Genomic DNA, 57,429 nt, shown 5'->3' with positions numbered 1-57,429 from the left:
GGAACTGCCATTGAGGCGTACGCCAGGCAGGCTCAACAGTTGTTCGAGTAGTCGCTCGCGCAACGCAACGATGGTTTTCTTCTCGTCATCAAACGCCTCGGCGGCCAAGGCGAATGCCGAGCCCATGGCAGCAATCTGGTGAGTCGCCAGGGTACCGGAACGCAAGCCGCCCTCGTGGCCACCACCGTGAATCTGCGCCTGCAACCGCTGCTGCGCACGCGGACCGACGTACAGCGCGCCGATGCCTTTGGGGCCGTAGAGCTTGTGCGCCGAGAACGACATAAGATCCACCGGCCATTGCGCCAGATCGATCGCGACCTTGCCGGCGCCCTGGGCCGCATCGACGTGGAACAACGCTCCACGCCCACGCACCACTTCGCCGATGGCCGGGATGTCGTTGACGGTGCCGAGTTCGTTGTTGACCAGCATCAGCGACACCAGAAAGGTGTCATCGCGCATCGCTTCGCTGACCGCTTGCGGGGTAATCAGGCCTTCGGCGTCCGGTACCAGATAGGTCACGGCGACACCGGCGTCCTGCAATTGCCGGGCGGTGTCGAGGATGGCCTTGTGTTCAATCTGACTGGTGATGATGTGCCCGCCGGACACACCACGAGCCTGAGCCACGCCTTTAAGGGCGAGGTTGTTGGATTCTGTAGCGCCGGAGGTCCAGACGATCTGCTGCGCCTGGGCGCCGACCAGTTCGGCGACTTGCCGGCGAGCGTTCTCGACCGTTTGCCGGGCCTGCTGGCCGAAGGCGTGGGAACTGGAGGCCGGGTTGCCGAAGTTACCGTTGAAACCCAGACACTCGATCATCACCTGGATGACCCGCTCGTCCACCGGAGTGGTGGCGGCGTAATCGAAATACAGCGGACGTGTGTTCATAAAAAGACTCGCAGAGCGTGTTCCGGGATCAGGAAGCTCGTGTCTACAAACGGCACGACGCAGCCTTGTGAGCTGCGTCCGGGTTCGAGAGCGTCATCAATACCTGATCGGATGCCGTTAAAGAAGAACAACTTCATTTAAAAGTGCGTAGGAACGCTCCTGAACGCGACTTTAACAGGCATCAGGCCGGCGGTTGTAGCACTGCGTCAGCTAAAGCTTTCAAGGAGTAACGGATACAGCGAAATCACCAGCAGCGCCGCCATACCCCAGTTGAACACCCGCAACCAGCGGCGATCCTTCAGTACGTTGCGCAACAGAGTCCCGCACGCGGCCCAGACGCCGACGCTCGGCAGGTTGATGATGGCGAACACTGCCGCAATCACGATCACGTTGGTGAAATAACCCTGCATCGGCGTATAGGTGCTGATGGCACCGATGGCCATGATCCACGCCTTGGGATTGACCCACTGGAAGGCTGCCGCACCGAGATAGCTGATCGGTTTTGCCTCGCCCTGCTCGCTGTCGCCGACGGGGCCGGAATGGGCGATTTTCCACGCCAGGTACAGCAAGTACGCCGCGCCGACGTAACGCAGAACCGTATAAAGCAGCGGATAAGTCTGAAACACCGCGCCCAGGCCAAAACCCACCGCCACCACCAGCACGAAGAAACCGCAGGTAATGCCGAGCATATGGGGAATGGTGCGGTTAAAGCCGAAGTTCACGCCCGATGCCAGCAACATGGTGTTGTTCGGCCCCGGTGTGATCGAGGTGACAAGGGCAAACAGGGCGAAGCCCAGCAGCAGGTCGAGCGAGAGGGTCATGGCAGGCAGTCCGTCAGGGTCATTCAGGTGTTGACCCTATCCCACGGCGCCGTGCAAACCCACGGACAGTTGGGTAAAACTTCAAGCAGTACAGTTACGAATCAGCTTGGACGACCGTGCAGCTGTACGGCCCGCTCGGCGCTCATCTCACCTTTGCTATCAAACCCGAAAGTCTTCTGTGGCTGGCCGAGCAATTCGGCTTTTTTCGCATGATATTCCTCGAAGGAAAGACCGCGACGGTTCAAGGTTTCAAGGGCCAGTTCGCGGGTTTCTTCCGCCGTGTAAGGGCGCAGTTCCGGGGAAACATGGCTCGCGCAACCGGCGAGAACGGAGACAGCGAGCATCAGCGAAACAGTCAGTAAACGATTCATGGGAGCGTCCTGGCGAGCAGTGTGGGTCGATGGAGAAAGGCTACGCCCGGGCACGCTTTGGCAGAAATCAACGCTCTCAATAGTGGCTATCAGAATTCGAACAGTATTCCCCTTTATATTCTAAAAAGACCTATCAATATCAATTAACAGTCTTTTACGGAATAAAAGTCAGCCTTTATAAATCCCTCATCGCGTTCGGCACTGTTGCTCCAGCAACTGTTTCCCAGGCAACAGTGGTTCAACAAACCGGCCTGAAAGTCACATGAGCACAGCCACCGAAAACGCTCAAAGCCCCGGAATACGGGCCTTACAGGAATTGGTACAGCGCTTGCTCTGCTCCAGTGACTACTCACTGCTCGCCGAGCAACTGTTGAAAAAGGAACTGACCATGTCGCGTCCACTGAAAGTCGTCGCCCTGTCCGGCGGAACCTGGCGTCCGTCCCGCACCCTGGTGCTGACCCAGGCCCTGCTGGCCGAATTGTCCGGGCACCTGCCGGTCGAGAGTCACCTGATCGAACTCGGTGACATCGCCCGCCCGCTGGGCGCCGCACTGTCCCGTCAAGAACTGCCGGCCGAGATCGAAGCCGAGCTGCAGGCCATCGAACAGGCTGATCTGCTGATCGTCGCCGCGCCGGTGTATCGCGGCTCCTATCCGGGGCTGCTCAAGCATTTGTTCGACCTGATCGACCTGAATGCGCTGATCGACACACCTGTGCTGCTCGCCGCCACTGGTGGCAGCGAACGCCATGCGCTGGTGCTCGATCACCAGTTGCGCCCGCTGTTCAGTTTCTTCCAGGCCGTGACCCTGCCGATCGGTGTGTACGCCACCGAAGCCGATTTCGCCGACTACCAGATCACCAGCGAACCGCTAAAAGCGCGCATCCGCCTGGCCGCCGAACGCGCGGCGCCGCTGTTCGGCACTCACCTCAAACCGTTGCTGAAAATCGCTTAAGGAGCTGTTCATGGATGTTTTCTGGTTCCTGCCGACCCACGGCGACGGTCACTATCTGGGCACCACCCAAGGCGCGCGCCCGGTCACCCTCAATTACTTGAAACAGGTGGCGCAAGCCGCCGACAGCCTCGGTTACCACGGCGTGCTGATTCCCACAGGGCGTTCCTGCGAAGACTCGTGGGTGATCGCCTCGGCGCTGGTGCCGCTCACCGAACGCCTGCGTTATCTGGTGGCGATCCGTCCGGGAATCATCTCGCCGACCGTCTCGGCGCGCATGGCCGCGACCCTGGATCGACTGTCCAATGGCCGCTTGCTGATCAACGTTGTGACCGGCGGTGACCCCGACGAAAACCGTGGCGACGGCAGTTTCCTCAGCCACAGCGAACGCTACGAAGTCACCGACGAATTCCTGAAAATCTGGCGCCGGGTGTTGCAAGGCGAAGCGGTGGATTTCGAAGGCAAACACCTGAAGGTGCAGAACGCCAAAGCCCTGTATCCGCCAGTGCAGAAACCCTATCCACCGCTGTACTTCGGCGGCTCCTCCGACGCGGCCCACGATCTGGCCGCCGAGCAGGTTGACGTGTACCTGACCTGGGGCGAACCACCGGCCGCCGTCGCCGAAAAACTCGCCGATGTACGCGAACGCGCCGCGCGTCACGGGCGCAAAGTGAAGTTCGGCATCCGCCTGCACGTGATCGTGCGCGAGACCGCCGAAGAAGCTTGGAAAGCCGCCGACAAACTGATCGAGCACATCAGCGACGAAACCATCGAGGCCGCGCAGAAATCCTTTTCGCGCTTCGACTCCGAAGGCCAGCGGCGCATGGCCGCCCTGCACGACGGGCGCCGCGACAACCTGGAAATCGCCCCCAACCTGTGGGCCGGCGTCGGCCTGGTGCGCGGCGGTGCCGGTACTGCATTGGTCGGCGATCCGCAGCAGGTGGCGGCGCGAATCAAGGAATACGCGGATCTGGGCATCGAGAGCTTCATCTTCTCCGGCTACCCGCATCTCGAAGAGGCCTACCGCTTTGCCGAGCTGGTGTTCCCGTTGTTGCCCGAGCCGTATGCAAGCCTGGCCGGACGCGGCGTGACCAACCTCACCGGGCCGTTTGGCGAAATGATCGCCAACGATGTTTTGCCCGCCAAAGCCAACACCTGAGGAAGACCGAGTGACTGCCAAACCGCAAAGCACCCTGCTCTCCCCATTGCAGACCGCCCGCCAACTGGCCGCCGAATTTGCCCTGACCGCCGTCGAGCGCGACGAGCGTGGCGGCACCCCGAAAGCCGAACGTGATGCCCTGCGCGACAGCGGTCTGCTGGCCCTGAGCATTCCCACCCGTTACGGCGGCCTCGGCGCGCGCTGGAGCGAAACGCTGGAAGTGGTGCGCGAGTTCGCCAGGGTCGACAGCTCGATCGCCCACGTCTTCGGTTTTCATCATTTGATGCTCGCCACCGTGCGGCTGTTTTCCCGCCCGGAACAATGGCAACCGTGGTTCGAACAGACCGCGCGGCAGAACTGGTTCTGGGGCAACGCGCTCAATCCGCTGGACACCCGCACCGTGGTCAAGGATCTGGGCGGCTGGCGCGAGTTTTCCGGCAAGAAAAGCTTCTGCTCCGGCGCCAGCGATTCGCAAATGCTGATCGCCTCGGCGGTGGACGAAAGCAACGGCGGCAAACTGCTGATCGCGGCAATCCCCAGCGGCCGCAGCGGCATCACCCTGCACAACGACTGGAACAACATCGGCCAGCGCCAGACCGACAGCGGCAGCGCCACGTTCGAACGGGTGCGGGTCGAAGAATCGGAACTGCTGCTGGATCCGGGGCCGCTGAGTACACCGTTCGCCTGTCTGCGCCCGTTGATCGCACAACTGACGTTCACCCACATGTTTCTCGGCATTGCCGAAGGGGCTTTTGAAGAAGCGCGGCAATACACCCTCAGCGAAACCCGTGTCTGGCACAAATCCTCGGTGCGCGAGGTACGTGAGGATCCTTATGTGCTGGCCCATTACGGCGAGTTTTGGGTCGCCCTCGAAGGCATCCGATTGCTGGTGGAACGCGCCGCTGCGTTGCTCGACGAGGCCTGGGCCAAAGGCCCGAACCTGAGCGCCGAAGAACGCGGCCATCTGGCCACGGCGATTGCCACAGCGAAGGTCGCCGCCAGCCGCCAGGGCCTGGAGATTTGCAGCCGATTGTTCGAAGTCACCGGCGCCCGTTCGACCCACGCCTCGCTGCGCCTCGACCGACACTGGCGCAACCTGCGCACGCAAACCCTGCACGACCCGCTGGATTACAAACTCCACGAGCTGGGCGACTGGGCACTGAACCAGTCCCTGCCGGTGCCGACGTTCTATTCCTGATTTCCTTTCGTGGAGCGAGACCCATGCAACTGCTGACCCTGCCGCCCTCACCCGCCCTGGCCACTTCGATTCGCGCCACCGCCCAGGTGTTCGAAGACCCGAAATCCCAGGCCCTGCTTGCGCATCTGCAACAGGTCGCGCCGAGCGAAGCCAGTGTGCTGATCATCGGCGAAACCGGCACCGGCAAAGAGTTGGTGGCGCGGCACATCCACAACCTGAGCAACCGGCGCAACCGACCGTTCATTGCGGTGAACTGCGGGGCGTTTTCCGAATCGCTGGTGGAAGCCGAACTGTTCGGCCACGAAAAAGGCGCCTTCACCGGTGCCCTCAGCGCCAAGGCCGGTTGGTTCGAAGAGGCGGATGGCGGCACTTTGTTCCTCGATGAAATCGGCGATCTGCCGATGGCCATTCAGGTCAAGTTGCTGCGGGTCTTGCAGGAGCGTGAAGTGGTGCGCCTGGGTTCGCGCAAGAGCATCCCCATCGATGTGCGGGTGCTGGCGGCAACCAACGTGCAACTGGAGAAAGCCATCAACGCCGGGCATTTCCGCGAGGATCTGTATTACCGGCTGAACGTGGTCAATCTGGAACTGAGCCCGTTGCGCGAGCGGCCCGGCGACATCCTGCCGCTGACCCGGCATTTCATCGCGGCCTACAGTCAGCGCCTGGGTTACGGACGCATCACCATCAGCCCCGGCGCCGAGCACAAGCTGCGCGGCTACAGTTGGCCGGGCAACATCCGCGAACTGGAAAACGTCATCCATCACACGCTGTTGATCTGCCGTAACGGCGTGATCGAACGCGATGATCTGCGCCTGTCGAACCTGCGCATTGATCGTCCCGACGATCAGCACACGACTGCCGACGACTCACCGGAAGCGCTGCTGGAACGCGCCTTCCAGAAACTCTTCGAACAACAGGCCGGCGCCCTGCATGAGAAGGTCGAAGACGCGTTGCTGCGCGCAGCTTATCGCTTCTGCCATTACAACCAGGTGCACACCGCGTCCCTGCTCGGACTTAGCCGCAACGTCACCCGCACGCGGCTGATCAAGATCGGCGAACTGGCGGTGAACAAGCGGCGGCCCACGGAAAACCTGCAAGGCGAGCGCTTGATCCAGCTGTCGATCTAGCCGACCAGTTGGCAGTGCAAACCATCGTCGTGACTGCGGGCGATGCTGCTCAGCACCTGGAATGAACCGAAGGTCACGGTTCGCGCCTGATGCGTGCGGATCAGTTGCCAGAAATCCTGCTCACCGGTTTCGAAACTCTGGAACGCCGCCTCCCCCGCCTCGCGGGACTGCCATTGCAGAAAGCTCAACACTCGCCGGCCATCGTCGCTGGCCTGGACGCTGGCGCTGACGAAACCGGCGTAACGCTGGGCCAGACGTTCGGTCTGCACCGCCAGCGCCGAGACCAGCGCCGGTTGCTGGCCGGGTTCGATTTCAAATTCGATCAATTGGGTAAAGCTGCGGTTTTTCGCTGGTGCTTGCATGACATCCCCACTCTGTCAGACGAATCTTGCGATTCGAAGGCCTGCAGGGTAAAACCTCGAGTTAACTAGAGGTCAAGGGGCAATTTGCAGATGATCACTGCGCAAAATGTGCACAAACAATTGACCGTGGGCGAAGTCGCGGCCCGCAGCGGCGTGGCGGTCACCGCCCTGCACTTTTATGAATCCAAGGGTTTGATCAAAAGCCAGCGCAATGCCGGCAACCAGCGGCGTTATCCACGGGAAGTGCTGCGGCGGGTCGCGTTGATCAAAGTGGCGCAACGCCTGGGCATTCCGCTGGCGGAAATCGGCGAGGCGTTAAAACAGCTACCGGACAACCGCGCGCCGACGGCGGCGGATTGGAAAGTGTTGTCGGAGCAGTGGCGGCGGGAGCTGGACGAGCGGATCAATCAGTTGATGCTGTTGCGGGACCGGCTGACCGGTTGCATCGGTTGCGGATGCCTGTCGATGGAAGCCTGCCCGCTGCGCAATCAGGGCGATGTGCTGGGCGAGCAAGGGCCGGGGGCGCACTTTCTCGACGTACCCAAGTGAGGGTTCCCATGCCGTGGGAACCCTCAATTCGATCCATCAGAAGCCCGGCGCAATCTGCCCTTTGTAGCGGGTCAGAATGAACTGACGCACTTCATCGGAATTCAACGCCTTGGCCAGTTTCTGCAGGCCCGGGTCGTTGATGTTGTCGGGACGCGCGACCAGAAACTCGATGTACAGGCTCTTGCCTTTCTCGACGATCAGCGCGCTGTTGGTGTCGATCCCGGCTTCCAGCGCGTAGTTGGCGAACACGAACGCCAGGTCCACCTGACTCACTGAACGAGCCAGCAACGCGCCTTCCAGCTCACGGATTTTCAGGTGCTTGGGGTTTTCGACGATGTCGCGCTGGGTGGCCAGGGTGTTGCTCGGATCCTTGAGCTTGATCAGCCCCGCCTCGTGCAGCAGCACCAAGGCGCGACCGGTGTTTACCGGGTCATTGGGGATCGACACGCTGGCGCCGTCCTTCAGCTCCGAGATGTTCTTGATCTTGGTCGAGTAAGCACCGAACGGTTCGATGTGCACCCCGACCACCGGCACCAGATCGGTGTGGCGAGTCTTGTTGAAATCATCGAGAAACGGCCGGTACTGGTAGTAGTTGGCGTCAAGGTTTTTCAGCGCCAGTTGCTGGTTGGGCTGGATGAAGTCGGTGAAGACCTTGATGTCCAGATCCACGCCTTCCTTGGCCAGGGTCGGTTTGACGAATTCGAGGATTTCCGCGTGCGGCACCGGGGTGGCACCGACGATCAGTTTTTCGTTGGCATGGGCGCCAAACGACAGAACGGCAGCCAGTACGGCCAGGGTCTTTTTCATGCTGTGCTCCAAGGCAGATTTGAGTGGCCGTCGTGGGGTGAACGTGGGGCCTTTATGGGTGAACTTGTTTTTTCAGCGTCGGCTGTAGTGCGCCACCAGGCGGTCGCCGGTCATTTGCAGGGCCTGCACCAGAATCAGCAGCAACACCACGGTGACTACCATCACGTCAGTCTGAAAGCGCTGATATCCGTAGCGGATCGCCAGATCGCCGAGCCCGCCGCCACCGATCACGCCGGCCATCGCCGTGTAATCCACCAGCACGATGGCGGTGACCGTCACCGCCGCCAGCAACCCGCCGCGGGCTTCCGGCAGCAAGGTGTGGCGAATGATTTGCCAGGTGTTGGCGCCCATCGCCTGGGTCGCCTCGACCACGCCGCGATCGACTTCGCGCAACGCGGTTTCCACCAGCCGCGCAAAGAACGGCGTGCAGCCGACCACCAGCGGCGGAATGGTCCCGGGCACGCCCAGCGACGTACCCACCAGCAGCGTGGTGAGTGGAATCAGCACGATCAGCAAAATGATGAAAGGCAGCGAACGCAGCATGTTCACGATCACCGACAGCACCCGGTACAGGCCGACCATTTCATGCAACTGGCGTTTGCCGGTGAGAAACAACAGCAGCCCCAGCGGCAAGCCCAACAACACCGTGAACAGCAGCGCCGCGCCGAGCATGCTCAGGGTGTCGAGACAGGCCTGGGCGATGTCGGCCCAGTAAATGTGTTTGAACCACTCGGCCATGATCAGGACCAGTCGTGGCGCGGCGGTTTGACGCCGTTGAGCAGCCAGTTGCCGACCACGTGGTACTTCCAGCGCACCGGATCATGCAGCGTGTGAACCCGGGCGTTGCGCCAGTGGCGGTCGAAGTTGTGCTTCTTCAGGGTCGAACGGGTGCCGCCGAGTTCGAACAACTTGTTGCTGGCCTCGATGGCGATTTCGGTGGTCAGCACTTTGGCCTTGGCTACCGCGAGTGACGCCAGTGCGACGTTGTCTTCATCGGGTGCCGGACGTGCGGCGTCGAGCGCCCAACCGGCGCGTTCCAGCAACGCCTCGGCGGCTTCCAGACGGATTTCCAGTGCGCCGATCTGAATGATGGTCAGCGGATCTTCGCTGGCCTTGTCCACACCCGCATCGATCCATGGCCGGGCGAACTGGCGGACAAATTCGACCGTATCGCGCAGCGCCGCACGGGCAATGCCGGCGTCGATGGCAGCGGTGGTCAACTGGGCGAACGGCCCGGCCAGGGTCGGGTTCTCGTAGGAACGGTACGTCGGGAACAGATTGAACGGTGCCACTTGTAAATCCTGCGCCAGCACCGTGCCGCTGGAGGTAGTGCGCTGGCCGATGCTGTCCCAGTCATCGATGATCACCAGCCCTTTCGTGCCGCGCTCGACGAAGGCCAACTGGCCCTTCTGTTCTTCATCCAGCGCCAGCACCGCCAGCCAGTGGGCGTAGAGCGAACCGGTGCAGTAGCCCTTGCGGCCGTTGATCACGAAGCCGTCGCCATAACGACGGAGGGTCGCCTGAATATCCTGCACATTCTTGCCGCCGGTTTCCGACAACGCGTTGGCGAAACGATGACCTTGCAGCGCCAGCTCAAAGAAATGCGCCTGCTGCGCCAGGGTGCCTTGCAGGCGGATGTCTTCGAGCAGGCAGTAATGGTTTTGCGGGATCTGCCCGAGGGACGGATCGGCGGCGGAAATGATCGCGATCACTTGCGCCAGCACCGCACAGGACACCTGCGCGCCGCCGTATTCCTTCGGCACGGTGATGCCCCACAGGCCACTGTTGGAATACAGATCGACGATCTCGGCGGGTACTTCGCGGTTGCGGTCACGCTCGGCGGCGTGTTCCTGCAAGACGGCGGCGACCTGTGCAGCCACGCGCAAGGCTTCGGCGTCGTCGGCGATCCGGTGGGCGGTCGGCGGGTTGATCGGATAAACGGCAGATTCAGACATGGATGACTCTCGGTATCGGTGTTGTACCGGGTCATTGCAGCTTCTGTGCCTGACGAAAAGGCCTTGTTTTACGGGGGCTGCAACGGAACTTCAGGGCGTTTGGCGATGAAAACTTGCGCATTCTGTTGCTTCGCTGTCGATGGCTGAACAGTGCGAGGCCTGCTCGTCGGCTACTCGGTCACGACGGCGGCACGGATCTATAGTTGAGCGACCGGCAACCCCGGCGAAGGCACACCTTCAACCACTAATAAAAACCAGGCAACAAATAACAGGGAGTATCGCCATGAGCGTCAAACCCATTCCCGAGGGGTACCACAGCATTACCCCGTACCTCGGCATTCACAAAGCTGCCGAAGCCATCGACTTCTATAAAAAGGCGTTCGGTGCCACCGAAGTCATGCGCCTGAGCATGCCCGACGGCGGCATCGGCCACGCCGAACTGCGCATCGGCGACAGCGCGATCATGCTCGGCTCGCCATGCGATCAAGGTCCGTTGAGCAATCCGGACACAGCGGTGTCGGTCGGTCTGCATCTGTACGTGACCGATGTCGACAAATCCTTTCAGCGTGCGCTGGAGGCCGGCGCGACCTCGGTGTCCGAGGTCAAGGATCAGTTCTACGGCGACCGCAGCGGGACGTTGAAAGATCCGTACGGGCATCTGTGGTTCCTGGCCACGCGCAAGGAAGACCTGACCCAGGCGCAAATCGAGCAGCGGGCGAAGGAGATGTTCCAGCAGGGTTAGCAAAGCCAGGTTGTCCATTCCCGCGCAGCGCGCGGGGATGGGCGAACACGATTCATGAACCGTCGAACCACGCTTCACGTCTTGTCATGAACGCCCGGCGATTTCAGGATGCAGGCCACTCGCCTGAATAAAGGATCACCCGATGTTTGCCGGATTCGTCAAAGACCAGCGCCACGTCAACGGTGTGGACATCAGCTACCGCCTCAAAGGCAGCGGCCCGGGCCTGCTGCTGTTGCACGGGCACCCGCAGACCCACGTCATCTGGCACAAGATCGCCGAGCAACTGGCGGAGCACTTCACGGTGATCGCCGCCGACCTGCGCGGTTATGGCGACAGCAGTCGCCCGCCGGCCGATGAGGCTCACCTCAACTATTCCAAACGCGAGATGGCCCGCGACGGCGTGGAATTGATGAAGGCGTTGGGCTTCGAGCAGTTCTCGATCCTTGCCCATGACCGTGGTGCGCGGGTTGCCCATCGCCTGGCGCTCGATCATCCCGAGGTTGTACAGCGCATGGTCCTGCTCGACATCGCGCCGACCCTGGCAATGTACAGCCAGACCAACGAAGCCTTTGCCCGGGCCTACTGGCACTGGTTCTTCCTGATCCGCCCGGCGCCGTTGCCGGAAACTTTGATCGAAGCCGATCCCGAAGGTTATCTGCGCAGTGTCATGGGCAGCCGCAGCGCCGGGCTTGCACCCTTTACCGACGAGGCATTCAGCGAATATCGGCGTTGCCTGGAACGTCCCGGCAGCGCTCGGGGGATCTGCGAGGACTACCGCGCCAGTGCCGGCATCGACCTGGAACATGACCGCGCCGACCTTGCTGTCGGCCGCCATCTGAACCTGCCGTTACTCGTGCTGTGGGGCGCCGAGGGCACCGTCGGTCGCTGCTTCGATCCGCTGGGGGAATGGCAACAAGTTGCCACTGATGTACGGGGCAAGGCTTTGCCTGCCGGGCATTACCTCGCCGAAGAAGTGCCCGAATTGTTGCTGACCGAAGCACTCGACTTTCTCCGCTGATTCCCCTCCTTCAATCCGGCGGCATGCGCTGCCGGACTGCTTCGCCTCCCCCGCAAAAATCCGCCCACGCGACAGCCACCTGCAATCGCGAAACATTTACTTTCATATCGTTTATCGGGATTTGCTTCGGTCATCCGTCTTATAGAAATGCGGGCTGGTCGCGTAGGCAAAAGCCACGACCGGCCTTTCAGGGGACTCCCGTGCTGCGAAGCCCGTAGTACCGCTCCCTCTCACTGAAACAAGACCCGTCATCATGTCGAAGAAATCCCGCTCGAAACTGTGGTTCCTGGTACACAGCTGGCTGGCGTTGCCGATCTGGTTTTTCGTTCTGATCGTCTGCGTCACCGGCACCCTGGCAGTGGTCAGCCAGGAAATCGTCTGGCTGGCCAACCCGCAAATGCGCGCCAGTGCCCCATCGGACGAAGCACCGTTGCTCAGCTACGATCAGGTCCTGGCCGCGATCAAGAAGGCCGAACCGCAGACCGTGGTGCAAAGCGTCAGTCGTCCGGACGAATCGCACTTTGCCCTCGACGTCGAGGTCAGCTACCCCGACGGGCGTTCGCTGACGGTCTACGTCAACCCGTACACCGGGGTCATCCAGGGCCCCGCGCCAACCTTCAACTTCAAGGCGTTCACCCGCGCACTGCATGGCTGGTGGCTGGTGCCGTTCACCAACGGCTTCAGCTGGGGCTGGTATCTGGTGTCGTTCCTCGGCCTGCCGATGCTCGCTTCGCTGGTAACCGGGCTGGTGGTGTACAAGCGCTTCTGGAAAGGCTTTCTCCGCCCGACCCTGCGCATTCGCCACGGTGCGCGGATTTTCTGGGGCGACTTTCACCGCCTCAGCGGCATCTGGTCGATCTGGTTCATCGCGGTGATTTCCATTACCGGCGTGTGGTTCCTGATCCGCGCCCTGCTGTTCGACTTCCAGATTTCCATTTCCAGCGAACCGATCATCCCGGCGATGTCCAGGGAAAGTGTGCCGATCTCCGCCGACGGCACACCGCCACCGCGGATCAGTCTCGACTCGGCCATCGAGATCGCTCAACAAAAGATCCCGGGGCTGGAAGCCAGTTTCGTCAGCCTGCCCGGCAACGCCTACAGCCACATGAGTGTCGGTGGTCGTGGCTGGTATCCACTGATGTTCCAGACCGCCACGCTCAACCCTTACAACGGTGACATTGCCGCCTCGCGACTGCTGTCCGACCGCTCCGCCCTGGAGTTCGTCACCGAATCGATGCGTCCGCTGCACACCGGCGATTTCGGCGGAATCTGGATCAAGCTGATCTGGTTCTTCTTCGGCCTGCTGCTGAGCATGATGGTTCTCAGCGGCCTCCTGATCTGGACCAAGCGCACCGCCCTGGCCACGCTCAACGCACTCAAGCGCGAAGACAAGAGAAACCGCAAGGTCGCGCCGCGATCGACGTCCCGACATGAACCTTCGGAGGTGCGTCCGTGAGCCACATTGGAATAACACCACCGTCGCGCCTGAACCGGTTCTGGCACAAATGGCGTTTCCACCTCAACGTCCTGTTGCTGCTGATCCCGCTCGGTTTCATGCCCAAATACTTCGCCGATGCTTCGCTGTTTCGTGGTGACAGCGGACTGGGTGAACGGGAGATCGGCGAAATCCAGGTCGGCCCCTGGAGCCTGCGACTGGCCGAACTGCGCAATCAGGCCCCGATCCTGACCGGCCCCGCCGGCTACATGAAAGATTTCAGCGCCGCCCTCTGCGACGCCTGTGTCGACCACGTCAAGGCGACGTACCTGCGCATCGGCAAACCTCGCAGCCTGCGCGCGGCCGGGGTGATTTTCTTCGGCACGCCGTACCGCATGGGCACCCAGTTGCCGGTGCCGGAAAAGACCGCTGCCGACGCCGAACTGTGGATCACCATGGAAGGCTGGGACGGCAGCATGCACCAGGCCTCGATTCCGCTGCGCCAGGCCTCGCCTGCCACCCTCGCCTGGCTGAACAAACAAGGAGCCAAACCATGAGTCATGCCCAACGCCCCTTCCGCCTGCAGCTGAGCGCTGCCTTGGTGGTGCTGTCTGCCGGTTTCAGCACAGGCGCCCTGGCCCACAACCCGATGTGCGAGTGCAAGGCCATCGACGCCGAGCAGATCAAATGCACCGGCGGCTTCTCCGACGGCAGCGGCGCGCCGGGGGTAACCCTCGACGTGATCGGCTATGACGAAACCATTCTGGTGCCAGGCAAGCTCGGCGCCGATTCGACCCTGACCTTCAAGAAACCCGGCGCCGAGTTCTACGTGCTGTTCGACGCCGGCCCTGGCCACGTGGTCGAAATCGACCAAGCGGATATCGAAGCCCCATGACCACGCCGACCACCCAGGTTGTACGCCCGGCCGGTGCCGGGCACGAAACCCTCAATGTGCTGCTGATGTGTCTGTTGATCCTCACCGTCGCCGGATCGGTAGTCGCATGGCGCGGCGTTTCCCACGAACCGGAGCCGGTTTCCAGCCATCAACTGGACGCCCGCCGCGACCTAGGCGCCAGCGAGCAAGGCATCTATGCGGATCTGCGGGTGACCCTCGACGAGATCCACCTGTTGTGCGAAGAACAGCAAACACTGCCGACCCCGCAGAACCTGGCGGACGAAGGTTTCGCCCCGTTTGCCCAGGACGCCAGCTCGGTCAGTCGAGGTGGTCATGCCTGGCAGTTGCTGGCCGACCGCGCCTACTTCGGCCACAGCCAGGCACCGGCTGTGGCCGGTTCGTTTCTGATGCGCCTGAACGACGCCGCGCCGGACATCTGGCTCAACCGCGCCACCGACCTGCAAGCGCCGGCAGACCTGTCCGACGCAGCGCTGTCCGCCGCCGGCTGGAAACAGATCGTCGCGCAATTCGATGCCGGGGTGACCCGCGAACATCGTCATTGAACCCTCGCCTTCATTCGAGAGAAGACCGCTTGCCCATGCCTAGTTCATCTCAACGCCGTCCTTTCCTGCGCCTGCTGCTGATCGGTCTGTGCGCCTGCCTGCTGAGCCCGCTGGCCAGCGCCGATCAGGCCAAGCGCCTGCGCATCGGCATCACACTGCATCCGTATTACAGCTATGTGGCGAACATCGTCGGCGACAAGGCCGAGGTCGTGCCACTGATTCCCGCCGGTTTCAACCCGCACGCCTACGAGCCGCGCGCCGAAGACATCAAGCGCATCAGCGGGCTGGACGTGATCGTGCTCAACGGCGTCGGCCATGACGACTTCGCCGACCGCATGATCGCCGCCAGCGAAACGCCGAACATCAAGACCATCGAAGCCAACGAAAACGTGCCGTTGCTGGCCGCCACCGGGGTTGCTGCGCGCGGCGCCGGCAAAGTGGTGAACCCGCACACGTTCCTGTCGATCAGTGCCTCGATTGCCCAAGTCAACAACATCGCCCGGGAACTGGGCAAGCTCGACCCGGACAATGCCAAGACCTACACCCAGAACGCCCGCGCCTACGGCAAACGCCTGCGGCAGATGCGCGCCGACGCCCTGGCCAAACTGACCCAGGCGCCGAACGCCGAACTGCGAGTCGCCACGGTGCACGCCGCTTATGACTACCTGCTGCGCGAATTCGGTCTGGAAGTCACCGCCGTGGTCGAACCCGCCCACGGCATCGAGCCGAGCCCGAGCCAGTTGAAGAAAACCATCGACCAACTGCGCGAGCTGGACGTGAAGGTGATCTTCTCCGAGATGGATTTCCCGTCCACCTACGTCGAAACCATCCAGCGTGAATCCGGTGTGAAGCTGTACCCGCTGTCGCACATTTCCTATGGCGAATACACCGCCGACAAGTACGAAAAGGAAATGACCGGCAACCTCAACACCGTGGTGCGGGCGATTCAGGAGTCCGGCGCATGACGGCTCAGGAAAACCTTTCAATCAGACATAGCGGCCCGACCCTGGATTTCGCCGACGTCAGCCTGACCCTCGGCCGCACGACGATCCTCGACAAAGTCACCTTCCAGGTGCAGCCCGGCAGCGTGCATGCGCTGGTCGGCCCCAACGGCGGCGGCAAGAGTTCGCTGATCAAGACCCTGCTCGGGCAGATGCCGCATCACGGCCGGCTCAGTCTGCAATGGCCCGGCGAACCCGGCACCATCGGTTACGTGCCGCAGGCGCTGGAATTCGATCGGGGTCTGCCGATGACCGTCGATGATTTTATGGCCGCCATGTGTCAGCGTCGCCCGGCCTTCCTCGGCTTGAGCAAACGCTACGCCGGCGCTATCGATGATGCGCTGGAGCGAGTCGGCATGCAGGACAAGCGCAAGCGCCGGATGGGCGCACTATCCGGTGGTGAACGCCAGCGGGTTCTGCTCGCTCAAGGCCTGATTCCGGCCCCGCAATTGCTGGTGCTGGACGAACCGATGTCGGCCCTCGACGAAGCCGGGATTCAGGTCTTCGAGCGATTGCTCGGCGACTGGCGTGCGGCAGGCATCACGGTGCTGTGGATCGAGCACGATCTGGAAGCGGTCGGGCGTCTGGCCAATCGCGTCACCGGCCTCAACCGCCGCGTGCTGTTCGACGCCACGCCACAACAGGCCCTGACCCCGGAACGCCTGCTGACCCTGTTCTCGACCCATCCAAGGAGCGCTGCCTGATGAGTTACGAAGCCTTTCGTTTGATGGTGCAAGGCTGGGCCTCTTCCGGTTACCTGCCGGAAGCCCTGGCCTATGGGTTTGTGGTCAACGCCTTGCTTGCCGGTCTGCTGATCGGCCCGGTGCTCGGTGGCCTCGGCACGCTGGTGGTGGTCAAGCGCTTCGCGTTTTTCTCCGAAGCAGTCGGTCACGCGGCGTTGACCGGCGTGGCCATCGGCATTCTGCTCGGCGAGCCCTACACCGGGCCGTACGGCAGCCTGTTCGGTTACTGCCTGCTGTTCGGCATTTTGCTCAACTACCTGCGCAACCGCACCGGTCTGGCACCCGACACATTGATTGGCGTGTTCCTGTCCGTGTCTCTCGCTTTAGGCGCCAGCCTGCTGCTGATTCTGGCGGGCAAGATCAACGTGCACATTCTGGAAAACGTGCTGTTCGGCTCGGTGCTGACCGTCAACGGCAACGACCTGCTAGTGCTGGCGATTGTCGGCTCGCTGGTCATGGCGCTGGCCCTGCCGCTGTACAACCGGATCATGCTCGCCAGCTTCAATCCGCAACTGGCGGCGGTGCGCGGCGTCGCGGTGAAGACCCTGGATTACCTGTTCGTGATTCTGGTGACGCTGATTACGGTTGCTGCAGTGAAAGTCATCGGTGCGATTCTGGTCGGTGCGCTGCTGGTGATTCCGGCGGCGGCAGCACGTCTGCTCAGCCAGTCGCTCAAAGGCTTTTTCTGGTGTTCGGTGCTGATTGCCACGATCAGCACGCTGTGCGGGATTCTCGCGCCGATCGTGTTCGACCTGCCGATTCCGTCCGGCGCTGCGATCATCCTGGTCGCCGGTATCGCCTTCGCCCTCGCCGCGATTGCCCGGGGCGTCGTCCCCAGTCTGAAAGGGAACCTTGGATAAATGGCTTTTTCATTACGAAAACTGACTCTGGCCATCGCCCTCAGCGGTGCAGTTTCAAGCCCTCTGCTGGCTGCCGAGAAACCGTTGCGAGTGCTGGCCTCGTTGCCCATCACTTATGGTCTGGGTGAAGTCCTGCTCAAGGGCACCGACATCAGCCTCGAACGTGCGGCGCCAGCGAATCTGCCGGGCAGCCGCCAGACCGCCTATTTCACCGGTCGCGGCGCCCCGGCGCTGAGCAAACTGGCCACTGGCGCCGATGCGGTGATCGGTGTGCGCTCGCTGTGGGCCGATGATCCGCTGTACCCGATCGCCCGCCGCAGCAACATCCGCATCGTCGAAGTCGACGCTGCCCGCCCGGTGGACGGCGCCCTGCCCGGCATTGCCGTGCAACCGGGGCTCAAGGTCGACGGTTTGAACAGCCAGCCGTGGTTGGCGAGCAACAACATGGGGCGCATGGCCGACGTGATGGCGGCAGACTTGGTGCGCCTGGCACCGAAGGACAAACCGAAGATCGAGGCCAATCTGGCGGCACTGAAACAGCGCCTGCTGAAACTCAGTGCCGACAGCGAGGCGCGTCTGGCCAGTGCCGACAACCTGAGCGTGATGAGCCTGAGCGATCACTTCGGTTACCTGATCGGCAGCCTCAATCTGGAATTGATCGGACAGGATGCCCGCGCGGATGCCGAATGGACGCCGGAGGATCTGAAAAAACTGACCGCCACCCTGAAAGACAATGACGTGGCGGTGGTGCTGCACCATCGGCAGCCGTCGGACGAGGTGAAAGCGGCGATTGCCGAATCGGGCAGTCATCTGCTGGTGCTGAGCACCGATGCGGCAGATCCGGTGGCAGAGCTGGAAGGCAATGTGGATGTGCTGCTCAAGGGCCTGAGCGGCGCCTAAGGCCAGTTGCCCCCCCGTTGATCGTTCCCACGCTCCGCGTGGGAACGATCATCAAGGCCGATCTTCCAGACATGAAAAAACCCGCTGACTGTTTCCAGCCCAGCGGGTTTCTTTTTGCCTGAAGACTTACTGTGCAGCCGCTTGCGCTTCCATCTTCTGACGCAGGCTCAGCGGGCGCATGTCGGTCCAGACTTCTTCGATGTAGGCCAGACATTCCTTTTTCAGGCCACTCTTGCCGACGGTGCGCCAACCTTCCGGCACGGCCTTGTAATCAGGCCAGATCGAGTACTGCTCTTCGTGGTTGACCACGACTTGAAAGAGGATGTCCTCGCGGTCGAATACTGAAGTCATGCTGTGTCTCCATCGCTGTAAGGGTGGGCTGCACGACGGGTGCAGCCGGGTATGTAGAAAGAACGTTCGACGCGGCGAAAAATTTACAGGCCGGCGGTCGCGGCGCTCAACGCACGGCCGAAGATCTCGGCGACGCGGTCGATTTCCGCGGCGGTGATCACCAGCGGCGGCAGGAATCGCACCACCGCACCATGCCGACCGCCCAGCTCCAGAATCAGGCCACGCTTGAGGCATTCGCGCTGAACCAGCGGCGCCAGACGCGCAAACGCCGGTGGATGGCCGAGTGCGTCCGGCGTACCGTTCGGATCGACCAGTTCGACACCGAGCATCAGGCCACGACCACGAATGTCGCCCAGTTGCGGGAAGTCGCGCTGCAGGATGTGCAAGTGCTCGCTCAGGCGTTCGCCCATCGCAGCGGCGTGTTCGCAGACCTTGTGCTCGACCAGGTAACGCATCACGGCAGAGCCGGCGGCCATCGCCATCTGATTGCCACGGAACGTACCGGCGTGGGCGCCCGGCTGCCAGGTGTCGAGCCAGTCGCGATAAACCACCACGGCCAGCGGCAGGCTGCCGCCGATGGCTTTGGACAGCACCACCACGTCCGGGGTGATGCCGGCGTGTTCGAAGGCAAACATCTTGCCGGTACGGGCGAAACCGCTCTGGATTTCGTCGATGATCAACGCTACGCCAACCTTCTCGGTGATGCGGCGCAGACCGCGTAGCCACTCGATGTCCGCCGGGATCACACCGCCCTCGCCCTGCACCGCTTCAACGATGACTGCGGCCGGCAACTGCACGCCGGCCTCGGGATCATTGAGCAGGTTTTCCAGGTAACTCAGGTTGGCCTTCACACCCGCCGCGCCACCGAGGCCGAACGGGCAGCGGTAGTCGTACGGGAACGGCATGAATTGCACGCCGGTGCTGAGCAATGCGCCCAACGGTTTCTTCGGACCGAGGCTGCCCATCAGACTCAAGGCGCCCTGGCTCATGCCGTGGTAACCGCCGGAAAACGACAGTACGGTGCTGCGCCCGGTGGCGGTGCGCACCAGTTTCAGCGCAGCTTCCACGGCGTCGGTGCCGGTCGGGCCGCAGAACTGGATTTTCGCTTCCTTGGCCAATGCTGGAGGCAGCAGGCCGAACAGGTCCTGAACGAATTGGTCTTTCACCGGCGTGGTCAGGTCCAGGGTGTGCAGCGGCAGTTCATCGGCCAGCACCTGCTGGATCGCCTCGATCACCACCGGGTGGTTATGCCCCAGCGCCAGAGTGCCGGCACCGGCCAGGCAATCGATGAAGGTACGGCCTTCGACGTCTTCGACGTACAGGCCCTTGGCGCGCTTCAGTGCCAGCGGAATTCGGCGCGGGTAGCTGCGGGCATTGGATTCCTGCTGGCTCTGCCGGGCCAGCAACGGTGATTCATTGAACTGATACAGCGTTTCAGCCGGCGCGGAGGCGATCCGGGCCGACGACTCTTCAATAAGACTGGTGGCGACTGACATCTCTCGACCCCTCAATACGCTATGGATAGTGACCAAAACTGCACACCGGGCAGGTGCGCGTTCCGGTCGCGGGGCGCACATGCAGGTTTTCCTGTTCTGGAAACGCACCAGCGTGTCGAGGATTTACACCCTTGATCGAATGTCAGGCCGACAATGCCAGCGGCTTGTGCATCGGCAGGCTCAAAACGCCGTGATGCGTGAAGGCAGACGCCGCTTCGCGATACCCCAGGCGCCGGTAGAACGCCTCGCCGGTTCGCGTGCTGGCGAGCGTGACGCAAGGCCGGCCGCGAATCCTCAGCCAACCCTCGAGATCGCCCACCAGCGCGCGGCCCGCGCCCCGACGAAACCACTCCGGCTGCACATGACAAAACGTGATCTCGCCATTGGCGGCGGCCATGCCGACCCCGACCGGCTTATCGTGAAGAAGCGCGATATTCAGATAGAGATGCGGATCGGCGAGCCAGCCGCTGATGTGTTCCGCCGATTGTCGGCGAACCCAGCGGTCGACCAGTTGGGGATCGTTGCGATGATCGAGCGCGCAACCGACACGGATCGAGCGCTCGAGAATCCGGCTGATGATGCCGGCGTCGGCGGATGTGGCGGGACAGATGTGGATGGGTGCTTCCATGGCGCTGTTTCCCTCAATCCATTGAGTCAAAGGCAGGGGCGACAATAACGTCGCGGCCGGCGGATGACTAATGGAGAGAGGTTACATTTGATGTGCCTGGCAACCTTTCAGACCGGTTGCAGCGGCATCGTCAGCTCGACCCGCAAACCATCCGGGCGGCTGTCGAAATGCAAGGTGCAGGCGCAGCGCTGAACGATGGCCTGGACAATCGCCAGCCCCAGTCCGCAGCCGGTGCTCTGGCCGTTGCGCCAGAAGCGCTGGGTCAAGTGTTGCAGATCGTCCGGGGCAATCCCCGGCCCATGATCGCGCACCACGAAACGCACACGATTGGCGATGGTTTCCAGGCTCAACTCCACCGCGCCGTCGGTCGGCGTGTGGCGCAGGGCGTTGTCCAACAGATTACGCAGAGCCGCGATCGACAGCACCGCCGGCATTTGCAGGGGCGCATCGGACAATCGCTCAGGCAGGTGCAGCTTGATGCGCTGGCGCTGGTCACTGGCCGAATCCTGAATCGCCAGTTTCGCCACCTGTTCGGCGCTGCACTGCACACCGTCGTCGAACGACAGACTGCCCTCGACCCGCGCCAGCAACAGCAATTGCTCAAGGGTCCGGTGCAGGCGGTCGGCGCCCTCCTCGGCCCGGGCCAGGGACTGATCGCGGGCACTGCCTTCGGTCATGCGCGCCACTTGCAGGTGGGTCTTGATCGCCGTCAGCGGGCTGCGCAGTTCATGGGCGGCATCGCCGGTCAGGCGACGTTCGCGTTCGATGGTCTTGCCGATGCGCTGGAACAACTGGTTCTGGGTTTCGAGCAGCGGTTTCAATTCGCTTGGGAATGACTGCAACTGCAAAGGTTCGAGCGAATCCGCGTTGCGACGCATCAAGGCTTCACGCAAGCGATTGAGCGGCGCCAGGCCCTGACCGATCCCCAGCCACAACAGGCACAGGCAGCCGAGCAGCGCCACGCCCACCGGCACCGAGGCCGCCAGCAGGATCGACATGTTCAGGGCTTCGCGCTCGATGACCCGGTCGGCAGTGGTAATTCGCACATCGCCCCGAGCCAGGGTGAAGCTGCGCCAAGGCGCGCCATCGATCATCTGATCGTGGAAACCCATTTTCTGCGCTTCCAGCGCCTGTTCCGGATTGTTGTGGCTGCGGGCAAGAATTTCCCCGCGCAACGAGCTGACCTGACAGGCCATGCCGCCGGGAATGTTCAGTTGCTCGGCGCTGAAGTGAGTGCCTTCGCCTTTGCTCGGAATGGCCGGCAATTGTTCCAGCAATCCGGCGACCATCCGCGCCGACGCCACCAGGCGCTGGTCGAGGGAAAACATCATCTGGTTGCGCAGGTCGCTGAGCATCCAGGCGGCCGCCAGGGCCCAGATCAGCGCGAACGCAGCGCCGAGGGTCAGGCTCAGACGCAGGCGCAGACTCATCACTTGTCAGATTCTCCACCATCGGCCGGGCCCAGGCGATAACCCAGACCCCGTACAGTTTCGACGATGCCTTTGCCAAGTTTGCTGCGCAGGTGATGGATGTGCACGTTGAGCGCGTTGCTCTCCAGCTCATCGTTGAAACCGTAGACGCTGTCCTTCAATTGCTCGGTGGACAGCACCCGGCCACGGTTGTGCAGCAAGGCTTGCAGCAGGGATTGTTCACGACGGGACAGGTCCACCGGACGGCCCGCCAGCGTGGTTTCACGACTGCTCGGGTCGTAGGTCAGCGCACCGTGTTCGATCAGGTTGACACTGCGCCCGGCTACCCGGCGCAGCAGGGTTTGCAGACGCGCGAACAATTCGCGCAGATCGAAAGGCTTAAGCAGATAGTCGTCGGCACCGGACTGCAAACCGTCGACACGGTCGGTGACCGAATCCCGCGCGGTGAGGATCAGCACCGGAATTTCCAGCCCTTGCTGACGCAGTTGTTGCAGCAGTTTGAGGCCATCTTCGTCCGGCAGGCCGAGATCGAGCACCATCACGTCGAACTCGGCAACCTTGAGAATCGCCCGCGCCTTGGAGGCGGTGTTGACGTGCTCGACCGTCAGGCCTTGCGCCGTCAGCCCGGCGACGATCCCGCTGGCGATCAACTCATCGTCTTCGCAAACCAGTACGTGCATGGGAGCTCCATGAGAAAAAACGCGATTCAAGCAGGAGAGGATTAAGCGGCAATTATGGACACTGCCCGCGCCAAGGAAAAGCATGATTCCCGATGTGTACGACTGCGGGCAATGGTTTTCTCAATAGCGATTATCGCGATGACAACTAAAAACCAACAGACAATAACTTATCAAGTTCAAAGCGACACAAATGGCAATCACATAATCAGTGCGCAAAAGTTATTTATCACGTTAACCTTCAACTGCAGAACATACAAACACCACACTTACTACAACACCAAACAACCAATTATCTATTCCAAGGAACTATCAAATGTCCAAACTCAACAACTTTGTTGCTATCGACTGGCGCTCCGGCCCTGACCGGATTTACTTTTTCTTCAAAGATACTGAAACCTTTTCCTGCTACAACAATGGCGACGAAGAAGTACCCGGCGAATATCCAAAACCGATCAAGGGGCACTGGGAAGGGTTCGATGCCTATGCCAAGCATCTGCGGTTCGGCTTCACCCAGACCCAGGCGGGCGACAAGGATATTGTCTGGTTATTCTTTTACAATGGTGATCGCCCGATGGTTTGCGCCTATAACCAGGACACCGGAAAGGCTGATGCCTTTTACAATCTTTCCAACTCCCTGTGGACGCCGATCCTGCCCTACTTCGACAGAATCGTTGCCGGTACTTGGCTGGAAGCCATCGGGTACAAAAATCTGTTTCGCTTCTTGTTGAATGACGGGACCCACTTGACGCTGGATACTGTAACGCGAAAAGTAAATCACCATCCAACAGCAGTACTGCCCGGACTTGAACTTTATAAAGATCGCCTTGTTACCGCGGCTCAGATTGATCCGACCTTTAGCGACAACCTCTGGTATATCTTCCTGACCAATGACCAGTTCGTGGTCTACAACATGCAGAAAGGCCGAGTCGAGGGTGGTGTGCACAACGTGAGCGGTACATTCGCCGGGCTGACACGGGGTCTCTGACTCCATCATTCGTTTGCAATACTGCAGCGTCTCGCAGGTTTGACGCATGGATATACCCGGTTAATCACCGGTTAATCACCGGTTAATCGCCGCCGCCCATTGTGCCCCTCAATTGCACAGGGACAAGGCTCCTCCATGCGTCATTTTTTTCTATTGTTTGCACTGTTGATTTCGAGTCTGGCTCAGGCAGGGAATGATCCCTTTGCGTCAAAACCGGAGTTCCTGCCGGTCGACAAGGCATTCGTACTGACCTCTGAGCGTCTGGATTCCGGTGAGACCCAGCTGTTCTGGCAAATCGCCGACGGTTATTACCTGTACCAGAAGCGTCTGAAGTTCGATGGGCTGGCGACACAAAACGTCCCGGCCCTGCCGGAGGGCGAATCCCACAGCGACGAGTATTTCGGCGAACAGCCGGTTTATCGTCAGGGTCTGGAACTGAAGATTCCCGCAGCCGCCACGGGCCAGATAAAGGTCAGCTATCAGGGCTGCGCCGACGCCGGCCTTTGCTATCCGCCACAAACCCGAGTGATCGACCTCGGCGGCAAAGCCGCAGCAACGACAGATGAAGCGCCGGATCAGGCACTGGCCAGCGGTCTGCAACAGCACTCGCTGGGCTGGAGTCTGCTGGTGTTCTTCGGCCTCGGTCTGCTGCTGGCCTTTGCTCCATGCTCATTGCCGATGCTGCCGATTCTGGCCGGCATGGTAGTCGGCAGCGGCGCCACGCCGCGTCGCGGTTTCGCGCTGGCCGGCAGTTATGTGGTTTGCATGGCGCTGGTGTATGCGGCGATGGGCGTCATCGCTGCGCTGCTGGGGGCGAACCTGCAGGCGTGGTTGCAGAACCCTTGGTTGCTCGGGACTTTTGCGGCCGTATTTGTGGTTCTGGCGCTGCCGATGTTCGGCTTCTTCGAGCTGCAATTGCCGGTGGCCCTGCGGGATCGACTGGAACATGCCTCGCGCAGTCAACGCGGTGGCAGTCTGGTCGGCGCGGGCGTACTGGGCGCGTTGTCCGGTCTGCTGGTCGGCCCATGCATGACCGCACCGCTGGCGGGCGCCCTGCTTTACATCGCGCAAAGTGGCAACGCGCTGCACGGCGGTCTGATTCTGTTTGCCCTCGGGATCGGCATCGGCGTACCGCTATTGTTGCTGGTAACCGTCGGCAATCGCTTCCTGCCCAAACCCGGCGCGTGGATGAACCTGCTCAAGGGCGTGTTCGGTTTCCTGTTCCTCGCCACCGCGCTGCTGATGCTGCGTCCGGTGCTGGATCCGTCGCTGTGGCTGGGTCTGTGCGGCGCGCTGCTGTTGATCGCCGCTTACAGTGCCTGGAAACAGTCAGAAGGCTTCGGTCGCGTGGCGCAGTTGTTCGGTGCCGGTTCGCTGTTACTGGGCTTGTGGGGCAGTCTGTTGGTGGTCGGTGCGGCGGGTGGCAGTGACGATCCGTATCAGCCGTTGCAGGTGTACAGCGCCGGCCGTGTCGGATCTGCGGCGCCCAGCGGCCACGAAGCCTTCACGACGATCAAGGATCCGGGCGCCCTGCAACGCGAGCTCGACACCGCCAAAGCGCAGGGCCAGTGGGTGCTGCTCGATTACTACGCCGACTGGTGCACGTCGTGCAAAGTCATGGAGAAACAGGTGTTCGGCCAGGCGCGGGTGATGCAGGCCCTGAGCGATGTGCGCTTGCTCCGACTCGACGTGACCGCCGACAATGCCGCCAGCCGCGAACTGCTCGGCCGTTATAAAGTGCCGGGGCCACCGAGTTTCGTGTGGATCGGCGCCGACGGCGAAGAGCGCCGCAGCCAGCGCATCACCGGCGAGGTCGATGCCGATACTTTCCTGCAACGCTGGACCACCACCCGAGACGCCCGTTAATGCTGACCTTCACCCTCGGCACCTTTGCCATCGCACTCAACCACCTGCTGCTGATCAGCGCGCTGGCGCTGGCGACCTTCGTCGGCTGGCGGGTGGCCAAGCGCGGCGGTGACAACCCCGAGTCGGCGCTGTTCAGCCTGTTTCTGCTCGGCATGCTGGCGGCGCGCATGGCGTTTGTCGCCATGTACTGGGGGCACTATCGCAACGATCTCTGGCAGATCATCGACTTGCGCGACGGCGGTTTTCTCGCCTGGCCGGGGGTGATCGTGCTGTTGCTGGCGGCGCTGTATCGCGGCTGGCGCCGGCCGGGTTTGCGTCGACCGCTGGGCTTCGGCGTGGTCAGCGGCGTGGCGTTCTGGGTGCTGGCGACCCTGTCGCTGAACATCTACGAGCAAGGCACACGCCTGCCGGACATCACCCTGCGCAACGCCGCCGGGGAAACCGTGAAACTCACCGACTATCAGGGCGGGCCGCTGGTGATCAATCTGTGGGCCACCTGGTGCCCGCCGTGCCGACGGGAAATGCCGGTGCTGGAAAACGCCCAGCAACAACGCCCGGACCTGACGTTCCTGTTCGTCAACCAGGCCGAAAGCATGCAAAGCGTTGCGACTTTTCTCGAAACCCAGGGCCTGAGCCTGAACAACGTGCTGTTCGACCGCAGCGGACGTCTCGGCCAGGCCGTGGGCTCCATGGCCCTGCCGACTACGCTGTTCTATAGCCCGGACGGTCGCCTGCTGGGCAGCCATCTGGGCGAGTTGTCGAACGCCAGCCTGGCCCGCGCCCTGGAAAACTTCGATACCCCGGCTTCCAGTCCGAACCCGGCCACCTCTTCTTCAAGGAAACTGCCATGCCCCGCCTCCGCCACCTGCTGACGCTGACCATGAGCGCAGCCCTGCTGCACTTGCCGTCGGTCCAGGCCGCCGAAGAACTGCCTGAAGCGATCAAGAAGATCGAAGCCAAGGGCGCGAAAATCGTCGGCCAGTTCGACGCGCCGGACGGCTTGCGCGGTTACGCCGCGCAATACCAGAACCGCGGCATGGCGCTGTACCTGACGCCGGACGGCAAGCATGTGCTGCTGGGCAATCTGTACGACGCCGACGGCAATGACCTGAGCAGCGCGCCGCTGCAAAAACTGGTCTACGCGCCGATGGCCAAGGAAGTCTGGGCCAAGTTCGAAGCAAGCAACTGGATTCAGGACGGCAACAAGGATGCGCCGCGCACGGTGTACCTGTTCAGCGACCCGAACTGCCCGTACTGCAACATGTTCTGGGAACAGGCCCGTCCATGGGTCAAGGCCGGCAAGGTGCAGTTGCGGCACATCATGGTCGGCATCATCCGCGAAGACAGCCCGGCCAAATCCGCCGCCCTGCTCGCCGCCAAAGACCCGAGCAAGGCCCTGGAAGATCACGAGAAGGCCGGCAAGGCCAGCACCCTCAAGGCCTTGAAGGACATTCCGGTCGCCGTGCAGACCAAACTCGCGGCGAACATGCAGTTGATGGAAGACCTGGACTTGCAGGCCACTCCGGCGATCTTCTACATGGACGACAAGGGCGAACTGCAACAACAGCAAGGCGCGCCGACGCCGGACAAACTGGCGAAGATTCTCGGCCCGAAATAAAAAAACGCCCACGCAATGCGTGGGCGTTTTCGTTACTTCCGCTCAGCCAGAAACTTCAGCAGCGTGTCGGTCACAAACTCCGGATTCTCCAGATTGGAGATATGCCCTGCCTCCGGCACCAGCACACACGGACAGCCAATCAGCTCAGCCATTTCCCGTGCTTCCGACGGCGGGCGTGGCTTGTCCTGATCGCCACAGACCACCAGCGTGGTGGCCGCATTCAGCTCGCCCAGACGCGGCAACAGATCGTCACGGCCAAAAGTGATGCGCCCCATCGGCACGATGCTCTCGCGCAGGCGTTCGGCGCAATAGCCGGCGAGTTTGGCGCGGAAATCCTGATAAAGCGCCGACTCTCGATTGATGCCCGGACGGAAGAAGATCGGCACCACGATATCCAGCAGTTGCTCGGAGATCCCGCCGCTTTCCTTGATCTGTTTGAACAGCGAGAAATAGTACTGTCGGGTCGGCTCCGGCTCGACGCCTACGTAAGTGTCCATCAGCACCAGACCGTTGAGCCGCTGCGGCGCCGACAACGCCAGACGCACGCCCCACATGCCGCCGACCGACAGCCCGACCAGTGTCACCCGATCGATGTCCAGATGATCGAGCAACGCCAGTGCCTGACGGGCGATGTCGTCCAGCGAAGCGGTGCCTTCAGGCAAGCGACCGGATTCGCCGTGCCCCCACAGATCCAGTGCAATCACCCGATAGTGCGCCGATAGCGCTGCGATCTGCGGTGCCCACATGGCCTGATCCCACAGGTAGCTGCCGGCCAGCAACACCGCCGGGCCTGTGCCTTGATCAATGTAGTGAAGCGCCTGTCCGTCAACTTCGAAGAAAGCCATCGATCACCCCCGCGACAAAAAAGAGAACCGGCAGACTGGGCTGCCGGTTCGGGATCGTCAACTATACAAACGTACATCCATGTACCGGTTGATAAATGTTGAGTTCACTGACGCTGAAGACTACAAGCCTTCCAGCTCTGCCATCAGGTCATTGAGCCGATCAACCTTCTCCTCGGTAATGTCGCTGGCCGCCAGTCCTTCGATGTACCCGGCCAGTTCCTCCACCGTGCTGCACTCGAACATCGCCCGCAGTGGCACATCCCGTTGCAAGGCTTTCTGCACCCGCGAAGCGATCTGCGTGGCGAGCAGCGAATGGCCGCCGAGTTCGAAGAAGTTGTCGCGTACCCCGACCTTCTCGACCTTTAGCACCTCGGCCCAGATATCGGCCAGGGTCTGTTCCAGCTCGCTGCGCGGCGCCAGGTAATCCTGGCTTTGCAACTGGCCGATCTCCAGCACCGGCAAAGCCTTGCGGTCGAGTTTGCCGTTGGCGTTGAGCGGCAACCGGTCTAGCCACAACCAGTGCAGCGGCACCATGTATTCCGGCAGTTCGGCGCGCAGGCGCTGCTTGATCCGCTCCAGCCGTTCGCTCTGATTCAGTGCGGAATCTGCGGCCACCAGGTAGCCCACCAGATGCTTGCCGTTGACGCCTTCCTGCACGCCGACCGCGCCATCGCGAACTTCCGGTTGCTCATGCAGACGCGCCTCGATTTCACCCAACTCGATCCGGTAACCGCGAATCTTCACCTGATGGTCGACCCGGCCAACGTATTCCAGCACACCGTCACTGCGACGGCGCGCCAGGTCACCGGTGCGATACAGCCGCTCGCCCGGCGCACCGAACGGATTCGGCACAAACACTGGCGCGGTGCGCAGCGGATCGCTGACATAACCACGGCCGACACCGGTGCCGGCGACGCACAACTCACCCACCGCACCCAACGGCACCAGATCCAGCGCGCCATCGAGCAGGTACAGCAAGTTGTTGTCGGTCGGCGTACCGATCGGCAGGTAACTGCCGCGAGTCGAGGCCAGGTCGACGCGGAAGAACGCCACGTCGTCCGAGCACTCCGCCGGGCCATAGGCGTTGACCAGACCGATCTCCGGGTAACGCAGCAGCCATTGGTGCGCCAGTTCCGGTGGCATCGCTTCACCGGTCGGCAACATCCAGCGCAGACCGTCGAGGCTCAGGCGATCCGAAGCGAGCATGCCCTGGATCAGCGACGGCACGCTTTCCAGCACGGTGATGCCCTGCTGTTGCACATGCACCAGCAAGCCTTGCGGATCGTGGGCGATAGTGTTCGGCACGATGTCCACCCGCGCACCGAACAACGGTGCAGCGAGGAATTGCCAGACCGAAATGTCGAAGCTTTGCGAAGCAGTCTGGGCGATCACATCGGCGTCGCTCAGGTTCAGGTACGGCACTTTGCTCAACTGGTTGTTGAGCATGCCGCGCTGCTCGACCATCACGCCTTTCGGCAACCCGGTGGAGCCCGAGGTGTAGATCACGTAGGCCAGATTGTCCGGGCCGCTGAAGATGCCCGGATTCGCCGACGACACCGTGCCGGCCTGAACCTCTTCCCACACCAGCAAGCGTGGACGGTTGGCGCAGCTGAATTCATCCAGCAAGGTCGTCGCCTGTTCACGGCAAGCCTTGGTGCACACAAGCACCGGCGTGCGGCTGAGTTCAATGATGCGTTGCAGACGCTGGCTCGGCAGGCCCGGATCCAGCGGCAGGTAACCGGCACCGGCCTTGAAGCTGCCGATGATCATGCCCAGCAGATCGAGGTTACGTTCGCCCAGCAGCGCCACCGGTTGATCCATCTGCACCCCGGCTGCGACCAGTGCATGGCCGAGACGGTTGGCGTTCTGGTTCAGCTCGGCGTAGCTCAGTTGCTGATCGAGGCAACTGGCGGCAATGCGTTGCGGATGTTGCGCGACCTGCGCTTCGAACAGCTCGACGTAGCTCTTCTCCAGCGGATAGTCGTGCTCACTCTGGTTGCAGCCGTGGAGCAGGAAGTCCTGTTCCTCATGGCCCAGCAGCGGCAGGTCGGCCATATCGCCATGGAAGCCGTCGACCAGTGCCAGCAACAGACGCTTGAACTCGCCGAGCATGCGCTCGATGGTCGACTCGTCGAAGTAACGCTGGTCGTAAGACAGGTGCAGACCGAGGTCGTCGCCCGGATAGCAAACCGCCGTCAGTGGGAAGTTGGTGTGGGTACGGCCCGAGTCCGAAGTCGCATTGAGGCTCTGCGCACGGTCCAGCACCGAGACTTCCACCGGGGCGTTTTCGAACACGAACAGGCTGTCGAACAGCGGCTGGCCTTTCGGCAGTTCGCTTTGTTCCTGGATGTTCACCAGCGGCAGGTATTCGTACTCGCGCAGTTGCATGTTGCTGTCGAGCAGACCGCTCAGCCACTGACGCACGCTGGCTCGCTGATCGTCCGCCGGGATCTGCACCCGCAGCGCGATGCTGTTGATGAACAGGCCGACGGTGCGCTGCATCTCCGGCATCTCCACCGGGCGCCCGGCCACGGTCACGCCGAACAGCACGTCGCGATCACCGCTCATGCGGCGCAGCACCAGTGCCCACGCCGCTTGGGCGAAGGTGTTGATGGTCAATTGATGGGCCTGGGCCAGTTCGCGCAGACGGGCGCCGTCCTCGACATTCAGTCGCGTGTAGCGGTCGCCGACGATCATGCCGCCGCTTTCGCCGGCGTGTTCACGCAGGAACGGGCGGTCGCTCGGGATCGGCGTGGTGCGCTCGAAACCTTGCAGGTTCTGCTGCCACCACTGGCGCGCTTCGGCCAGGCTCTGGCGTTGCAGCCAGCCGATGTAATCGCGGTAGCGCGGCGGCACCGCCAATTGCGCTTCGCGACCTTCGCCGAGGGCGGTGTAGATCTCGAAGAAATCGTTCATCAGCAGCGAACGGCACCAGGCATCGATCAGGATGTGGTGGTTGCTCATCATGAACCAGTAACGCGCCGCGCCGACCTTGATCAGGCGCAGGTGGAACGGTGCCTGATTGAGCAGATCGAACCCGGCTTCGCGCTCGGCCTTGAGCAGCGCTTGCAGTTTCGGTTCCTGCTCGGCGTCGGCGATGGCGCTCCAGTCCAGATACTCGATCGGCGTGCGCCCCGGTGTGTGGATCACTTGCAGCATGTCTTCGCCGACGTTCCAGCAGAACGACGCACGCAACGCTTCATGACGGGCGACTACTGCTTGCCACGCCTGGGCGAAACGCTCGGGATCGAGTTCGCTGTTGATGCGATAGCGGTCCTGCATGTAGTACAGACCGGTGCCCGGCTCGAGCAAGGTGTGCAGCAGCATGCCTTCCTGCATCGGCGTCAGCGGGTACACGTCTTCGATGTGCGCCGCCGGCACCGGCAATGCATCGAGCTGGGCCTGAGTCAGTTTCGCCAGCGGGAAGTCCGACGGCGTCAGACCGCCGGCCCCGTCTTGCAGGCAATGTTCGATCAGGCTCTGCAACTCGCCGACGTAGGTATCGGCCAGTTCGTTGATGGTCTGCGCGTCGTAGCGTTCGGCGCTGAAGGTCCAGCGCAGCAGCAACTCACCGCCGTACACCTGACTGTCGACGCTCAACTCGTTCGGCAGCGGTGCGTGCGGATCGTGGGCAGCGCCGACCGACTCATCCAGCGGACGGAACAGCGCATCGCTGCCGAAGCTCTGGTCGAACTGGCCGAGGTAGTTGAAGGTGATCGGCGCGTTCGGCAATGCCGCCATGCTCTGACGGCTGGCGTCATCGGCGAGATAACGCAGTACGCCATAACCGAGGCCTTTGTGCGGAACGGCGCGCAGTTGCTCCTTGATCGCCTTGATCGAAGCGCCCTGCCCGGCGGCCTCTTCGATGTTGTGCGGGGTCAGGCGCAGCGGATAGGCGCTGGTGAACCAGCCGACAGTGCGGGTCAGATCGATCTCGTCGAACAGGGTCTCGCGGCCGTGGCCTTCCAGTTGAATCAGCGCCGAGGGCTGACCACTCCAGCGGCACAGCACGCGGGCCAGCGCAGTCAGCAGCAGATCGTTGACCTGCGTGCGATAGGCGCTCGGTGCCTGTTGCAGCAGTTGCCTGGTGCGTTCGGCATCCAGACGCACGCTGACGGTTTGCGCATGACGATTCTCGCGACCGCCCTCAGGACGTTCGCACGGCAAATCGGCAGTCGGACCGGCCAGTTGCGCTTGCCACCAGCTCAGTTCTTCACGCAGGGATTCGCTGCCGGCGTAAGCCTGCAAACGCGCCGCCCAGTCCTTGAAGGCGCTGGTTTTCGCCGGCAGTTTCACCGACTGATCGGCGTCGAGCTGGCGATACACGGTTTGCAGATCGTCGAGCAGAACCCGCCACGATACACCGTCAACCACCAGGTGATGGATCGCGATGAACAGTCGTTGCTGAGCGTCCGGCCCATCGACCAGCACGGCGCGCAGCAGCGGACCCTGGGCAAGGTCGAGACTGCGCTGGGCATCCGCGAACAGCGCGGCGCACTTGTCCATCGACGGCACGCGAACCTGCCACAGCACGGCGGCATCGGTGAACGGTTGATGGGTCGCTTGCCATGCGCCGTTGACCTCGGTGAAGCGCAGACGCAGGGCATCGTGCTGCTCGATCACCGCCAACAGAGCTTGCTCCAGACGATGAGGTTCCAGCGCAACCGTCGGCTCCAGCAGCAACGCCTGGTTCCAGTGCTGACGCTCGGGAATCTCGGTGTCGAAGAACCAGTGCTGGATCGGTGTCAGACGCGATTCGCCCGTCACCAGACCTTGCTCGGCGGTCACGGTTTCACTGCGGCTGGCAACAGCCGCCAGGGTCTGCACGGTCTGGTGCTGGAACAGATCACGCGGGCTGAAGTGAATGCCCTGCTGGCGCGCGCGGCTGACCACTTGAATCGACAGGATCGAGTCGCCGCCCAGTTCGAAGAAGTTGTCGTTCAGACCGACCTGCTCGACGTTGAGCACCTCGCACCAGATCTGCGCCAGGGTTTGCTCCAGCTCGTTGCTCGGCGCCACGTAATCCTGACGATTGAGCTCCGGATCCGGTGCCGGCAACGCGCGGCGATCGAGTTTGCCGTTGGCGGTCAGCGGCATGCTCGCCAGCAGAATCAGATGGGTCGGCACCATGTAGTCCGGCAATTGCGTCTTGAGGTGCGCCTTCAGCGCATCGCGCAGTTCGGCCTGCTCGGCTTCGCTTCGCGAAGCGACCTCGGTCACGAGATAGCCGACCAGTTGCTTGCCGCTCGGCGCATCCAGCGCCAGCACCACCGCTTCGCGGATCGAATCGTGATCGAGCAGGCGGGTTTCGATCTCGCCCAGTTCAATCCGGAAACCGCGGATCTTCACCTGATGGTCGATCCGCCCCAGATACTCCACCAAGCCATCGGCGCGCTGGCGCACCAGGTCGCCGGTGCGGTACATGCGCCCGCCATCGGCGGCAAACGGGTCGGCGACGAAACGTTCGGCAGTGATGCCCGCACGCTCGTGATACCCCATCGCCAGACCGGCACCGCCGACGAACAACTCACCCGTCGCACCTTGCGGCACCAGCGCCAGATCGGCGTCGAGAATGTAGGCCACGCGATCACCGATCACGCTGCCGATCGGCACACTGCCGGCGCCCTCTTCCAGCACTTCCGGCGCAAGACTGGCCAGCGGCATGACCACGGTTTCGGTCGGGCCGTAGGCGTTGAAGAACAGGCTCGGTTTGAACGCCGCGCGAATTCGCTGCAGGTGCTCGCCGGTCAGCGCCTCGCCACCGGTGATGATCATGCGTACCGGCAGAGTGTCGTTTTGCGTCGCAAGGAACTGCGCCAACTGGCTGCCGTAGCTCGGGGTGAAACCAAGGATATTGATCCGATGTTCACGGATCAGGCCACAGATTTCTTCCGCGTCCCACTGACCCTGCGCACGCAGCACCACCTGCGCGCCGCTGAGCAGCGGCACCAGCAGACGTTCGGTGGCGGCGTCGAAGTTGATCGAATAGAAATGCAGTTCGCAGTCGTCCGCACGCATGCCGAAGCGCTCGATCACCGCCTGGCAGTGCATGGCGATTTCACCGTGGGACACCACCACGCCTTTCGGCTTGCCGGTGGAACCCGAGGTGTAAATCAGGTACGCCTGATGCTGCGGCAGGCTGATAAAGGGCAGCTCGGTAGCCGGGTAATCGGCCAGCGCGGCGCTGTCGTCTTCCAGGCACCAGCGCGCCACGTTCGACGGCAGTTCGCCGAGGGCCTTGAACATCGCCCGGTCGCTGAGCAGCAGGCCGACGCCGCTGTCTTCGATCATGTAATGCAGGCGGTCGAGCGGGTATTCCGGGTCCAGCGGCACATAGGCGCCGCCGGCCTTGAGGATCGCCAGCAGGCCGACGACCATTTCCAGCGAACGCTCCAGCGCCAGACCGACCCGCACTTGCGGACCGACACCGCGCTCACGCAGGGCCCAGGCCAGACGGTTGGCGCGGGCATCGAGTTCGGCGTAGCTCAGGGTCTGCCCGGCAAAGGTCAGGGCCGGCGCATCCTTGCGCGCCAGCGCCTGCTCGGCGAACAGGTGATGAATGCACTGATCGAGACGACGCTCGCCCGGCTCGACACCTAGGCTGTCGAGCAATTGCTGCTGCTCAGGCGCATCAAGCAGCGGCAATTCGCTGAGACGTTGTTGCGGGTTGGCGATCAACGCTTCCAGCAGGTTGCGCCAATGTTTGGCCATGCGCGCAATGGTCGGCTCGTCGAACAAATCAGTGCTGTAGGTCAGGCAGCAACCGAGGCGATGGTCGAGGTCGGTGACTTCCAGGTTGAGGTCGAACTTGGTCGCCCGCGCATCGTTGGCCAGGTACTCGACGGTCATGCCGGCGAGCATGCGGCTCTGCTGGAATTCCCAGCGCTGCACGTTGCACATCACCTGGAACAACGGGTTGTACGCGGCACTGCGCGGTGGTTGCAGCGCTTCAACCAGATGATCGAACGGCAGATCCTGATGGGATTGACCTTCGATCACGGTGTGGCGCACTTGCTCGAACAACTCGCCGACCGACATCTGGCCGTCGAGCTGGCAACGCAGCACCTGGGTGTTGAGGAACGCACCGATCAGGCCTTCGCTTTCCGGGCGGATACGGTTGGCCACCGGCGCGCCGATCCGCAGATCGGTCTGGCCGCTGTAGCGGTAAAGCAAGGTCGCAAGGGCGGCGGTCATGGTCATGAACAAGGTCAGACCGTTCTGCGCATTGAAGGCGCGAACCCGCGCGGCGAGATCATCGCTGAGGTCGAAACGGAACAGTTCACCCTGATGACTTTGCACCGGCGGACGCGGACGGTCGCCCGGCAGTTCCAGCAGCGGGTGTTCGCGGCCCAGTTGCGCGGTCCAGTAGTCGAGCTGACGCTGCCGCTCGCCGGACTCCAGCCAGTTGCGCTGCCACACGCTGTAGTCGAGGTACTGCACCGGCAGCGGTTGCAGCGGCGATTCGCGGTCATCGACGAACGCTTCGTACAGTGCGCTGAGCTCACGGGCGAAGATGTCCATCGCCCAGCCTTCGGTGACGATGTGGTGCAGGGTCAGAACGAAGTAATGCTCCTGCTCGGCGGTCTTGACCAGGCAGGCGCGCAGCAGCGGACCGGTTTCCAGATCGAACGGCAGGTGCGCTTCATCGTCGGCCAGTTGCTGGACTTTCTGCTCGCGCACATCGGCGGCGAGTTTCGAGAAATCCTTCCAGTCCATGCGCACGCCGGTTTCGGCATGCACCTGCTGACGGGCCACGCCGTCGATGCTCGGGAACGTGGTGCGCAGGGTTTCGTGACGCAGGATCAGCGCTTGCAGCGCGGCCTCGAAACGCCCGACATCCAGCACGCCACGCAGGCGCGCCATGCCGCCGACGTTGTACGCCGGGCTGTCCGGTTCCATCTGCCAGAGGAACCACATGCGCTGCTGGGAATAGGACAGCGGCACCGGTTTGCTGCGATCAACCTTGTCGATCGGCGGCTGTTTGTTGGTGCGGCCGCTGGCCTGGATCTGGCGGATCTGCTCGGCGAAATCACCCAGTTCGCTGTGCTCGAACAAGGCACGCAGCGGCAGCTCGACGTCGCAGGCCTGGCGGGTGCGGGAGATGATTTGCGTGGCCAGCAGCGAGTGACCGCCGAGGGCGAAGAAGTCGTCGCGCAGGCCGATCTGTTTCAGGCCCAGCACTTCGCGCCAGATCGCGGCGATCTGCTGTTCCAGCTCGGAAACCGGCTCGACGTGTTCACGCACCTGCCATTGCGGCTCGGGCAAGGCGCGGCGGTCGAGTTTGCCGCTCGGGCTCAGGGGCATTGCGTCCAGGCGCAGCAGTTGCGCCGGGACCATGTATTCCGGCAGCTCGGCAGCCAGTGCGGATTTCAGGCGAGCGATTTGCGCGTCCTGATCTTCATTGGCGTCGGTGGCGGTGAAGTAGCCGATCAGTTGCGGGCCGGCGACGGTTTCACGCACCAGCACGGCGGCCTGCGCCACGCCGTCCTGAGCCAGCAGACGCGCTTCGATTTCTTCCGGTTCGACGCGGAAGCCGCGCAGTTTGACTTGCTGATCGAGACGGCCGAGGTATTCGATCACGCCATCGTTCGTCCAGCGTGCGCGGTCACCGGTGCGGTACAGACGCGCGCCCTGCTCGCCCAGCGGATCGACCACGAAACGTTCGGCGGTCAGCGCTGGACGGCCAAGGTAACCACGGGCCAGGCCGATGCCGCTGATGCACAGCTCACCCGGCACACCGGCCGGCACTGGATTGAGATCGCTGTCGAGCACGCGGCAGACCACGTTGCCCAGCGGACGGCCAATCGGCGAACGCTCGCCATCCGCCACGCCGCAATGCCAGTGAGTGACGTTGATCGCGGTTTCGGTCGGGCCATAACGGTTGTGCAGTTGCACCGCCGGCAGTTGCGCCAGCACGCGGTTGCGCAGCTCTGCCGGCAGCGCTTCACCGCCGGAGAACACGCGGCGCAGGCTGGTGCATTCGGCACTCAACGGTTCGTCGATGAACAGCGAAAGCAGCGGCGGCACGAAGTGCAGCGTGGTCACGCCGTATTGCTGAACCAGTTGCGCGATGCGATGCGGATCGCGGTGTTCACCGGGGCCGGCGATCAGCAGGCGCGCGCCAGTGATCAGCGGCCAGAAGCACTCCCACACCGACACGTCGAAACTGATCGGCGCCTTTTGCATCAGCACGTCGGTGTCGTTCAGGCGATAAGTGTTTTGCATCCACTGCAGACGTTCGGCCAGTGCCGCGTAAGTGTTGCCCACGCCTTTCGGCTGGCCGGTGGAGCCGGAGGTGTAAATCACGTAGGCGAGATTGTCGCCGTGCAGGTGCAGGCCCGGTGCCTGGCTCGGCCAGTTCTCCAGGTGCAGGGTGTCCATGGCGATCACGCTGACGCCTTCGCTGGCCGGCAAGCGGTCGAGCAATGACGTCTGGGTCAGCAGCAGTTCGACGCCGCTGTCGCTGAGCATGTAGGCCAGACGATCGGCCGGGTAATCCGGGTCCAGCGGCACGTAGGCGCCACCGGCCTTGATGATCGCCAGCAGGCCGATCAGCAGTTGCGGCGAACGCTCGGCGGCGATGGCCACGCACACGTCCGGGCCGACGCCTTTGTCGCGCAGGTAGTGGGCGAGTCGGTTGGCCCGGGCGTGCAGTTCGGCGAAGTCGAGGCTGCCGCCGTCCCATATCAGGGCGGTGCGATCAGGGGTTTGCCGGGCTTGTTCGTTGAGCAGTTCCGGCAGCCATTGTTGCGCCGGGGTGCACGGGGCGATGCTCCATTCGCTTTGCTGAGTATGTTCGGCGGCGGTCAGCAATTGCAGATCGCCGATGGTTTGTTCCGGACGTTCGCAAACTGCTCGCAGCAGGTTGCTGAAATGCTCGGCGAGGCGCTCGATGGTCGCGGCGTCGAACAACTCATCGGCGTAGTCGAAGGACAGCGTCAGGCGACCGTTGCGGTCTTCTTCACTGTGTAGTTGCAGATCGAACTTGGCCTCACGGCTGTGCCACGGCAGTTCTTCGGCCAGCAGGCCCGGCAGACGTTTTAGCGCACTCAGGTCGCGCTGCTGGTGGTTGAACATGACCTGAAACAGGCCCTGCTCGCGCGCCTGTGGGAAGGCTTCCAGCAGTTGTTCGAATGGCAGATCCTGATTCGCCTGGGCGCCGAGTGCAGCTTGTCGGGTTTGCGCCAGCAGTTCGGTGAACGGCAGACGCGAATCGACGTCGGCGCGCAGCACCTGAGTGTTGATGAAGAAGCCGATCAGGCCCTGGGTTTCCAGGCGCGGACGGTTGGCGTTGGGTACGCCGATGCGGATGTCGCGCTGGCCGCTGTAGCGATGCAGCAGGCTCTGGAAAGCCGAGAGCAGCAGCATGAACGGCGTGGATTGATAGGCTTGGGCCGTCTGGCGGATCGCGTCGCTGAGGCTGATCCCCAGACGAACGCTGTGGCGTGCGGCGCTGTGAATTTGTTTGGCAGAACGCGGATGGTCGGTCGCCAGTTCCAGGGTCGGATGCTCGTCGCCCAACTGCGCCTTCCAGTACGCCAGTTGCCGCTCGCCCTCGCCTTGCGCCAGCCATTGGCGCTGCCAGCTGCCGTAGTCGGCGTATTGGGTTGGCAGCAGCGCGAGTTCCGCGCGCTGGCCTTGGGACGCGGCGGCGTACAGGCGCGAAAACTCGTCGATCAACACGTTCAGCGACCAGCCGTCGGCGATGATGTGGTGCAGGGTCACCAGCAACTGGTGATCTTCGTCGTCGAGGCGAACCAGCGTTACCCACAGCAGCGGACCTTTCTCCAGATCGAACTGGGTGCGGGCTTCGTCTTCGCGGATCTGTTGTGCGCGGGCTTCACGTTCGCTGGCCGGCAGGTCGCTGATGTCGATCAGTTGCAGATTGAATTCGCCCGCCGCTTCGACCTGTTGCAGGGCCACGCCATCGCGCTCGAAGAAGCGCGTACGCAGGGATTCGTGGCGTTCGATCAGATGCTGGAAACTGGCGCGCAGGGCGTCTTCGTCCAGTTCGCCACGCAAGCGCAGGGCACCGGGAATGTTGTAGGCGCTGCTCTGCGGGTCGAGCTGCCAGGTGATCCACAGTCGGTTTTGCGCCAGCGATTGCGGCAGCGCTTCGTTGCGCGACAGTGCGGTGATGTCGCCTTGGGCGCTGCCGCCGTCCTGCTGCTGTTGCGCCACGGCGGCGGCGAATGCGGACAGGGTCGGGGCTTCGAACAGCAGGCGCAGGTTCAGCTCCAGGCTCAGCTCTTCGCGAACCTTGGCAATCACTTGGGCGGCGGCGATCGAGTTGCCGCCGAGCAGGAAGAAATGATCGTCGCCGTTGACCCGTTTGACGTTGAGTTGCTCGGCCCAGATCTTGCCGATCAGGGCTTCCAGTTCGGAGGCGGACGCGGTCGACTCATGAGCGGTTTCAGCGGTGGCCGACGGGAACACCGCGTAGCTGTCGAGGCTGCCGTCGGCCAGACGATTGCGGCAGGCCGAACGCTGCAACTTGCCGCTGGAAGTTTTCGGCAACGCGCCCGGATTGAGCAGCACCACCACGCTCGGTGCTTCCTGATACGCCTCGGCCACGGCCTGACGGATGGCTTTGATCAGTGCTTCAGGCGGGAGGATTTTCTGCACGCTGCGGCTGATTTCCGCCGCAATGCCGATGCCTTCTTCGCCATTCTGATTGACCGCGAACGCGGCGACGCGACCCTTGCGCACCACCTCGACTTCGTTCTCTACCGTTTTCTCGAGATCCTGTGGGTAGAGGTTGTGGCCGCGCACGATCAGCATGTCTTTCAAGCGACCGGTGATGAACAGTTCACCGTCGCGCATGAAGCCCAGGTCACCGGTGCGCAGCCAGGTCTGGCCGGCGTGCTGGACGAAAGTCTTGGCGCTGGCCTCGGGGTTGCGCCAGTAGCCGAGGGCGATGCTCGGGCCGGTAGCCCAGACTTCACCGACGGCATTGTCGGCCAGTTCTTCAAGGGTGTTCGGCTCGACGATCAGCACCGCGTGCTCTGGCTGGCTGATGCCGCAGCTCATGATCGGACTGCCCTCGCCCGGCTCGGCGCGGTTCTGTGCCAGGGCCTGATCATCGACGCGCAGTGCTGGAATCCCGGTGCCGCGCGGTGTGCCGGCGACGAACAGGGTCGCTTCGGCCAGACCGTAGGACGCCATGAAGCTGTCTTCGCTGAAACCGCACGCGGTGAATTTCTCGGCGAAGCGTTCGAGGGTGTCGAGACGGATCGGCTCGGAGCCGGAATAGGCCACACGCCAGCGGCTCAGGTCGAGACGTTCCAGCGCCGATTCGCTGACCCGCTCGCTGCACAGACGATAAGCGAAGTCAGGGCCACCGCTGATGGTGCCGCCGTACTGGCTGATCGCTTCAAGCCAGCGCAACGGCCGGCCGAGGAAGTACGCCGGCGACATCAGAATGCACGGCACACCGCTGAAGATCGGTTGCAGCAGACCGCCGATCAGGCCCATGTCGTGGTACAGCGGCAACCAGCTGACGATCACGTCGTCCGGGTTCACGTCGATGCCGAAGCCGTGGCGGATCAACAGTTCGTTGGCCACCAGGTTGCCGTGGCTGACCTGCACGCCCTTGGGCAGCGCGGTCGAGCCGGACGTGTATTGCAGGAAGGCGATGTGGTCTTGCGGCAAGGTCGGTTCGACCCAGCGCTCGGCCAGCGCAGCGTCGAGGGTGTCGACGCACAGCAGCGGCGGCGCGCCTTCGATTTGCTGCAGGGCGTCGCGCAGGTCGGCGCTGGTCAGCAGCAGACGCGGCTCGGCGTCGGCAATGATCGACAGCAGGCGCTCCTGATGATGACGCTTGGCCGATTCCGGCGGATAAGCCGGCACCGCGATCACGCCCGCGTACAGGCAACCGAAGAACGCCGCGACATAATCCGGTCCGCTCGGGAACAGCAATACCGCGCGATCACCGAATCCGGCCTCGGCCTGCAATGCGGCTGCAATGGTGCGCGCACGTTGATCCAGCTCGCGATAACTGAGCACCACAGCCTGCGCCTCGGTTTCAGCGAGAAAGCGCAAGGCCAGCCGATCCGGCGTCATGGCCGCGCGGCGCTGGAGGGCTTGAACCAGGGTGCTGGGGAGTTCGAACGCGTCGGTCATGAGGTTTCCTGCCTGAATTCGGCTTGCTGGTGGAATCGGGTTGGCTGCGGCATGCCCGTGCAAGGCATGCGGGACACGGTCTTTGCCGACCGTGCAAGGCATTGGAATGCGGTAGGTCCGGGGCTGCGTACCCGGATCCATTCACCAATGAGAACGGATGACGTCTTGAAATAATTAGTCGGCAGGCTGGATCGCCAACGGGGCTGGGCGCTTGGGCGAGTGCGGCGGCGTGTCGCAGTTCTCAGATCGCACTGTTATGGATCATTAGTTCTCTTTCTCAATTGACAATCATTATCATTCAACATAATTTGTCGCTCGATGTGTAGGACGGCCCCGTCCCCCAGGCGTCCCACTAACCTATTGGCAGCAAGGTGATTTCCATGACGGAACAAGTATCCACAAGCAGGTGCGATTCACCGCTACTTCAGGCATTCGTCGACAATCGACTGATTCTGGTCAAGATTGCAGCCCGCATTACCGGCTGCCGGTCACGCGCCGAAGATGTGGTCCAGGATGCGTTCTTCAGACTGCAGTCGGCGCCGCCGATCACGTCGTCGATCAAGGCCCAGCTGAGTTATCTGTTCCAGATCGTGCGCAACCTGGCGATCGATCACTACCGCAAACAGGCGCTGGAGCAGAAGTACGCCGGCCCCGAGGAGGAAGGGTTGAACGTGGTCATTCAGGGCGCTTCGCCGGAAACCTCGCACATCAACTTCTCGACCCTTGAACACATCGCCGACGCGTTGACCGAGCTGCCGGTCCGCACCCGCTATGCGTTCGAGATGTACCGTCTGCACGGCGTGCCGCAGAAGGACATTGCCAAGGAACTCGGCGTTTCGCCAACGCTGGTCAACTTCATGATTCGCGATGCGCTGGTGCACTGCCGCAAGGTATCCGGCAGCCGCGCCGATGCGGTGTCCGCGAACCGTCGCTGACCTGAAACAGAGCCAAAAAAAAGATCGCAGCCTTCGTTGAAGGGCTGCGATCTTTTTTGTTTTCAGCGAAATATCACACCAGCGTGCACCGGTCGAAGAACCGCTCGCGCCCGAGAATCATCAGCGCCGCGCGCTTGTGCGGGAAATCGAATTCTTTCTCGCAGTGGAAGCACTGGTTGTGCATGTGGCCGATCATCTTCGCGTTGTCGGCACGCGGTTCGGCAACGACGCGCTGCGTGCGCGGATCATCCAGAAACAGGTAGTGCACCAGCGCCGACAGCCAACTCGCCACCTTGTGCGGACCGCGATGATCTTCTTCTCCGACCAGCATGTGAATGCCGCGATCGTAATTGTCGGCATCGTAGAACGGCGCGATACGATCTTCCTTGGCCCAATAGGCTTCGAAATAGGCAAACGGCTGATCATCGAAACAACCGATCAGGGTCAGCGTGTGCGGATCGGCGTCGAGTTTGCTCAGGTACTCGCGGTGCTGTTCGAGGCTGCCCTCTTCCTGCCAGAAACTGGCGACTCGAGGGCTGTTCTGCCAGCGATTGAAACGCGCCAGATCCTGCTCGATCTCCACCGTTCGCAGGGAAATCCAGGCACCGAGACGCGCATCGAAACGCCGATAGACTTCCCCACGCGGTTTCACCGGGCGCAGCGGATGACGCTTGCCGTTGCTGATGACCATCTGCTGCGGATAGCTGCCGGTCAGCGATGTGCCGAGCCACGGCTGCGGCAGTTGCCAGAACAGCGTGCGCTCGCAGCGGTATTCACCCGCCACTTCAGTGCCCACCAGCAAACCGCTGAGCAAGGCTTCGGTCGGCGCCTGATCGAGTTGCCAGATCAATTGCTGACGCGCCGGATCCCGGGCAAACAGCCAATAACAGGCTGCCCACAGCGCCTGGCCCGGCGGCAGTGCATAGCGCTCATCGATCTGGATCGGCCCCTGGCCTTCACGATCAAGACGCAGGCGAATCAGCGGTTGCCCGTCCAGGCTCAGGCTCAGACGGCTTTCGGTGGCATCGGCTACCAGTTGGCTGCCCGAAGGCAGGGCCAGGGCAGTCAGGTCATTCAGATTGGACATGGGTCGGGCTCACGATAATCGTCGACAGTTCAACGATGGGACGTGAGCCGGGGCGGGAAATTTAGGCCGTTCGGCAAAAACCGCCGGTCATTGATGCGGTACCGGCACCACCGCAATCTTGTACGGATCGAAGATCTTCAGCATCTGCCCGTTGTCGCGCAGGCCCTGCAGCAGCTTGCCGAACGCTTCACCGGTGATCGGCGCCTTCGGACTGAGAATCGCGTAGTGGTGGTAGATCTGGTCGATGCGCTGGGACACCAGCAACTCGTCGCGCACCTTTTCGTTGCGCAGCAGGTAATCGAACAGGTACGAGCGAGTCACCAACGCAATGTCCGCGCGCCCGCGCAAGACCATCAGCAGGTTGCTGTCGTGGGAATAGGTCAGCGTGGCGTTGTAGGTTTCGGCGAGGTACTTGGGATCGGCGTTGAAGTTGGCGAATTCGTAGTGATAGCCGCTGTACAGCGCCAGCCTTTTGCCCTTGAGATCCGCGAAGTAGTTCTGCTGGCGACCGGGCTTGTTCTGCGCGACGAAAATCTCGGCGTCCTCAAGCCCCATGTCGACGGTGGTGTGGGGAATGTCTTTCCAGCCCCACTCCGGATTTTCGAAGATCGCCATGTCGGTGCGGCCATCCTTGAAATCGCCGAACCGGCGAGGAATCGAGGTGGGCACCAGTTCAAAACGATAGTCGCTCTGGGCGCTGTTCAACGCGGCGACCAGTTCCGGCAGCAGGCCGGTGTCGGCGCCGTTTTCCGGGCGAATGGTGTAGGGCGGAAAATGCGCTGCGCCCACCCGAACCACCTGCGCCGCCGGAGCAGGCAATACCCATAAAGCAGCCAGCGCTGCGAGCATCAGCCCGGCGGCCGTCCGAATTGGCGAAGACTTCAAAACACCCCACTCCCCGAAAAAGTACCGATCATTGCATTCAAGCTAGGCGGTTTCGCCCAGTTAGCCAGTTTCCCGGCCCGATAGAAAGCGCCTAGCGCTCCTCGAGCACCAGAATCAGCGCTTCTTCGGCCAGTTGGTCCAGGCTCAGGCTGCCGCCGGCGCGGAACCAGGTGGTGGTCCAGGACAGCGCGCCCGTGAGAAAACGTCGGGTAATGAACACGTCGCCACGGATGAATCCCGCCTCCTTGGCCTCGCCCAGCGCTTGCAGCCAGAGGTCTTCGTAGATGTCGCGCAGCGCCAGCACCTTGGCCTGGCCGTCTTCGGACAGCGAGCGCCATTCATACACCAGCACCGCCATCGCCTCGCCGCTGCCGCCCATGATCGACTGCAATTCGCAGCGGATCAGCGCCAGCACCCGCTCGCGCACATCGGCGGCATCGGCAAGGGCCGCACGCATAAGCGCGGTGTTGTAGCGGATGGTTTCTTCCATCACCGCCCGCAGGATTTCATCCTTGCTCTTGAAGTGATGAAAGATGCTGCCGGACTGAATCCCCACGGCACCGGCCAGATCGCGAACCGTGGTGCGCTCGTAGCCTTTGTTGCGGAACAGGTGGGCCGCCACTTGCAGCAGTTTGCCGCGAGCGCTATCCGGATCGGTCAACTGGCCGGCATCGACCAGTTCACGCATGACCCTCAGGGCTTTTTGCTCGTCCACCCGTTCTCTCCTACAGTCGTTCAGTCAAATGCGCCGTACGCCGCAGAAACGGCGGGGTTGCGCGGGCAATTTAAGCCGCCGGCGGTGACCAAGCAAGCGCTTGGGCAGAAGATAATTCCAGGCGTTTACAAACCAAGCGCTTGCTTGGTAGTCTCGATGCACTTCTGTCACAGGTTGCTGAGTCGGAGATCAAAATGCCCACCACGGTTCGCATCGGATGCGCCAGCGCATTCTGGGGAGACACCTCGACCGCCGCCGCGCAGCTTGTGGCCGCAGGACAGTTGGATTATCTGGTCTTCGACTACCTCGCCGAAATCACCATGTCGATCATGGCCGGCGCGCGCATAAAGGATCCGCAGGCCGGGTTCGCCGGCGATTTCATCGAAGTCCTCGCGCCTCTGTTGCCGCAACTGGCCGAACAGAACATTCGCGTCATCAGCAATGCCGGCGGGGTCAATCCCAAGGCCTGCGCCGCCGCGCTGCAAGCGGCCTGCGACAAGGCTGGCGTGGCGCTGAAGATCGCCGTGCTGTCGGGCGATGACCTGCAACCCCAGTTCAAACAACTGGCCACCCAAGGCATCACGGAAATGTTCAGCGGCGCCCCGCTGCCGCCGATGTGCGTGTCGACCAACGCCTACCTCGGCGCGCCGGGCATCGTCGAAGCCCTGCGCCTTGGCGCCGACATCGTGATCACCGGCCGGGTGGTCGACAGCGCAGTGGTCAGTGCCGCGCTGGTGCACGAATTCAGCTGGTCCTGGCACAACTACGACAAACTCGCGCAAGCCGCCCTGGCCGGGCACATCATCGAATGCGGCGCGCAGTGCACCGGCGGCAACTTCACCGACTGGCGCGACGTGCCGGATTACGAACACATCGGTTTCCCGATCGTCGAAGTCAGCGCCGACGGCCAGTTCATCGTCAGCAAACCCGAAGGCTCCGGCGGACTGGTTACGCCACTGACCGTCGGCGAGCAGATGCTCTACGAAATCGGTGATCCGCAGGCCTATCTGTTGCCCGATGTGGTCTGTGATTTCAGCCAGGTCAAACTCCAGCAACAAGGCAAAAACGCCGTCCGGGTCCACGGCGCCAAAGGCTTGCCGCCCAGCGACCAATACAAGGTCAGCGCAACGTATCCGGACGGTTTCCGTTGCACCGCCAGTTGCCTGATCGCCGGCATCGATGCCGTGGAGAAAGCCCGGCGCGTCAGCCAGGCGATTCTCGACAAAACCTCGGAGATGCTCGACCAGAAAGGTCTCGGGCCCTACACCGAAACCCACGTCGAACTGCTCGGCAGCGAAGCCACCTACGGCCCTCACGGCCAGCGCCGGGACAGCCGCGAAGTGGTGATTAAACTCGCCGTGCGCCACCCGAACAAACAAGCGTTGATCCTGTTCTCCCGGGAGATCGCCCAGGCCGCCACCGGCATGGCGCCAGGGCTGACCGGGATCGTTGGCGGACGGCCGACGGTATATCCGTTGATCCGGCTGTTCTCGTTCCTGATCGACAAAAGCGCCTGCACATTGCAGATCGACATCGCCGGCGAATCTCACCCGTTCACCCTGCCCGCCCCTGCAACACTCGACAGTCAGGATCTGCCCCTGCCCCACGAAACGCCCAAACCCCAGGGCCGCGCCGACGCGAGCGTGCCATTGGTGAAACTGGCCGTGGCGCGCTCCGGCGACAAGGGCAATCACAGCAACATCGGCGTCCTGCCGCGCCGTCCCGAATACCTGCCGTGGATCGCCGAAGCGCTGACCCCGGCGGTGGTCGTCGACTGGATGAGCCATGTCCTCGACCCGATTCACGGCCGGGTCGAGCGCTGGTATCTGCCGGGCACCCACAGCCTCAACTTCCTGCTGGAAAACGCCCTTGGTGGCGGCGGCGTGGCGAGCCTGCGCATCGACCCGCAAGGCAAGGCCTTCGCCCAGCAATTGCTGGAAATCCAGATCCCGGTGCCGCAGAGCATCGCCGAACAGTTCGACTAGAGGATTGGCACCATGGCGTTCGAATCGATTTTCCGGGCTGATCTGTTCAGCGGCCAGACCGTCATCGTCACCGGGGGCGGCAGTGGCATCGGGCGTTGCACCGCCCATGAACTGGCGGCGCTCGGGGCCAACGTGGTGCTGGTCGGGCGCAAGCCGGAAAAGCTGCAAAGCGTCGCCGCCGAAATTGCCGAGGACGGCGGTCGGGCGAGCTGGAGGGCCTGCGATATCCGTGACGAAGAGGCGGTGAAGGCGCTGGTCAGCGAACTGATCCGCGAACACGGGCCGATCCACGGGCTGGTCAACAATGCCGGCGGCCAGTACCCGTCGCCCCTGGCCTCGATCAATCAGAAAGGTTTCGAAACCGTGCTGCGGACCAATCTGGTCGGCGGCTTCCTGATGGCCCGGGAAGTGTTCAACCAGTCGATGAGCAAACACGGCGGCAACATCGTCAACATGCTCGCCGACATGTGGGGCGGCATGCCCGGCATGGGTCACTCCGGCGCCGCGCGTTCGGGCATGGACAACTTCACCAAAACGGCGGCATTCGAATGGGGTTATGCCGGCGTTCGGGTGAATGCGGTGGCGCCGGGCTGGATCGCGTCCAGCGGCATGGACACTTACGAAGGCGCGTTCAAGGCCGTGATCCCGACCTTGCGCGAACACGTGCCGCTCAAGCGCATCGGCACCGAATCGGAGGTCAGCGCAGCGATCGTGTTTCTGCTCAGCCCGGCTGCCGCGTTCATCAGCGGCAGCACCTTGCGCATAGACGGCGCGGCCAGCCTGGGCAGTCGCGCCTGGCCGCTGCACAAGGCGACCCACAGCGAATCCTTCAACGGTTTTCACCGGGCCTATATGCCGGACGTTTTGAAGGACAAGGAGTAAGCCATGCCGCAGATCCAGTCCCAACTCGACCCGCACAGCGAAGCCTTCGCCCGCAACCGCGCAGCGATGCTCGCCGCCATCGAGCAAGTCCAGCAGCTCGAACAGAACCTGCTGAACAAGGCTGCCGAGGCCAAACCGAAATTCGAAAAACGCGGACAATTGCTGCCCCGTGAGCGCCTGAATCTGTTGCTCGACCCCGGCGCGCCATTCCTCGAACTGGCGAGCCTGGCCGGCTACAAACTCCACGACGACAAGGACGGCAGCTCGGCCGGTGGCGGCTTGATCGCCGGCATCGGTTACGTGTCCGGCGTGCGCGCCTTGATCGTGGCGAACAACAGCGCGATCAAGGGCGGGACGATTTCCCCGTCGGGTCTGAAAAAATCCCTGCGCCTGCAACAGATCGCCCAGGAAAACAAACTGCCGGTCATCACCCTCGCCGAAAGCGGCGGCGCCAACCTCAATTACGCGGCGGAGATTTTCGTCGAAGGCGCACGCAGCTTTGCCAATCAGGCGCGGATGTCGGCCATGGGGCTGCCGCAGATCACCGTGGTGCACGGTTCGGCCACCGCCGGTGGCGCGTATCAGCCGGGGCTGTCGGATTACGTGGTGGTGGTGCGCGGCAAGGCCAAGCTGTTTCTTGCCGGCCCGCCGTTGCTTAAAGCAGCGACCGGTGAAGTCGCTACCGACGAAGAACTGGGCGGCGCCGAGATGCACGCGCAAGTCGCCGGCACCGCAGAATACCTGGCCGAAAACGATGCCGACGGCGTGCGTCAGGTGCGGGAAATCGTCAGCCTGCTGAACTGGAACGAGCAAATACCGTGGCTGCCCGAGCCGCAATTCAAAGAGCCGCTGTACCCCATCGACGAACTGCTCGGCCTGATCCCGGACGACCCGAAAAAGCCCTACGACGTGCGCGAAATCATTGCGCGGATCGCCGACGAATCGCGCTTCCTGGAGTTCAAGGGCGAGTTCGATCAGCAGACCGTTTGCGGGCACCTGAAAATCCAGGGGCGCGCCTGCGGTTTCATCGGCAACAACGGCCCGATCACGCCCAACGGCGCGAGCAAAGCGGCGCAATTCATTCAACTCTGCGATCAGAGCCAGACACCGCTGCTGTTTTTCCACAACACCACCGGGTTCATGGTCGGCACCGAATCGGAACAGCACGGCGTGATCAAGCACGGCTCGAAACTGATCCAGGCCGTTGCCAATGCGCGGGTGCCGAAACTGACGATCGTGGTCGGCGGCTCCTACGGCGCGGGCAACTACGCGATGTGCGGACGCGGGCTTGATCCGCGCTTCATCTTCGCCTGGCCCAACAGCCGCACCGCCGTGATGGGTGGCGCCCAGGCCGGCAAGGTGTTGCGCATCGTCACCGAAGCCAAACAGCTCAAGGACGGCCTGGTGCCCGACCCGAAAATGCTCGACATGCTGGAGCAGGTCACCGCGCAGAAACTCGACAGCCAGTCCACTGCCCTCTACGGCAGCGCCAACCTGTGGGACGACGGGCTGATCGATCCGCGTGACACCCGCACCCTGCTCGGTTACCTGCTGGACATCTGCCACGAAGCCGACATCCGCACGCTGCAACCCAACAGCTTCGGCGTCAGCCGGTTCTGATCGCCACGGATTAAAGGAGAACAATAAAAATGATCTTCACCCCGGAACACGAAGCACTGCGCCGTACCGTCCGCCAGTTCGTCGAGCACGAGATCAATCCGCACGTCGATGAGTGGGAACAGGCCGGGCGTTTTCCGATCCACGAGATTTTCCGCAAGGCCGGCGACCTCGGTCTGCTGGGGATTTCCAAGCCGGAAAAATTCGGCGGCATGGGCCTGGATTACAGCTATTCGATCGTCGCCGCCGAAGAGTTCGGCACCATCCACTGCGGCGGCATTCCGATGTCGATCGGCGTGCAGACCGACATGTGCACCCCGGCCCTCGCCCGCTTCGGTTCCGATGAATTGCGCGACGAATTCCTGCGCCCGGCCATCACCGGCGAGCAGGTCGGTTGCATTGGCGTCTCGGAAGTCGGCGCTGGCTCCGATGTCGCCGGGCTCAAGACCACCGCACGCAAGGACGGCGACGACTATGTGATCAACGGCAGCAAGATGTGGATCACCAACTCGCCGAGTGCTGATTTCATCTGTCTGCTGGCCAACACTTCGGACGACAAACCGCACGTCAACAAGTCGCTGATCATGGTGCCGATGAACACGCCGGGCATCAGCCTCAGTTCGCACCTCGACAAGCTCGGCATGCGCAGTTCGGAAACCGCCCAGGTGTTTTTCGACAACGTGCGCGTGCCCCAGCGCAATCGCATCGGCCACGAAGGCGCCGGGTTCATGATGCAGATGCTGCAGTTCCAGGAGGAACGCCTGTTCGGCGCGGCGAACATGATCAAAGGCCTGGAATACTGCGTCGACAGCACCATCGAGTACTGCAAGGAACGCAAGACTTTCGGCAATGCGCTGATCGACAACCAGGTGATCCACTTCCGCCTCGCCGAATTGCAGACCGAAATCGAATGCCTGCGGGCGCTGGTCTATCAGGCCACCGAGCAATACGTGAAAGGCCAGGACGTCACCCGACTGGCCTCGATGGCCAAGCTCAAGGCCGGGCGTCTTGGCCGCGAAGTCAGTGACAGCTGCCTGCAATACTGGGGCGGCATGGGCTTCATGTGGGACAACCCGGTGGCCCGCGCCTACCGCGACGTGCGGCTGGTGTCGATTGGCGGCGGCGCCGACGAAATCATGCTGGGGATCATCTGCAAACTGATGGGCATCCTGCCGGGGAAAAAGAAATGAGCGCCCTGCCCGATTGCCAGACGCTGCTGCTGGAACGGCACAACGGCGTGTTGCACATCACCCTCAATCGCCCGGAAAGCCGCAATGCCATGAGCCTGCAAATGGTCGCCGAGTTGCGCGCCGTGCTGGCAGAGGTGCGCGATGACCGCAGCGTTCGCGCGCTGGTGCTCAGCGGTGCCGGCGGGCATTTCTGCGCCGGCGGCGATATCAAGGACATGGCCAACGCCCGCGCTCAGGGCAGCGATGCCTATCGCGAGTTGAACCGTGCCTTCGGGTCGTTGCTGGAAGAAGCGCAGCACACGCCGCAAGTGCTGATCACCGTGTTGCAGGGCGCGGTGCTCGGGGGCGGGTTCGGGCTGGCGTGTGTCAGCGATATCGCCATCGCCGATCATCAGGCGCAATTCGGTTTGCCGGAAACCAGCCTCGGCCTGCTGCCGGCACAGATCGCGCCGTTTGTTGTGCAGCGCATCGGCCTGACCGAGGCCCGCCGCCTGGCCCTGACCGCCGCCCGCTTCGACGGCCATCAGGCCCGACGTCTGGGGCTGGTGCATTTTGTCGAGCAGGATCCACAGGCGCTCGCCGAGCGACTGGATGAAGTGCTCGACCATGTCCTGTGCTGCGCCCCCGAAGCGAATGCCGTGACGAAAAAATTGCTGCTGGCCAGCGCCGGCCAGCCGTCGAGTGAACTGCTGGACGAAGCCGCGCAGTGGTTCAGCGAAGCGGTGACCGGTGCCGAAGGCATCGAAGGCACGATGGCGTTTGTGCAAAAGCGCAAACCGAGGTGGGCCCCTTAGAAGCATCGCGGGCAAGCCCGCTCCCACAGTTTTTGTGAGCACCACTGAATCCTGTGGGAGCGGGCTTGCCCGCGATGAGGCCCTTCAATCCACCGCCAACATTCAGGAAAACCACCATGCCCGCCCTCCACAAAATCCTGATCGCCAACCGCGGTGAAATCGCCTGCCGCATCCAGCGCACCGCCCAGGCGCTTGGCTATCGCACGGTCGCGGTGTTCAGCGACGCCGACGCCGACGCACTGCACGTGCAAATGGCCGATCAAGCGGTGAACATCGGCCCGGCGCCGGTGCAGCAGTCCTACCTGAACATCACGGCGATCCTCGACGCCGCCCGGCGCAGCGGTGCCGACGCAATCCATCCCGGCTACGGCTTTCTCTCGGAAAATGCCGAATTCGCCCGCGCCTGCGAACAGGCCGGCCTGACCTTCATCGGCCCCAGCGTCGAAGCCATCGAACTGATGGGCAGCAAACGACAGTCGAAAATCGCCATGCTCGCCGCCGGCGTCCCGTGCATCGCCGGCTATCAAGGCGCCGAGCAGGACGACGTGACGCTGACCCGCGAAGCCGAGCGCATCGGTTACCCGTTGATGATCAAGGCCAGCGCTGGCGGTGGCGGGCGCGGCATGCGTCTGGTGCACAGCGTCGAGGAATTGCCAGCGCAATTGCGCACGGCGCGCTCCGAAGCCTTGAACGGTTTCGGCAGCGACGAACTGATCCTCGAACAGGCGTTGATCGAACCGCGCCATGTCGAAGTGCAGCTGTTCGGCGATCACCACGGCAACCTGATCTACCTCGGGGAACGCGACTGTTCGATTCAGCGTCGGCACCAGAAAGTCATCGAAGAAGCACCCTGCCCGGTGATGACCGAAGAACTGCGCCAGGCAATGGGCGAAGCGGCGCTCAAGGCCGGGCGTGCGGTGAACTATGTCGGCGCCGGCACCGTGGAGTTTTTGCTAGATGCCGATGGCCGGTTCTACTTTCTGGAAATGAACACCCGGTTGCAGGTCGAGCACCCGGTGACTGAACTGATTACCGGGCTGGACCTGGTGGCGTGGCAACTGTCGGTCGCCGAGGGCCAACCGCTGCCACTGACCCAGGCGCAGGTGAAACTCGATGGCCACGCGATGGAAGTGCGCCTCTACGCCGAAGACCCGGCCCAGGGTTTTCTTCCGCAGACCGGGCGTGTCGAAGCCTGGGCGCCGGCACTGGATCGCGGTGCACGGATCGATCACGGGTTGATCGAAGGCCAGTCGGTCTCACCGTTCTACGACCCGATGCTCGGCAAACTGATCGCCCACGGCGCGACCCGTGAAGAGGCCCGGCGCAAACTGCTGTGTGCGGTTCAGGACAGCGTGTTGCTGGGCGTGCATAGCAATCAGCGGTTGCTCGCCAGCCTGTTGCAGCATCCGCAGTTCATCAGCGGGGAGTTCGGCACTGGCTTCATCCCGCAATACTTCGCAGATCACGACTGCCTTCGCGCCTATTCGCCCAGTGCCGAAGATCTGGCCGTGGCGGCGGTGCTGTTTTACCAATCTGTCGCACAGCAACACCGCGCCCCGCTGTCCGGATGGCGCAACAATGCCGGTGCGCCGTTGCTCTATCGCATCAGTCTCGACGCCCGCGACTGGAACGTGCAACTGCGCGCCAGTCCGGACAATACGTTTGCAGTGCAGGTCGCGGAGCGCGTCATCGAACTCAAACTCATCGAACACACCGTCGGGGCCGTGACACTGGAAATCGACGGCCTGCGACAGCGCCATGCCTATCGGCTGCGCGACGACCAGCTCTGGCTGTTCACCCACCCCGGCAGCCTGCACCTGGTGGATCGAACTCATGCTGTGATCGACAGTCAGACCAGCGTCAGTTCCGGCACGTTGAAAGCCCCGATGGATGGCGCCATCATCGATGTGCTTGTCAGCGAAGGCAGCCCGGTCAGCAAGGGCCAACTGCTGGTGGTGCTGGAAGCGATGAAAATGGAGCACCCGCTCAAGGCCGGCATCGACGGCGTGCTCAAGCGGGTGCAGGTCAAGATCGGCGATCAGGTAAAAAATCGTCAGGTTCTGTTGCAGGTCGAGTAGTCGCCGCGCGCATCCGCAAGGTTTGACTACGCTCTGAATAATCAGGACGCGGAAATCAGGAACCCTGCGATGCCCCATTGGCTGGTCATAGATCTGGAAGCCACCACCGATGAGGGTGGCTGGCCGGTTACGGAGATGGAGATCATCGAGATCGGCGCGACCCTGGTTGATCGCGCCGGTCGCGAGCAGGATCACTTCCAGCGCTTCGTCAAACCGACGCGGCGTCCCTTGCTGACGCCGTTTTGCCGCGAACTCACGCACATCACCCAGGCCAACATCGACGCGGCGCAGCCGCTGAGTGAAGTGTGGCCTGCGTTCGAGCGCTGGCTCGGTCAGCACCAGACACGCCTTGAAGGCTGGGCCAGCTGGGGCGATTACGACCGCAAACAGTTGCTTCAGGAATGGCAGCGCCTGCAACTCGACAGCGCGCTGAGCCGGGTGCCGCACATGAACCTCAAACAGCGCTTTGCCAAGGCCCGACGCCTCGAACGGCCACTGGGCCTCAATGGCGCGTTGCAACTGGCGGGCATGCAATTCACCGGTCAACAACACCGGGCGCTGGAAGATGCGCGCAATACCGCCCGATTATTGCCGTTGGTGCTGCCGCTCTAGGGCAGGTGACGGCGCCATGAGCCTTGTGCATACTGGCCGACCCTTTTTGACCCTTTTAAGCCCTTTTCGAGAGGAATCGCCCATGTTTAAAGTCAACGAGTACTTCGACGGCACCGTCAAGTCGATCGCTTTTGGCACCGCTGAAGGCCCTGCGACCATCGGCGTCATGGCCCCGGGCGAATACGAATTCGGCACCAGCCAGCGTGAAATCATGCACGTGGTTTCGGGCGCACTGACCGTCAAACTGCCGGACAGCAGCGACTGGGAAACCTTCGCCGCCGGCAGCCAGTTCAACGTGCCAGCCAACAGCAAGTTCCAGCTGAAAGTGACCGTCGACACCGCTTACCTGTGCGAATACCGCGGCTGAAACCCCGGTTTCCTACGGCAATAAAAAATGCCCGTGTCCAAGGACACGGGCATTTTTCGTTTCAGAGCGGGTTATTCGAGAATTTCCACCGGCATGCCGACTTCAAGCCGGCCGTTGCCGTCGTTGACCAGGTTCTGGCCAAACATCGCGCCGTCGGCCTGGGCGCGAGTCTTCTGCAAGGTCGCCAGCGGTTCACGGTCAGCGCTGCGCTCACCTGTCTGCGGATCGATCGTGGTGAGAATGCACCGCGAGCAGGACTTGACCACGCGGAACTCGACATCGCCGATTCGAATCCGCTTCCAGCCATCCTCGGCGTAAGCATCACTGCCTTCGATCACCAGATTCGGCCGGAACCGCAGCATTTCCAGCGGACGCCCGACTTCCTGCGACAGGTTTTGCAGCGAGGCCTCACCAATCAGCAGCAGCGGGAAACCATCGGCGAATGCCACTTGATCGTCATCGTTGCCGTACCCGGCCTGGGTCGTCCGGGCACGATCCAGCGGCACTTGCACCAGGCGGGTCGGCTTGCCGATGAAATCGCTGACCCAGCGGGCCGCCTCTTCACCGGCATCCGGCACACGCAGGGTGTCACGCCAGATGGTTACGCCGCGCAGGTCGTCGTCGCTGCCGGGCAAGGCGACATCGATTGCCGAATGCCCCGGCGCGCTGAGCGTCAGACCGCCGCTGGCATTCCACAATGCCGACAACTGGCTCATCTTCGCTTCGGCACGCTGGGTCAGGAATCGCCCGCTGGCCTCGTCCACCAGCATCCAGCGTCGGTCGCCCTCAAGCCCCAGTTTGTCCAGGCCGATCCCTTGCAGGACCTCGCCCTTGGCGGATTTCAACGGGTAACGATAAAGCGCGCTCAGACGCAGCATGGCCAGCTCCCTGGTGGGTCAAAAACGCCACCCTATACGAGCTTTGTCAGCGAATCAAAGGCTGACGCAGGGTCAGCCTCGACAAGTTGATCAGGCCGGCACTTCGTCGAGCATCAGACGCTGGCGCACCACATCGACCAGCTTGTCCGGCTGGAACTTGGAGAGGAAGTTGTCGCAGCCGACCTTCTTCACCATCGAGTCGTTGAAACTGCCGGACAGCGAGGTGTGCAGCACCACATACAGGCCACGCAGGCGCGGGTCGTTGCGGATTTCGGTGGTCAGCCGGTAGCCATCCATTTCCGGCATTTCAGCGTCGGTAAAGATCATCAGCAGCTTGTCGGTCATGTTCACCCCGGTGTCCGCCCAGGCCTTGAGCATGTTCAGGGCTTTCAGGCCGTCGCTGGCGATGTGCATCTTCACGCCCAACTGGCCTAGGGTGTCACGCAATTGCGAGAGCGCCACGTTGGAGTCGTCCACCAGCAACACTTCACGGCCACGGGCGCGTTCGAGCACCGGATCGTCCAGTTTGTCGCGCGAAACCTTGGCGTTGTACGGCACGATTTCGGCGAGGACTTTCTCGACGTCGATGATTTCCACCAGTTGATCGTCGACCTTGCTGATGGCCGTCAGGTAATGCTGGCGACCGGCGCTGGTCGGCGGCGGCAGGATGGCTTCCCAGTTCATGTTGACGATGCGGTCCACGCCACCGACGAGGAACGCCTGCACCGAACGGTTGTATTCGGTAACGATGATCGTGCTGTTCGGACCTGGTACCAACGGGCGCATGCCGATCGCCTGGGACAGGTCGATCACCGGCAGCGTCTGCCCACGCAGATTGACCACGCCACAGACAAACGGGTGACGCTGGGGCATCAGGGTCAGTTTCGGCAACTGCAGGACTTCCTGCACCTTGAACACGTTGATCGCGAACAATTGGCGTCCGGCCAGTCGAAACATGAGAATTTCCAGGCGATTCTCACCCACCAGTTGCGTGCGTTGGTCTACCGTGTCGAGAATGCCGGCCATCAATGACTCCTGGGCTTGTTCTGATGAATTCACTATTGGGGGTTATCGGCTGAATCTGACGGATCTTGATCCCGTCACAAATCACCAACAAAATGCCATGAGCAGGCATTGATGTCACATTAACATCATGCTTTACTGGCCCGGTGAAATCATCTGCTACATTCTCTTCCGCGCGACCTCGATTTGCGCGACAGGTTCCCGTGCCTAAGGGAATCCCCTAGTAACAATCAGGCCCAACCTGATATTCGCGATATCCAATAGCCATTAATGTGACGCCATTCTCATTGCATGAACGGAGTCAGGCTATTGTGTGCGATCGCAATTCAGTGGAAACACATCCTCTTGAAACCCCAGGTCTGTGCCAATGCACACCGGGGCGCGGTCTCGCGACGGTTCATGATCGTCGACACACACGGCATTCCCTCATCAGACATGACGTGGTGGAGATAAGCATGCCGAACGACCGTAGTGACTGGGCGCAGCGGTTCCCCGAATTTCTTGTCGAGGCTGAAACTCTTCTGGCCAAGTCTGAAGAATGCCTCAGCCACTTGCAGCTGATCAGCAATGACAAGGACGCCATCGACTGCATGCTCAGCACCCTCCTCAAGCTGGCGAACAAGGCCGATGCCCTGGCGCTGGGGGCGGTGTCCGAATTCTCCCTGCACCTGCATGGCCTGCTCACCCAGGTTCAGGATCACGTGGATTTGCATGCGCAGGCCCTGGAAGCACTGAAAGACTGCTTCACCCTGATGGCCTGGCAACTGGAGCTGGTTGACCCAAGCACCGGCCAATTGGGCCTCGATGAAAGCGAGCAGGCGTCGCTGATTGAAGCCTTTGCCTGCCAGGTCGGACAGACTCACTTTCAAATGCCGCTCAATGGCAAGCCGATGTCCCTCGTCTCCTGGACGGAGCGCCAAGCGTAACCGAGCATACAGTGGGCTGTTCGGGCCCGTCAGTTCTCGCCGTCGAATGTCGCAATTGAATAGTTCATGCCTGCCTGCGACACCTCCCAATAAATAA

General features: G+C 62.3%; 48 protein-coding genes (1 of these 48 running past the window's edge). 29 read left to right on the top strand and 19 right to left on the bottom strand.

The features are described from left to right. From AC07XZ_RS12195 to AC07XZ_RS12185, 3 genes are all read right to left on the bottom strand, one after another. Nucleotides 1–882, bottom strand: partial view of an aminotransferase class V-fold PLP-dependent enzyme gene (locus tag AC07XZ_RS12195; RefSeq protein WP_102686420.1) — the 5' portion only. It extends 285 nt beyond the left edge of the window; the window shows 882 of its 1,167 coding nt (coding positions 1–882); it begins with the start codon at nt 880–882; its stop codon lies off the left edge, out of view. A 206-nt stretch (nt 883–1,088) separates the two neighbouring features. Continuing rightward, on the bottom strand, nt 1,089–1,703 hold the full coding sequence (locus AC07XZ_RS12190) for a LysE family translocator (RefSeq protein WP_007955835.1): 615 nt from the start codon (nt 1,701–1,703) through the stop codon (nt 1,089–1,091). A gap of 101 nt (nt 1,704–1,804) precedes the next feature. After that, the gene (locus AC07XZ_RS12185; protein WP_085744911.1) at nt 1,805–2,074 is read right to left on the bottom strand and encodes a hypothetical protein; all 270 of its coding nucleotides are present in this window, start codon (nt 2,072–2,074) and stop codon (nt 1,805–1,807) included. Nucleotides 2,075–2,462: 388 nt separating this feature from the next. Here AC07XZ_RS12185 and msuE point away from each other — a divergent pair, with 388 nt between their 5' ends. Genes msuE through AC07XZ_RS12165 form a run of 4 tightly spaced genes read left to right on the top strand, consistent with a single transcriptional unit; the run spans nt 2,463 to nt 6,507 of the window. Beyond that, entirely contained in the window at nt 2,463–3,026 is a 564-nt protein-coding gene (gene msuE / locus AC07XZ_RS12180; protein ID WP_064378551.1) for an FMN reductase, read from the top strand. A gap of 10 nt (nt 3,027–3,036) precedes the next feature. Next, the gene (gene ssuD / locus AC07XZ_RS12175; RefSeq protein ID WP_102686421.1) at nt 3,037–4,182 is read left to right on the top strand and encodes an FMNH2-dependent alkanesulfonate monooxygenase; all 1,146 of its coding nucleotides are present in this window, start codon (nt 3,037–3,039) and stop codon (nt 4,180–4,182) included. 10 nt (nt 4,183–4,192) lie between these two features. Next, nucleotides 4,193–5,380 carry an acyl-CoA dehydrogenase family protein gene (locus AC07XZ_RS12170; RefSeq protein ID WP_102686422.1) on the top strand — a complete coding sequence of 396 codons (1,188 nt, stop codon included), beginning with the start codon at nt 4,193–4,195 and terminating at the stop codon, nt 5,378–5,380. 23 nt (nt 5,381–5,403) lie between these two features. Further along, entirely contained in the window at nt 5,404–6,507 is a 1,104-nt protein-coding gene (locus tag AC07XZ_RS12165) for a sigma-54 interaction domain-containing protein (protein ID WP_102686423.1), read from the top strand. On the opposite strand, the gene AC07XZ_RS12160 is transcribed toward AC07XZ_RS12165, so the two are convergent. Then, a complete protein-coding gene (locus AC07XZ_RS12160; protein WP_007955823.1) occupies nt 6,504–6,869 on the bottom strand; it encodes an antibiotic biosynthesis monooxygenase in 366 nt (121 codons plus the stop codon). The genes AC07XZ_RS12165 and AC07XZ_RS12160 overlap by 4 nt on opposite strands. 90 nt (nt 6,870–6,959) lie before the next feature. Between AC07XZ_RS12160 and soxR the strand changes: the two genes are divergently transcribed. Continuing rightward, entirely contained in the window at nt 6,960–7,418 is a 459-nt protein-coding gene (gene soxR / locus AC07XZ_RS12155) for a redox-sensitive transcriptional activator SoxR (RefSeq protein ID WP_102686424.1), read from the top strand. Between the two features lie 36 nt (nt 7,419–7,454). Here the strand turns inward: soxR and AC07XZ_RS12150 are convergent, their stop codons facing one another. From AC07XZ_RS12150 to AC07XZ_RS12140, 3 genes are all read right to left on the bottom strand, one after another. Then, a complete protein-coding gene (locus AC07XZ_RS12150; RefSeq protein WP_039770347.1) occupies nt 7,455–8,225 on the bottom strand; it encodes a MetQ/NlpA family ABC transporter substrate-binding protein in 771 nt (256 codons plus the stop codon). Nucleotides 8,226–8,297: 72 nt separating this feature from the next. Next, a complete protein-coding gene (locus AC07XZ_RS12145) occupies nt 8,298–8,963 on the bottom strand; it encodes a methionine ABC transporter permease (RefSeq protein WP_085744918.1) in 666 nt (221 codons plus the stop codon). Nucleotides 8,964–8,965: 2 nt separating this feature from the next. Further along, nucleotides 8,966–10,180, bottom strand: a complete 1,215-nt coding sequence (locus tag AC07XZ_RS12140) for an SfnB family sulfur acquisition oxidoreductase (protein WP_102686425.1) — start codon at nt 10,178–10,180, stop codon at nt 8,966–8,968. A 283-nt stretch (nt 10,181–10,463) separates the two neighbouring features. Here AC07XZ_RS12140 and AC07XZ_RS12135 point away from each other — a divergent pair, with 283 nt between their 5' ends. The 10 genes from AC07XZ_RS12135 (at nt 10,464) to AC07XZ_RS12090 (ending at nt 18,337) form a co-directional block, all read left to right on the top strand. Then, nucleotides 10,464–10,922 carry a VOC family protein gene (locus AC07XZ_RS12135; RefSeq protein ID WP_085744920.1) on the top strand — a complete coding sequence of 153 codons (459 nt, stop codon included), beginning with the start codon at nt 10,464–10,466 and terminating at the stop codon, nt 10,920–10,922. 142 nt (nt 10,923–11,064) lie between these two features. Further along, nucleotides 11,065–11,940, top strand: coding sequence for an alpha/beta fold hydrolase (locus tag AC07XZ_RS12130; RefSeq protein WP_102686426.1), 876 nt, complete (start codon nt 11,065–11,067; stop codon nt 11,938–11,940). Between the two features lie 253 nt (nt 11,941–12,193). After that, complete coding sequence (locus tag AC07XZ_RS12125) at nt 12,194–13,396, top strand: PepSY-associated TM helix domain-containing protein (RefSeq protein WP_102686427.1); 1,203 nt, start codon at nt 12,194–12,196, stop codon at nt 13,394–13,396. Further along, nucleotides 13,393–13,932, top strand: coding sequence for a PA2404 family protein (locus AC07XZ_RS12120; RefSeq protein WP_102686428.1), 540 nt, complete (start codon nt 13,393–13,395; stop codon nt 13,930–13,932). Before AC07XZ_RS12125 ends, AC07XZ_RS12120 begins: the two co-directional genes overlap by 4 nt. Next, nucleotides 13,929–14,270 (top strand): hypothetical protein, encoded by a 342-nt coding sequence (locus AC07XZ_RS12115; protein WP_102686429.1) that lies wholly within the window; start codon nt 13,929–13,931, stop codon nt 14,268–14,270. The genes AC07XZ_RS12120 and AC07XZ_RS12115 overlap by 4 nt, the downstream gene beginning before the upstream one ends. Then, on the top strand, nt 14,267–14,833 hold the full coding sequence (locus tag AC07XZ_RS12110; RefSeq protein WP_102686430.1) for a DUF6162 family protein: 567 nt from the start codon (nt 14,267–14,269) through the stop codon (nt 14,831–14,833). Before AC07XZ_RS12115 ends, AC07XZ_RS12110 begins: the two co-directional genes overlap by 4 nt. 35 nt (nt 14,834–14,868) lie before the next feature. Further along, nucleotides 14,869–15,798 (top strand): metal ABC transporter substrate-binding protein, encoded by a 930-nt coding sequence (locus tag AC07XZ_RS12105; RefSeq protein WP_064598220.1) that lies wholly within the window; start codon nt 14,869–14,871, stop codon nt 15,796–15,798. Continuing rightward, on the top strand, nt 15,795–16,538 hold the full coding sequence (locus AC07XZ_RS12100) for a metal ABC transporter ATP-binding protein (RefSeq protein WP_102686431.1): 744 nt from the start codon (nt 15,795–15,797) through the stop codon (nt 16,536–16,538). The genes AC07XZ_RS12105 and AC07XZ_RS12100 overlap by 4 nt, the downstream gene beginning before the upstream one ends. Beyond that, a complete protein-coding gene (locus AC07XZ_RS12095) occupies nt 16,538–17,437 on the top strand; it encodes a metal ABC transporter permease (RefSeq protein ID WP_033059198.1) in 900 nt (299 codons plus the stop codon). Before AC07XZ_RS12100 ends, AC07XZ_RS12095 begins: the two co-directional genes overlap by 1 nt. Continuing rightward, nucleotides 17,438–18,337, top strand: a complete 900-nt coding sequence (locus AC07XZ_RS12090; protein WP_102686432.1) for a metal ABC transporter substrate-binding protein — start codon at nt 17,438–17,440, stop codon at nt 18,335–18,337. Between the two features lie 126 nt (nt 18,338–18,463). Here the strand turns inward: AC07XZ_RS12090 and AC07XZ_RS12085 are convergent, their stop codons facing one another. From AC07XZ_RS12085 to AC07XZ_RS12065, 5 genes are all read right to left on the bottom strand, one after another. Beyond that, a complete protein-coding gene (locus tag AC07XZ_RS12085) occupies nt 18,464–18,688 on the bottom strand; it encodes an MbtH family protein (RefSeq protein WP_007917715.1) in 225 nt (74 codons plus the stop codon). Nucleotides 18,689–18,771: 83 nt separating this feature from the next. Beyond that, nucleotides 18,772–20,184 carry an aspartate aminotransferase family protein gene (locus AC07XZ_RS12080; protein WP_102686433.1) on the bottom strand — a complete coding sequence of 471 codons (1,413 nt, stop codon included), beginning with the start codon at nt 20,182–20,184 and terminating at the stop codon, nt 18,772–18,774. Nucleotides 20,185–20,326: 142 nt separating this feature from the next. Next, nucleotides 20,327–20,812, bottom strand: a complete 486-nt coding sequence (locus tag AC07XZ_RS12075; RefSeq protein WP_102686434.1) for a GNAT family N-acetyltransferase — start codon at nt 20,810–20,812, stop codon at nt 20,327–20,329. A gap of 107 nt (nt 20,813–20,919) precedes the next feature. Beyond that, entirely contained in the window at nt 20,920–22,242 is a 1,323-nt protein-coding gene (locus AC07XZ_RS12070) for an ATP-binding protein (RefSeq protein ID WP_085744931.1), read from the bottom strand. Then, entirely contained in the window at nt 22,242–22,922 is a 681-nt protein-coding gene (locus AC07XZ_RS12065) for a response regulator (RefSeq protein WP_102686435.1), read from the bottom strand. The genes AC07XZ_RS12070 and AC07XZ_RS12065 overlap by 1 nt, the downstream gene beginning before the upstream one ends. Nucleotides 22,923–23,235: 313 nt before the next feature. Here AC07XZ_RS12065 and AC07XZ_RS12060 point away from each other — a divergent pair, with 313 nt between their 5' ends. The 4 genes from AC07XZ_RS12060 (at nt 23,236) to dsbG (ending at nt 27,391) form a co-directional block, all read left to right on the top strand. Continuing rightward, on the top strand, nt 23,236–23,907 hold the full coding sequence (locus AC07XZ_RS12060) for a hypothetical protein (protein WP_085744932.1): 672 nt from the start codon (nt 23,236–23,238) through the stop codon (nt 23,905–23,907). A 135-nt stretch (nt 23,908–24,042) separates the two neighbouring features. After that, nucleotides 24,043–25,773, top strand: a complete 1,731-nt coding sequence (gene dsbD / locus AC07XZ_RS12055) for a protein-disulfide reductase DsbD (protein ID WP_102686436.1) — start codon at nt 24,043–24,045, stop codon at nt 25,771–25,773. Next, the gene (locus tag AC07XZ_RS12050) at nt 25,773–26,645 is read left to right on the top strand and encodes a TlpA disulfide reductase family protein (RefSeq protein ID WP_064378572.1); all 873 of its coding nucleotides are present in this window, start codon (nt 25,773–25,775) and stop codon (nt 26,643–26,645) included. The genes dsbD and AC07XZ_RS12050 overlap by 1 nt, the downstream gene beginning before the upstream one ends. Beyond that, on the top strand, nt 26,621–27,391 hold the full coding sequence (gene dsbG, locus AC07XZ_RS12045; RefSeq protein ID WP_007955786.1) for a thiol:disulfide interchange protein DsbG: 771 nt from the start codon (nt 26,621–26,623) through the stop codon (nt 27,389–27,391). The genes AC07XZ_RS12050 and dsbG overlap by 25 nt, the downstream gene beginning before the upstream one ends. Before the next feature lie 32 nt (nt 27,392–27,423). On the opposite strand, the gene AC07XZ_RS12040 is transcribed toward dsbG, so the two are convergent. Further along, complete coding sequence (locus AC07XZ_RS12040) at nt 27,424–28,236, bottom strand: alpha/beta fold hydrolase (RefSeq protein ID WP_102686437.1); 813 nt, start codon at nt 28,234–28,236, stop codon at nt 27,424–27,426. A gap of 120 nt (nt 28,237–28,356) precedes the next feature. Further along, the gene (locus AC07XZ_RS12035; protein ID WP_102686438.1) at nt 28,357–41,358 is read right to left on the bottom strand and encodes a non-ribosomal peptide synthetase; all 13,002 of its coding nucleotides are present in this window, start codon (nt 41,356–41,358) and stop codon (nt 28,357–28,359) included. 380 nt (nt 41,359–41,738) lie between these two features. On the opposite strand from AC07XZ_RS12035, the gene AC07XZ_RS12030 reads away from it, so the two are divergent. Continuing rightward, entirely contained in the window at nt 41,739–42,293 is a 555-nt protein-coding gene (locus tag AC07XZ_RS12030) for an RNA polymerase factor sigma-70 (RefSeq protein ID WP_007955779.1), read from the top strand. 73 nt (nt 42,294–42,366) lie between these two features. Here AC07XZ_RS12030 and AC07XZ_RS12025 read toward each other — a convergent pair whose 3' ends face one another. The 3 genes from AC07XZ_RS12025 to AC07XZ_RS12015 all read right to left on the bottom strand — a co-directional run bounded on the left by AC07XZ_RS12025 (nt 42,367) and on the right by AC07XZ_RS12015 (nt 44,980). After that, nucleotides 42,367–43,380, bottom strand: coding sequence for a GNAT family N-acetyltransferase (locus tag AC07XZ_RS12025; protein WP_102686439.1), 1,014 nt, complete (start codon nt 43,378–43,380; stop codon nt 42,367–42,369). A gap of 87 nt (nt 43,381–43,467) precedes the next feature. After that, nucleotides 43,468–44,265, bottom strand: coding sequence for a substrate-binding periplasmic protein (locus tag AC07XZ_RS12020; protein ID WP_102686440.1), 798 nt, complete (start codon nt 44,263–44,265; stop codon nt 43,468–43,470). A gap of 91 nt (nt 44,266–44,356) precedes the next feature. Continuing rightward, entirely contained in the window at nt 44,357–44,980 is a 624-nt protein-coding gene (locus AC07XZ_RS12015; protein WP_102686441.1) for a TetR/AcrR family transcriptional regulator, read from the bottom strand. A 194-nt stretch (nt 44,981–45,174) separates the two neighbouring features. Here AC07XZ_RS12015 and AC07XZ_RS12010 point away from each other — a divergent pair, with 194 nt between their 5' ends. The 8 genes from AC07XZ_RS12010 (at nt 45,175) to ppnP (ending at nt 54,505) form a co-directional block, all read left to right on the top strand. Continuing rightward, complete coding sequence (locus AC07XZ_RS12010; protein ID WP_102686442.1) at nt 45,175–46,965, top strand: acyclic terpene utilization AtuA family protein; 1,791 nt, start codon at nt 45,175–45,177, stop codon at nt 46,963–46,965. A gap of 12 nt (nt 46,966–46,977) precedes the next feature. Further along, the gene (locus AC07XZ_RS12005; RefSeq protein WP_085744941.1) at nt 46,978–47,847 is read left to right on the top strand and encodes an SDR family oxidoreductase; all 870 of its coding nucleotides are present in this window, start codon (nt 46,978–46,980) and stop codon (nt 47,845–47,847) included. Between the two features lie 3 nt (nt 47,848–47,850). Next, nucleotides 47,851–49,467: a geranyl-CoA carboxylase subunit beta gene (gene atuC, locus AC07XZ_RS12000; protein ID WP_102686443.1), complete on the top strand. Its 1,617-nt coding sequence runs from the start codon at nt 47,851–47,853 to the stop codon at nt 49,465–49,467. A gap of 29 nt (nt 49,468–49,496) precedes the next feature. Further along, nucleotides 49,497–50,654 carry a citronellyl-CoA dehydrogenase gene (atuD, locus tag AC07XZ_RS11995; protein ID WP_102686444.1) on the top strand — a complete coding sequence of 386 codons (1,158 nt, stop codon included), beginning with the start codon at nt 49,497–49,499 and terminating at the stop codon, nt 50,652–50,654. Further along, on the top strand, nt 50,651–51,448 hold the full coding sequence (locus tag AC07XZ_RS11990; protein WP_102686445.1) for an enoyl-CoA hydratase/isomerase family protein: 798 nt from the start codon (nt 50,651–50,653) through the stop codon (nt 51,446–51,448). The genes atuD and AC07XZ_RS11990 overlap by 4 nt, the downstream gene beginning before the upstream one ends. A gap of 116 nt (nt 51,449–51,564) precedes the next feature. Next, complete coding sequence (locus AC07XZ_RS11985) at nt 51,565–53,526, top strand: acetyl/propionyl/methylcrotonyl-CoA carboxylase subunit alpha (protein ID WP_102686446.1); 1,962 nt, start codon at nt 51,565–51,567, stop codon at nt 53,524–53,526. A gap of 69 nt (nt 53,527–53,595) precedes the next feature. Then, nucleotides 53,596–54,138: a 3'-5' exonuclease gene (locus AC07XZ_RS11980; protein ID WP_011335265.1), complete on the top strand. Its 543-nt coding sequence runs from the start codon at nt 53,596–53,598 to the stop codon at nt 54,136–54,138. Between the two features lie 82 nt (nt 54,139–54,220). After that, nucleotides 54,221–54,505, top strand: coding sequence for a pyrimidine/purine nucleoside phosphorylase (gene ppnP, locus AC07XZ_RS11975; RefSeq protein ID WP_102686447.1), 285 nt, complete (start codon nt 54,221–54,223; stop codon nt 54,503–54,505). A 71-nt stretch (nt 54,506–54,576) separates the two neighbouring features. On the opposite strand, the gene AC07XZ_RS11970 is transcribed toward ppnP, so the two are convergent. Continuing rightward, nucleotides 54,577–55,383 carry an MOSC domain-containing protein gene (locus tag AC07XZ_RS11970; protein ID WP_102686448.1) on the bottom strand — a complete coding sequence of 269 codons (807 nt, stop codon included), beginning with the start codon at nt 55,381–55,383 and terminating at the stop codon, nt 54,577–54,579. 90 nt (nt 55,384–55,473) lie between these two features. Then, on the bottom strand, nt 55,474–56,409 hold the full coding sequence (locus tag AC07XZ_RS11965) for a chemotaxis protein CheV (protein ID WP_034155209.1): 936 nt from the start codon (nt 56,407–56,409) through the stop codon (nt 55,474–55,476). 452 nt (nt 56,410–56,861) lie between these two features. Between AC07XZ_RS11965 and AC07XZ_RS11960 the strand changes: the two genes are divergently transcribed. Further along, a complete protein-coding gene (locus AC07XZ_RS11960) occupies nt 56,862–57,332 on the top strand; it encodes a hypothetical protein (RefSeq protein ID WP_085744947.1) in 471 nt (156 codons plus the stop codon). Nucleotides 57,333–57,429: the final 97 nt, after the last annotated feature.

This window comes from Pseudomonas sp. GW458-11-26-14-LB4, assembly GCF_059423925.1.
This window is presented reverse-complemented; position numbering and strand designations above follow the sequence as displayed.

Excerpts from the sequence above, each read along its gene's own strand:
- AC07XZ_RS11960 (WP_085744947.1), top strand. The coding sequence starts at position 56,862 with ATGCCGAACGACCGTAGTGACTGGGCGCAGCGGTTCCCCGAATTTCTT.
- AC07XZ_RS12035 (WP_102686438.1), bottom strand. The coding sequence starts at position 41,358 with ATGACCGACGCGTTCGAACTCCCCAGCACCCTGGTTCAAGCCCTCCAG.
- AC07XZ_RS12160 (WP_007955823.1), bottom strand. The coding sequence starts at position 6,869 with ATGCAAGCACCAGCGAAAAACCGCAGCTTTACCCAATTGATCGAATTT.
- AC07XZ_RS12010 (WP_102686442.1), top strand. The coding sequence starts at position 45,175 with ATGCCCACCACGGTTCGCATCGGATGCGCCAGCGCATTCTGGGGAGAC.
- AC07XZ_RS12040 (WP_102686437.1), bottom strand. The coding sequence starts at position 28,236 with ATGGCTTTCTTCGAAGTTGACGGACAGGCGCTTCACTACATTGATCAA.
- AC07XZ_RS12190 (WP_007955835.1), bottom strand. The coding sequence starts at position 1,703 with ATGACCCTCTCGCTCGACCTGCTGCTGGGCTTCGCCCTGTTTGCCCTT.
- AC07XZ_RS12030 (WP_007955779.1), top strand. The coding sequence starts at position 41,739 with ATGACGGAACAAGTATCCACAAGCAGGTGCGATTCACCGCTACTTCAG.
- AC07XZ_RS12125 (WP_102686427.1), top strand. The coding sequence starts at position 12,194 with ATGTCGAAGAAATCCCGCTCGAAACTGTGGTTCCTGGTACACAGCTGG.
- AC07XZ_RS12110 (WP_102686430.1), top strand. The coding sequence starts at position 14,267 with ATGACCACGCCGACCACCCAGGTTGTACGCCCGGCCGGTGCCGGGCAC.
- atuC (WP_102686443.1), top strand. The coding sequence starts at position 47,851 with ATGCCGCAGATCCAGTCCCAACTCGACCCGCACAGCGAAGCCTTCGCC.
- AC07XZ_RS12065 (WP_102686435.1), bottom strand. The coding sequence starts at position 22,922 with ATGCACGTACTGGTTTGCGAAGACGATGAGTTGATCGCCAGCGGGATC.
- AC07XZ_RS12025 (WP_102686439.1), bottom strand. The coding sequence starts at position 43,380 with ATGTCCAATCTGAATGACCTGACTGCCCTGGCCCTGCCTTCGGGCAGC.
- AC07XZ_RS12145 (WP_085744918.1), bottom strand. The coding sequence starts at position 8,963 with ATGGCCGAGTGGTTCAAACACATTTACTGGGCCGACATCGCCCAGGCC.
- AC07XZ_RS12135 (WP_085744920.1), top strand. The coding sequence starts at position 10,464 with ATGAGCGTCAAACCCATTCCCGAGGGGTACCACAGCATTACCCCGTAC.
- AC07XZ_RS12100 (WP_102686431.1), top strand. The coding sequence starts at position 15,795 with ATGACGGCTCAGGAAAACCTTTCAATCAGACATAGCGGCCCGACCCTG.
- AC07XZ_RS12075 (WP_102686434.1), bottom strand. The coding sequence starts at position 20,812 with ATGGAAGCACCCATCCACATCTGTCCCGCCACATCCGCCGACGCCGGC.
- ppnP (WP_102686447.1), top strand. The coding sequence starts at position 54,221 with ATGTTTAAAGTCAACGAGTACTTCGACGGCACCGTCAAGTCGATCGCT.
- AC07XZ_RS11980 (WP_011335265.1), top strand. The coding sequence starts at position 53,596 with ATGCCCCATTGGCTGGTCATAGATCTGGAAGCCACCACCGATGAGGGT.
- ssuD (WP_102686421.1), top strand. The coding sequence starts at position 3,037 with ATGGATGTTTTCTGGTTCCTGCCGACCCACGGCGACGGTCACTATCTG.
- atuD (WP_102686444.1), top strand. The coding sequence starts at position 49,497 with ATGATCTTCACCCCGGAACACGAAGCACTGCGCCGTACCGTCCGCCAG.
- AC07XZ_RS12150 (WP_039770347.1), bottom strand. The coding sequence starts at position 8,225 with ATGAAAAAGACCCTGGCCGTACTGGCTGCCGTTCTGTCGTTTGGCGCC.
- AC07XZ_RS12165 (WP_102686423.1), top strand. The coding sequence starts at position 5,404 with ATGCAACTGCTGACCCTGCCGCCCTCACCCGCCCTGGCCACTTCGATT.
- AC07XZ_RS12090 (WP_102686432.1), top strand. The coding sequence starts at position 17,438 with ATGGCTTTTTCATTACGAAAACTGACTCTGGCCATCGCCCTCAGCGGT.
- AC07XZ_RS11965 (WP_034155209.1), bottom strand. The coding sequence starts at position 56,409 with ATGGCCGGCATTCTCGACACGGTAGACCAACGCACGCAACTGGTGGGT.
- AC07XZ_RS11985 (WP_102686446.1), top strand. The coding sequence starts at position 51,565 with ATGCCCGCCCTCCACAAAATCCTGATCGCCAACCGCGGTGAAATCGCC.
- AC07XZ_RS12105 (WP_064598220.1), top strand. The coding sequence starts at position 14,869 with ATGCCTAGTTCATCTCAACGCCGTCCTTTCCTGCGCCTGCTGCTGATC.
- dsbD (WP_102686436.1), top strand. The coding sequence starts at position 24,043 with ATGCGTCATTTTTTTCTATTGTTTGCACTGTTGATTTCGAGTCTGGCT.
- AC07XZ_RS12185 (WP_085744911.1), bottom strand. The coding sequence starts at position 2,074 with ATGAATCGTTTACTGACTGTTTCGCTGATGCTCGCTGTCTCCGTTCTC.
- AC07XZ_RS12070 (WP_085744931.1), bottom strand. The coding sequence starts at position 22,242 with ATGAGTCTGCGCCTGCGTCTGAGCCTGACCCTCGGCGCTGCGTTCGCG.
- AC07XZ_RS12005 (WP_085744941.1), top strand. The coding sequence starts at position 46,978 with ATGGCGTTCGAATCGATTTTCCGGGCTGATCTGTTCAGCGGCCAGACC.
- AC07XZ_RS12115 (WP_102686429.1), top strand. The coding sequence starts at position 13,929 with ATGAGTCATGCCCAACGCCCCTTCCGCCTGCAGCTGAGCGCTGCCTTG.
- AC07XZ_RS12085 (WP_007917715.1), bottom strand. The coding sequence starts at position 18,688 with ATGACTTCAGTATTCGACCGCGAGGACATCCTCTTTCAAGTCGTGGTC.
- AC07XZ_RS11970 (WP_102686448.1), bottom strand. The coding sequence starts at position 55,383 with ATGCTGCGTCTGAGCGCGCTTTATCGTTACCCGTTGAAATCCGCCAAG.
- soxR (WP_102686424.1), top strand. The coding sequence starts at position 6,960 with ATGATCACTGCGCAAAATGTGCACAAACAATTGACCGTGGGCGAAGTC.
- msuE (WP_064378551.1), top strand. The coding sequence starts at position 2,463 with ATGTCGCGTCCACTGAAAGTCGTCGCCCTGTCCGGCGGAACCTGGCGT.
- dsbG (WP_007955786.1), top strand. The coding sequence starts at position 26,621 with ATGCCCCGCCTCCGCCACCTGCTGACGCTGACCATGAGCGCAGCCCTG.
- AC07XZ_RS11990 (WP_102686445.1), top strand. The coding sequence starts at position 50,651 with ATGAGCGCCCTGCCCGATTGCCAGACGCTGCTGCTGGAACGGCACAAC.
- AC07XZ_RS12050 (WP_064378572.1), top strand. The coding sequence starts at position 25,773 with ATGCTGACCTTCACCCTCGGCACCTTTGCCATCGCACTCAACCACCTG.
- AC07XZ_RS12080 (WP_102686433.1), bottom strand. The coding sequence starts at position 20,184 with ATGTCAGTCGCCACCAGTCTTATTGAAGAGTCGTCGGCCCGGATCGCC.
- AC07XZ_RS12095 (WP_033059198.1), top strand. The coding sequence starts at position 16,538 with ATGAGTTACGAAGCCTTTCGTTTGATGGTGCAAGGCTGGGCCTCTTCC.
- AC07XZ_RS12140 (WP_102686425.1), bottom strand. The coding sequence starts at position 10,180 with ATGTCTGAATCTGCCGTTTATCCGATCAACCCGCCGACCGCCCACCGG.
- AC07XZ_RS12060 (WP_085744932.1), top strand. The coding sequence starts at position 23,236 with ATGTCCAAACTCAACAACTTTGTTGCTATCGACTGGCGCTCCGGCCCT.
- AC07XZ_RS12130 (WP_102686426.1), top strand. The coding sequence starts at position 11,065 with ATGTTTGCCGGATTCGTCAAAGACCAGCGCCACGTCAACGGTGTGGAC.